Source organism: Streptomyces sp. NPDC046759, from assembly GCF_040645475.1.
In the GTDB taxonomy this organism is placed as follows: Bacteria; Actinomycetota; Actinomycetes; order Streptomycetales; family Streptomycetaceae; genus Streptomyces.
In genome coordinates, this window is record NZ_JBEYYJ010000004.1 from 1 (window position 1) to 57,671 (window position 57,671).

The 57,671-nt window shown below is 72.9% G+C and carries 42 protein-coding genes and 1 riboswitch (1 of these 43 running past the window's edge); of the genes, 25 read left to right on the forward strand and 17 right to left on the reverse strand.

Features of this window, described 5'->3' with window-relative positions; all coding sequences use genetic code 11:
* Window positions 1-132: 132 nt before the first annotated feature.
* Together ABZ919_RS06670 and ABZ919_RS06675 are read right to left on the reverse strand one after the other, a co-directional pair.
* Window positions 133-696, reverse strand: a complete 564-nt coding sequence (locus tag ABZ919_RS06670; RefSeq protein WP_361243513.1) for a hypothetical protein — start codon at window positions 694-696, stop codon at window positions 133-135.
* A gap of 135 nt (window positions 697-831) precedes the next feature.
* On the reverse strand, window positions 832-2,040 hold the full coding sequence (locus ABZ919_RS06675; protein WP_361243515.1) for a nucleotide sugar dehydrogenase: 1,209 nt from the start codon (window positions 2,038-2,040) through the stop codon (window positions 832-834).
* Window positions 2,041-2,320: 280 nt separating this feature from the next.
* Between ABZ919_RS06675 and ABZ919_RS06680 the strand changes: the two genes are divergently transcribed.
* The 5 genes from ABZ919_RS06680 to ABZ919_RS06700 all read left to right on the forward strand — a co-directional run bounded on the left by ABZ919_RS06680 (window position 2,321) and on the right by ABZ919_RS06700 (window position 13,184).
* Complete coding sequence (locus ABZ919_RS06680; RefSeq protein WP_361243517.1) at window positions 2,321-4,030, forward strand: glycerol-3-phosphate dehydrogenase/oxidase; 1,710 nt, start codon at window positions 2,321-2,323, stop codon at window positions 4,028-4,030.
* Window positions 4,031-4,231: 201 nt separating this feature from the next.
* Window positions 4,232-6,349 carry a serine/threonine-protein kinase gene (locus ABZ919_RS06685; RefSeq protein WP_361243519.1) on the forward strand — a complete coding sequence of 706 codons (2,118 nt, stop codon included), beginning with the start codon at window positions 4,232-4,234 and terminating at the stop codon, window positions 6,347-6,349.
* Between the two features lie 163 nt (window positions 6,350-6,512).
* Window positions 6,513-9,335 (forward strand): protein kinase, encoded by a 2,823-nt coding sequence (locus tag ABZ919_RS06690; protein ID WP_361243520.1) that lies wholly within the window; start codon window positions 6,513-6,515, stop codon window positions 9,333-9,335.
* A 149-nt stretch (window positions 9,336-9,484) separates the two neighbouring features.
* On the forward strand, window positions 9,485-11,239 hold the full coding sequence (locus ABZ919_RS06695) for a serine/threonine-protein kinase (RefSeq protein ID WP_361243522.1): 1,755 nt from the start codon (window positions 9,485-9,487) through the stop codon (window positions 11,237-11,239).
* Between the two features lie 181 nt (window positions 11,240-11,420).
* On the forward strand, window positions 11,421-13,184 hold the full coding sequence (locus tag ABZ919_RS06700; protein WP_361243524.1) for a protein kinase: 1,764 nt from the start codon (window positions 11,421-11,423) through the stop codon (window positions 13,182-13,184).
* A 79-nt stretch (window positions 13,185-13,263) separates the two neighbouring features.
* On the opposite strand, the gene ABZ919_RS06705 is transcribed toward ABZ919_RS06700, so the two are convergent.
* Window positions 13,264-14,172, reverse strand: coding sequence for an AraC family transcriptional regulator (locus ABZ919_RS06705; protein ID WP_361243526.1), 909 nt, complete (start codon window positions 14,170-14,172; stop codon window positions 13,264-13,266).
* 71 nt (window positions 14,173-14,243) lie between these two features.
* Here ABZ919_RS06705 and ABZ919_RS06710 point away from each other — a divergent pair, with 71 nt between their 5' ends.
* From ABZ919_RS06710 to ABZ919_RS06725, 4 genes are all read left to right on the forward strand, one after another.
* Window positions 14,244-15,146, forward strand: a complete 903-nt coding sequence (locus ABZ919_RS06710; protein ID WP_361243528.1) for an MBL fold metallo-hydrolase — start codon at window positions 14,244-14,246, stop codon at window positions 15,144-15,146.
* Window positions 15,147-15,226: 80 nt separating this feature from the next.
* The gene (locus ABZ919_RS06715; RefSeq protein WP_361243530.1) at window positions 15,227-16,225 is read left to right on the forward strand and encodes a serine/threonine-protein kinase; all 999 of its coding nucleotides are present in this window, start codon (window positions 15,227-15,229) and stop codon (window positions 16,223-16,225) included.
* Window positions 16,226-16,361: 136 nt separating this feature from the next.
* The gene (locus ABZ919_RS06720) at window positions 16,362-17,975 is read left to right on the forward strand and encodes a succinic semialdehyde dehydrogenase (RefSeq protein WP_361243532.1); all 1,614 of its coding nucleotides are present in this window, start codon (window positions 16,362-16,364) and stop codon (window positions 17,973-17,975) included.
* Between the two features lie 28 nt (window positions 17,976-18,003).
* Complete coding sequence (locus ABZ919_RS06725) at window positions 18,004-19,809, forward strand: GMC family oxidoreductase (protein ID WP_361243534.1); 1,806 nt, start codon at window positions 18,004-18,006, stop codon at window positions 19,807-19,809.
* A gap of 98 nt (window positions 19,810-19,907) precedes the next feature.
* Here ABZ919_RS06725 and ABZ919_RS06730 read toward each other — a convergent pair whose 3' ends face one another.
* Window positions 19,908-20,945, reverse strand: a complete 1,038-nt coding sequence (locus ABZ919_RS06730) for an LAETG motif-containing sortase-dependent surface protein (RefSeq protein ID WP_361243535.1) — start codon at window positions 20,943-20,945, stop codon at window positions 19,908-19,910.
* 750 nt (window positions 20,946-21,695) lie between these two features.
* On the reverse strand, window positions 21,696-21,980 hold the full coding sequence (locus ABZ919_RS06735) for a chorismate mutase (protein ID WP_361243537.1): 285 nt from the start codon (window positions 21,978-21,980) through the stop codon (window positions 21,696-21,698).
* A 276-nt stretch (window positions 21,981-22,256) separates the two neighbouring features.
* On the opposite strand from ABZ919_RS06735, the gene guaA reads away from it, so the two are divergent.
* Window positions 22,257-23,837 carry a glutamine-hydrolyzing GMP synthase gene (gene guaA, locus ABZ919_RS06740; RefSeq protein WP_361243539.1) on the forward strand — a complete coding sequence of 527 codons (1,581 nt, stop codon included), beginning with the start codon at window positions 22,257-22,259 and terminating at the stop codon, window positions 23,835-23,837.
* A gap of 3 nt (window positions 23,838-23,840) precedes the next feature.
* Here the strand turns inward: guaA and ABZ919_RS06745 are convergent, their stop codons facing one another.
* Window positions 23,841-24,317, reverse strand: a complete 477-nt coding sequence (locus tag ABZ919_RS06745) for a pyridoxamine 5'-phosphate oxidase family protein (RefSeq protein ID WP_361243541.1) — start codon at window positions 24,315-24,317, stop codon at window positions 23,841-23,843.
* A 142-nt stretch (window positions 24,318-24,459) separates the two neighbouring features.
* On the opposite strand from ABZ919_RS06745, the gene ABZ919_RS06750 reads away from it, so the two are divergent.
* A complete protein-coding gene (locus ABZ919_RS06750; RefSeq protein WP_361243543.1) occupies window positions 24,460-25,254 on the forward strand; it encodes a class II aldolase/adducin family protein in 795 nt (264 codons plus the stop codon).
* Here the strand turns inward: ABZ919_RS06750 and ABZ919_RS06755 are convergent.
* Window positions 25,247-26,134 (reverse strand): DUF4429 domain-containing protein, encoded by an 888-nt coding sequence (locus ABZ919_RS06755; RefSeq protein ID WP_361243544.1) that lies wholly within the window; start codon window positions 26,132-26,134, stop codon window positions 25,247-25,249. The two genes, ABZ919_RS06750 and ABZ919_RS06755, sit on opposite strands and share 8 nt — an antisense overlap.
* A 190-nt stretch (window positions 26,135-26,324) precedes the next feature.
* On the opposite strand from ABZ919_RS06755, the gene ABZ919_RS06760 reads away from it, so the two are divergent.
* Both ABZ919_RS06760 and ABZ919_RS06765 read left to right on the forward strand, forming a co-directional pair.
* Entirely contained in the window at window positions 26,325-27,605 is a 1,281-nt protein-coding gene (locus tag ABZ919_RS06760) for a hypothetical protein (RefSeq protein ID WP_361243546.1), read from the forward strand.
* A gap of 267 nt (window positions 27,606-27,872) precedes the next feature.
* The gene (locus ABZ919_RS06765) at window positions 27,873-28,403 is read left to right on the forward strand and encodes a DoxX family membrane protein (RefSeq protein WP_361243548.1); all 531 of its coding nucleotides are present in this window, start codon (window positions 27,873-27,875) and stop codon (window positions 28,401-28,403) included.
* Window positions 28,404-28,548: 145 nt separating this feature from the next.
* Here the strand turns inward: ABZ919_RS06765 and ABZ919_RS06770 are convergent, their stop codons facing one another.
* Together ABZ919_RS06770 and ABZ919_RS06775 are read right to left on the reverse strand one after the other, a co-directional pair.
* On the reverse strand, window positions 28,549-28,758 hold the full coding sequence (locus ABZ919_RS06770) for a hypothetical protein (RefSeq protein ID WP_361243550.1): 210 nt from the start codon (window positions 28,756-28,758) through the stop codon (window positions 28,549-28,551).
* Window positions 28,745-30,193, reverse strand: a complete 1,449-nt coding sequence (locus tag ABZ919_RS06775; RefSeq protein WP_361243552.1) for a PspC domain-containing protein — start codon at window positions 30,191-30,193, stop codon at window positions 28,745-28,747. Before ABZ919_RS06775 ends, ABZ919_RS06770 begins: the two co-directional genes overlap by 14 nt.
* A gap of 211 nt (window positions 30,194-30,404) precedes the next feature.
* Here ABZ919_RS06775 and ABZ919_RS06780 point away from each other — a divergent pair, with 211 nt between their 5' ends.
* Window positions 30,405-31,691 (forward strand): PspC domain-containing protein, encoded by a 1,287-nt coding sequence (locus ABZ919_RS06780; RefSeq protein ID WP_361243554.1) that lies wholly within the window; start codon window positions 30,405-30,407, stop codon window positions 31,689-31,691.
* Complete coding sequence (locus ABZ919_RS06785) at window positions 31,688-32,422, forward strand: response regulator transcription factor (RefSeq protein WP_361243556.1); 735 nt, start codon at window positions 31,688-31,690, stop codon at window positions 32,420-32,422. Before ABZ919_RS06780 ends, ABZ919_RS06785 begins: the two co-directional genes overlap by 4 nt.
* A gap of 18 nt (window positions 32,423-32,440) precedes the next feature.
* Here the strand turns inward: ABZ919_RS06785 and ABZ919_RS06790 are convergent, their stop codons facing one another.
* Entirely contained in the window at window positions 32,441-33,505 is a 1,065-nt protein-coding gene (locus ABZ919_RS06790) for a C40 family peptidase (protein WP_361244076.1), read from the reverse strand.
* Window positions 33,506-33,936: 431 nt separating this feature from the next.
* On the opposite strand from ABZ919_RS06790, the gene ABZ919_RS06795 reads away from it, so the two are divergent.
* Entirely contained in the window at window positions 33,937-34,290 is a 354-nt protein-coding gene (locus ABZ919_RS06795; RefSeq protein ID WP_361243558.1) for a hypothetical protein, read from the forward strand.
* A gap of 3 nt (window positions 34,291-34,293) precedes the next feature.
* Here ABZ919_RS06795 and ABZ919_RS06800 read toward each other — a convergent pair whose 3' ends face one another.
* Both ABZ919_RS06800 and ABZ919_RS06805 read right to left on the reverse strand, forming a co-directional pair.
* Window positions 34,294-35,265: a hypothetical protein gene (locus ABZ919_RS06800; protein WP_361243559.1), complete on the reverse strand. Its 972-nt coding sequence runs from the start codon at window positions 35,263-35,265 to the stop codon at window positions 34,294-34,296.
* A gap of 420 nt (window positions 35,266-35,685) precedes the next feature.
* Window positions 35,686-36,849, reverse strand: coding sequence for an NlpC/P60 family protein (locus tag ABZ919_RS06805; protein ID WP_361243560.1), 1,164 nt, complete (start codon window positions 36,847-36,849; stop codon window positions 35,686-35,688).
* A 7-nt stretch (window positions 36,850-36,856) separates the two neighbouring features.
* A riboswitch (cyclic di-AMP (ydaO/yuaA leader) is annotated at window positions 36,857-37,025 on the reverse strand.
* A 255-nt stretch (window positions 37,026-37,280) separates the two neighbouring features.
* Between ABZ919_RS06805 and pcrA the strand changes: the two genes are divergently transcribed.
* Window positions 37,281-39,770, forward strand: a complete 2,490-nt coding sequence (gene pcrA, locus ABZ919_RS06810; RefSeq protein WP_361243562.1) for a DNA helicase PcrA — start codon at window positions 37,281-37,283, stop codon at window positions 39,768-39,770.
* Window positions 39,771-39,797: 27 nt separating this feature from the next.
* Here pcrA and ABZ919_RS06815 read toward each other — a convergent pair whose 3' ends face one another.
* Together ABZ919_RS06815 and ABZ919_RS06820 are read right to left on the reverse strand one after the other, a co-directional pair.
* Window positions 39,798-41,348, reverse strand: coding sequence for a M23 family metallopeptidase (locus ABZ919_RS06815; RefSeq protein WP_361243564.1), 1,551 nt, complete (start codon window positions 41,346-41,348; stop codon window positions 39,798-39,800).
* Between the two features lie 217 nt (window positions 41,349-41,565).
* Entirely contained in the window at window positions 41,566-42,417 is an 852-nt protein-coding gene (locus ABZ919_RS06820; protein ID WP_361243566.1) for an alpha/beta fold hydrolase, read from the reverse strand.
* Window positions 42,418-42,641: 224 nt separating this feature from the next.
* Between ABZ919_RS06820 and ABZ919_RS06825 the strand changes: the two genes are divergently transcribed.
* A complete protein-coding gene (locus tag ABZ919_RS06825; RefSeq protein ID WP_361243567.1) occupies window positions 42,642-43,064 on the forward strand; it encodes a cobalamin B12-binding domain-containing protein in 423 nt (140 codons plus the stop codon).
* Here the strand turns inward: ABZ919_RS06825 and ABZ919_RS06830 are convergent.
* Together ABZ919_RS06830 and ABZ919_RS06835 are read right to left on the reverse strand one after the other, a co-directional pair.
* Window positions 43,040-44,725, reverse strand: coding sequence for a DUF5691 domain-containing protein (locus ABZ919_RS06830; RefSeq protein WP_361244078.1), 1,686 nt, complete (start codon window positions 44,723-44,725; stop codon window positions 43,040-43,042). The genes ABZ919_RS06825 and ABZ919_RS06830 overlap by 25 nt on opposite strands.
* Window positions 44,726-44,795: 70 nt before the next feature.
* On the reverse strand, window positions 44,796-46,142 hold the full coding sequence (locus tag ABZ919_RS06835) for an SWIM zinc finger family protein (protein ID WP_361243569.1): 1,347 nt from the start codon (window positions 46,140-46,142) through the stop codon (window positions 44,796-44,798).
* 141 nt (window positions 46,143-46,283) lie between these two features.
* Between ABZ919_RS06835 and ABZ919_RS06840 the strand changes: the two genes are divergently transcribed.
* The 7 genes from ABZ919_RS06840 (at window position 46,284) to sucD (ending at window position 57,252) form a co-directional block, all read left to right on the forward strand.
* A complete protein-coding gene (locus tag ABZ919_RS06840; protein ID WP_361243571.1) occupies window positions 46,284-47,423 on the forward strand; it encodes an AAA family ATPase in 1,140 nt (379 codons plus the stop codon).
* On the forward strand, window positions 47,420-50,308 hold the full coding sequence (locus ABZ919_RS06845) for a DUF5682 family protein (RefSeq protein ID WP_361243573.1): 2,889 nt from the start codon (window positions 47,420-47,422) through the stop codon (window positions 50,306-50,308). Before ABZ919_RS06840 ends, ABZ919_RS06845 begins: the two co-directional genes overlap by 4 nt.
* A complete protein-coding gene (locus ABZ919_RS06850) occupies window positions 50,305-51,483 on the forward strand; it encodes a VWA domain-containing protein (RefSeq protein ID WP_361243575.1) in 1,179 nt (392 codons plus the stop codon). Before ABZ919_RS06845 ends, ABZ919_RS06850 begins: the two co-directional genes overlap by 4 nt.
* A gap of 131 nt (window positions 51,484-51,614) precedes the next feature.
* Window positions 51,615-52,595: a hypothetical protein gene (locus ABZ919_RS06855; RefSeq protein WP_361243577.1), complete on the forward strand. Its 981-nt coding sequence runs from the start codon at window positions 51,615-51,617 to the stop codon at window positions 52,593-52,595.
* A gap of 194 nt (window positions 52,596-52,789) precedes the next feature.
* On the forward strand, window positions 52,790-54,703 hold the full coding sequence (locus tag ABZ919_RS06860; RefSeq protein WP_361243578.1) for a hypothetical protein: 1,914 nt from the start codon (window positions 52,790-52,792) through the stop codon (window positions 54,701-54,703).
* Between the two features lie 457 nt (window positions 54,704-55,160).
* Window positions 55,161-56,339 carry an ADP-forming succinate--CoA ligase subunit beta gene (gene sucC, locus ABZ919_RS06865; RefSeq protein WP_361243580.1) on the forward strand — a complete coding sequence of 393 codons (1,179 nt, stop codon included), beginning with the start codon at window positions 55,161-55,163 and terminating at the stop codon, window positions 56,337-56,339.
* Window positions 56,340-56,367: 28 nt separating this feature from the next.
* A complete protein-coding gene (sucD, locus tag ABZ919_RS06870; RefSeq protein ID WP_361243582.1) occupies window positions 56,368-57,252 on the forward strand; it encodes a succinate--CoA ligase subunit alpha in 885 nt (294 codons plus the stop codon).
* 70 nt (window positions 57,253-57,322) lie between these two features.
* Here sucD and ABZ919_RS06875 read toward each other — a convergent pair whose 3' ends face one another.
* A protein-coding gene (locus ABZ919_RS06875; RefSeq protein WP_361244079.1) for a sigma factor-like helix-turn-helix DNA-binding protein crosses the window boundary here: on the reverse strand, window positions 57,323-57,671 show its 3' end. It continues 470 nt past the right edge of the window; 349 of the gene's 819 nt are visible here — the last part of the coding sequence; its start codon lies off the right edge, out of view — the gene reads right to left on this strand; the stop codon is at window positions 57,323-57,325.

Consider the following 57,671-nt stretch of genomic DNA (forward strand, 5'->3'; position numbering starts at 1 on the left):
AGCTTCTTGCGGCCCTGAGGGCTCCGCACCTTCCGAATCTCGAAGTCCATCGCATCCCCTGAACTGGGGTGTTGCGACGACCACTAGAACGGAAGGTGAGGTGGCCGGGCCCTGACGCGTGAGGGGGCGGCGTTACGCCGCGGCCTTCCTGGTGCCGGAGAACGCGGCGAACGCGGCGATGGCGAAGAAGACGAAGGTCAGCGGGTCGGCGTCCTTCTTCCACACCTCCTGGACCACGTCGAGGTGCTGGAAGAACACCTCGTTGAAGCTCACGGGCAGCTGCTTGGTGATGATCATGGCCTCACCCACCAGCTGGCCGAGGTACACCGCGCCGAGCGCGAGGATCGCACTCACGACGGGCAGGGCCGGGTTGCGGCCGCCCGCCTTGCCGGCCGCGAGACCGACGACGAAGCCGACGCCGACGGCCGCGTAGCCGATCTCGTGCTTGGTGGCGCCGATGACGAGGCCGTAGAGCGCGGCGGCGGCCACGGCGGCGACGACCGCGGCGACCACGCCGAGGACGACGTTGTTCCGGCCCGGCGCGGGCGGTGCCGGCGGGGCGAAGGCACCGGGCTGGGCGCCCGGCTGCGCCGGGTACGGCGCCCCCGGAGCGGCGGCCGGAGCCTGCTGCGCGGACGGGGTGCCGTCCACCGGACCCGACTGCGGCGGCTGCGGCGGTGGTGCTGACTGGCTCATGACAGGAATCCCCCCGAGGTGGAACACGGCTGAAAGGCGGAAGCGGAAGACCCCCGCACGCGTGTGCGGTGAGTCCGGGGGAGATTAACAGCCGGGGACGACAACGCCCCGGCTGTTTTCCTTTCGTGACCGGGCTCAGAGCCGGTGCGCGGCTCCCGTCGGCGTGGCACCGCGCGTGTCCAGCAGCAGCTGGGCCTTCACCGAAAGGCCCTGCAGGTCGTAGGTGCGGTGGTGCTGGAGCAGGATCGTCAGGTCGGCGTCGGCCGCGGTCTCGTAGAGCGCGTCCGCGCGCGGGACCGGGCGGTCCAGGACGTTCCATGAGGCCACGAAGGGGTCGTGGTAGCTCAGGGAGGCGCCCAGCTCCATCAGCCGGATCGCGATCTCCTGTGCCGGAGTGCCCTGCTGGTCGGCGAGGTCGGGCTTGTAGGTGACGCCGAGCAGCAGCACGCGCGCGCCGCGGGCGGACTTGCCGTGCTCGTTGAGGAGGGTGGCGGCGCGCTGGACGACGTACCGGGGCATCCGGCCGTTGACCTGCTGGGCCAGCTCCACCATCCGCAGGGTGCGGGTGGCGTGGCCGGTCAGGTCCTGCGGGACGCCGTGGCCGCCGACGCCCGGGCCCGGCCGGAACGTCTGGAAGCCGAACGGCTTGGTCTCCGCGCACCGGATGACGTCCCACAGGTCGACGCCCAACTCGTGGCACAGCACGGCCATCTCGTTGACGAGCGCGATGTTGACGTGCCGGAAGTTGGTCTCCAGCAACTGCACGGTCTCCGCCTCGCGCAGTCCACGCGCGCGTACCACCTTGTCGGTGAGCCGGCCGTAGAAGGCGGCGGCCGACTCGGTGCAGGCGGGAGTGAGGCCGCCGATGACCTTGGGCGTGTTGGCGGGGGTGTGCTCGCGGTTGCCGGGATCGACCCGGCTGGGCGAGTAGGCGAGGTGGAAGTCGCGCCCGGCGCGCAGCCCCGAGCCCTTCTCCAGCAGGGGCCGCAGGAACTCCTCCGTGGTGCCGGGGAGCACCGGCGACTCCAGGATGACCGTGGTGTGCGGACGCAGCTGCTCGGCCAGGCTGCGAGCGGCCGCCTCCACCTGGCCGAGGTCGAGCCCGCCGTCGGCGCCGCGCGGGGTCGGCGCGCAGATCACCGCGGTGCGCACCCGGCCGAGCTGGGCCGGGTCGGTGCCGGGCCGGAAGCCCCCCGAGTGCATCCGGCGCAGTTCGGCGGGGCTGAGCGAGCCCACCTCGGGGCCGGTGGCGTAGCCGACGGTGGAGATGCCTGCGGCGACGGCGGCCTGGGCGAGCGGCAAGCCGTAGGGGCCGAGTCCGATGACGGCGAGGTCTGCGGGCATGCGTGGGCCGTCCTTTTCAGAAGCCGAAGCGGGACAGGTGCGCAACCGCTGTGGACAGAAAGAGCGAGTGCAATGTCAGACTAGGTACACATATGACTGTTATGTGTGATTCTGTTCGTGTGTCTTCCGAGGGTTGTGTACGAGTTGTCCACACGTTGCAAGCCCGTGGTGGCTGAAGTCGGGCAAGCCGGTCAGAATTTGGGCATGAGGAGGGGATGAACCGGGCTTCGCCCACGGGGTGCGGCCGACGCGAGCGGGTCAGCGACAGCGGGAGGCAGCGGTGAGGACAGCGACTCTGGGGCCGGCACAGCGCGCCGAGGCACTGGCGGCGATGGCGGAGCGCGAGCTGGACGTGCTGGTGATCGGCGGCGGAGTCGTCGGCGCGGGCACCGCGCTGGACGCCGTCACCCGCGGCCTGTCCACCGGTCTGGTCGAGGCCCGCGACTGGGCGTCCGGCACCTCCAGCCGTTCCAGCAAGCTGATCCACGGCGGACTGCGCTATCTGGAGATGCTCGACTTCGCACTCGTCCGAGAGGCCCTGAAGGAGCGTGGCCTGCTGCTGGAGCGGCTCGCCCCGCACCTGGTCAAGCCGGTGCCGTTCCTGTACCCGCTGCAGCACAGGGGCTGGGAGCGGCTGTACGCGGGCTCGGGCGTCGCGCTCTACGACGCGATGTCCATGGCCCGCGGCCACGGACGGGGCCTGCCCCTGCACCGCCATCTGACCCACCGCCAGGCCCTGCGCGTCGCCCCCTGCCTGAGGAAGGACGCCCTGGTGGGCGCCCTGCAGTACTACGACGCCCAAATGGACGACGCCCGCTTCGTGGCCACCCTGGTGCGCACCGCCGCGGCATACGGCGCGAAGGCGGCCAACCGCGCGCGCGTGACCGGGTTCCTGCGCGAGGGCGAGCGGGTGGTCGGCGCCCGGGTGCAGGACGTGGAGGGCGGCGGGGAGTACGAGATCCGCACCAAGCAGGTCGTCAACGCCACCGGTGTGTGGACGGACGACACCCAGGCCATGGTGGGGGAGCGGGGCCAGTTCCACGTCCGCGCCTCCAAGGGCATCCACCTCGTCGTGCCCAAGGACCGCATCCACTCCACCACCGGCCTGATCCTGCGCACCGAGAAGTCCGTCCTGTTCGTCATCCCCTGGGGCCGGCACTGGATCGTCGGCACCACCGACACCGGCTGGGACCTGGACAAGGCCCACCCGGCCGCGTCCAGCGCCGACATCGACTACCTGCTGGAGCACGTCAACTCGGTGCTCGCGGTGCCGCTCGGCCGCGACGACGTACAGGGCGTGTACGCCGGTCTGCGCCCGCTGCTCGCCGGCGAGTCCGACGCCACCAGCAAGCTGTCACGCGAGCACACGGTCGCTCATCCGGCGCCGGGGCTCGTGGTGGTGGCGGGCGGCAAGTACACCACCTACCGGGTGATGGCGAAGGACGCGGTCGACGAGGCCGTGCACGGCCTGGACATGCGGGTCGCCGACTGCGTGACGGAGGAGATCCCGCTGCTGGGCGCGGAGGGCTACCAGGCGCTGTGGAACGCCCGCGCCCGGATCGCCGCCCGCACCGGGCTGCACGTGGCCCGAGTGGAACACCTGCTGAACCGGTACGGCTCCATGGCCGAGGAAGTCATGGACCTGATCGCCGCCGACCCCGCCCTGGGCGAGCCGCTGCAGGCCGCCGACGACTACCTGCGCGCCGAGGTGGTGTACGCCGCCTCGCACGAGGGCGCCCGGCACCTGGACGACGTCCTCACCCGCCGCACCCGTATCTCCATCGAGACCTTCGACCGGGGCACCCGCAGTGCCCGCGAGGCGGCCGAGCTGATGGCGCCGGTCCTCGGCTGGGACAAGGACCAGATCGAGCGCGAGGTCGAGCACTACGAGAAGCGGGTGGAGGCCGAGCGCGAGTCCCAGCTCCAGCCCGACGACCTGACGGCGGACGCGGCGAGGCTGGGAGCGCCGGACATCGTGCCGCTCACCTGAGGGGGGCGTACGCGAAGTCCGCCCGTGAGCCGGTGTGCCCCGGCGGTGGCCGAACACTCGTCACCCCCGCCGAAACCAGGCGCATTTCACCAAAACGGGTGCACTGGGTCGCGCCTGGGGCGAAGGGCCCCCTGGGCGTTGGCCACTTGTCGAGTGAGAGACAATGGAGGCTCTGTCAGGGCGGGTTGTATGAGGGGACGCATGTCGGAGGCGGAGCGGGCGGGTACATCTCGTCAGGGGACTCGTCAGGACAAGAGCGAGCGTCGTCTCCTCGCCGGGCGGTACCGGCTGGGAGACGTGCTGGGCCGGGGCGGCATGGGCACGGTCTGGCGCGCCGAGGACGAGACCCTGGGCCGGACGGTCGCCGTCAAGGAGCTGCGGTTCCCGTCGAACATCGACGAGGAGGAGAAGCGGCGCCTGATCACGCGCACCCTGCGTGAGGCCAAGGCGATCGCCCGGATCCGCAACAACAGCGCGGTGACGGTGTTCGACGTGGTCGACGAGGACGACCGGCCGTGGATCGTCATGGAGTTGGTCGAGGGCAAGTCCCTCGCCGAGGCCATCCGCGAGGACGGCCTGCTGGAGCCCAGGCGCGCCGCCGAGGTGGGACTCGCCGTCCTGGACGTGCTGCGCTCCGCGCACCGGGAGGGCATCCTGCACCGGGACGTGAAGCCGTCCAACGTGCTCATCGCCGAGGACGGCCGGGTCGTGCTCACCGACTTCGGCATCGCGCAGGTCGAGGGCGACCCGTCCATCACCTCCACCGGCATGCTGGTGGGCGCCCCCTCCTACATCTCCCCCGAGCGCGCCCGCGGCCACAAGCCCGGCCCGGCGGCCGACCTGTGGTCGCTCGGCGGCCTGCTGTACGCGGCGGTGGAGGGCGTGCCCCCGTACGACAAGGGCTCGGCGATCGCCACGCTCACCGCGGTGATGACCGAACCCCTGGAGGAGCCCAAGAACGCGGGTCCGCTCAGGGACGTCATCTACGGCCTGCTCACCAAGGACCCGGCCGAGCGGCTCGACGACGCCGGCGCCCGGGCCCTGCTCAACGCGGTGATCCACGCGCCCGAGCCGGAGCCGATGGACGCCACGCGGGTGGTCCCGCTGCCCGGGCACCCCGGCCCCGCCGGGGGCAAGCGGCGCGAGGAGCCCGGGGAGAAGCTGCGCGCCGCGCTGCGTTCGGTCCGCAAGGCGGCCGGGGCGGCCACCGCGGCGGCGGCAGCGCGGACGAAGGGCGCCGGCGACACGGCCCCGCCGGACGCCGGCGCCGCAGCGGGCGCGGGCGGGACGGCGGGCGCGGGCGGGACGGCGGGCGCACGCGGTGCCTCCTCCGGCGGGCCCCGCCCCGCCGTCCAGGGCGCGGCACGACCGGGTCCCTCCGGTGGCGCGCGGTCCGGCGGGCCGGGCACCGGACCCGTCGGAAGGCGGACCGGTACCACCTCCGGGGCCGCCGGTGCGCCGAACTCCAGCGCGAACAAGCCGAGTTCGGGCTGGCCCGTGATGCCGCCCCCCGACCTGGACCTGCCGCCGCGCCCGGTGCCCAGGGCGCCGCTGACCGACGTGGTGCCCAGGCGCACGCTGGTGATCATCGCCGTGGTGGTCGTCCTCGCGGTGCTCGGCACCGTCCTGGCCATCGCCCTGAACAGCGGTGACGGCAAGGGCGGCAGGAGCAACGGGGCCCGGGCGGCGGCGAGCACCGGCGCGTCCACGAAACAGGACAAGACCGACCGGGGCGCGGGTGGTGCGGCACGGACGGACGGGGCGGGCCCGACGGCGGCCGGCACCGGTACCGCCTCGGGTGGCGCTGTCGACGCGAGCGCGTCCACGGACGGCTCCCGCGACGCCGACGCCCCGGACAAGTCGGGCTCCGACGGCGGCGGGAGCGCGCCGGCGGTGTCGACCCGCAAGGCCGGCCAGGGCTACTCGATCGGGCTGCCCAAGGGGTGGTCGTACAAGGCCACCGGCAGCGCGGGGGACCGCTACGCCGGTCCGGACGGGCAGACGCTGCTCATCGGCTGGACCGGCAGCCCCAAGGACGACCCGGTGGCGGACTGGACGAACCAGGAGCACTTCATGGCGCGCTCCCAGTACCACAGGATCCGCATCGAGAAGGTGGACTACCGCGGCTGGAACACGGCCGACTGGGAGTTCACCTACGTCGACGGCGGCACCGAGCACCGCGCCATCGACCGCGGGTTCGTGGTCAACGGGCGTCTCGGGTACGGGCTGATGTACACCGCGAAGGCCGGAAACTGGGACAGCGCGCTGTGCAAGGACACCTGGAAGACGTTCACCGCTTCCTTCGAGCCCAAGTCGTAGGCTCGGGGCCCCGCTTTGGGGCGTGAGAATCCGTCATCCGGTCAGTGGGGATTGCCTCCGGCACGTATCGTGAATGGTTGCGGACCGTACGCAGCCGGAGGGTTGTGCGAAACGGGTCGCGAGGCGAACGGATGTGACCAACCGGGCGGCCGGGGGAGGCAACGTGGACGACTACGCGGGTCGGGTGCTCGCCGACCGCTACCGCCTGCCGTTGCCGCCCTCCGACGAGTACGAACTCACCGAGACCCGCGCCTTCGACACCTACAGCGGTCAGGAAGTGCTCGTCCGGCAGGTGCCGTTGCCGGAGGTCGTCGAGGCCGAGGTGCTCGACGCGGAGGGGCTGCCCGAAGGGTTCACCGCGCGTGAGCGCGCCCGGCGGACGCCGGACGCCCGGGCCGCCACCCGGCGGCCCGCCGACCCGGCCGTGCGGCGCGCCGTCGAGGCCGCCCAGGCGGCGGCCCGTATCCCCGACCATCCGCGCCTGGACCAGGTCTTCGACGTGTTCGCCGAGGGCGGGTCGCTGTGGATCGTCAGCGAGTTGGTGGCCGCGCGCCCGCTGGCCGCGCTGCTCGCCGAGCAGCCCCTCACGCCGTACCGGGCGGCGGAGGTCGCCGCCGACGTGCTCATGGCGCTCCGGGTGCTGCACGGCCACGGCTGGGTGCACCGCAACATCACCGCACGCACGGTGCTGGTCTGCGAGGACGGCCGCGTGATGCTGACCGGCCTGGCCGTCGGCGCCGCGGAGGAGGCGTTGTGCGGGTACGACCCGGTGCCGGACCAGGAAGGGCCGGAAGAAGGGGCCGTCGGGGCGGCGGGCACCGAGGCGGCCGGGCCGGGATCCGGACCCGGGACGGTCGTTCGGGCTGCCGGCGGCCTGGGCGTCCCTTCGGGCGGGGACTCCGCCGGCTCCGGTGACCTGGCGAGGGGTGCGGCCGGCGGGGCGGCGGGCCCCGGTGGCGTGCCGTCCGCGGACGCCGGCCCCGAGGCCGCGCGCCGCGCCGCGATTCAGGCCAGGGCAGCCGGAGGACTGCCGGCGCCGGAGGCGGACGGAGTGTCCGGCGGGCCCGGTGCGCCAGGCTCGGCGGGGCAACGGCCGCCGGAGAACGGCGCGGAGATCCGTGCCGCCCGCGCGGGGGCCATCGCCGCCTACCGTGCGGGCGCCCGTGCCGCCGCCCGGGTGCAGGAGGCCCGCCAGAACGGGCGCGCCGCCCTGCCCGGGGCCAGGCCGCCCGCCGAGGGCGAGGCCGGCGCCGACCGGGCCGACGGCACGGCACGGTCGCCGTACCCCGGCGGGCCGGGCAGCGCGACGCCGCCCGGGCGGATCGCCGACCCCTACGGAGTGCAGGGCGCGCCCTGGCACCGTGTCTCGCCGCGCCCGGGTTCCGCCGACACCTCACCGGCCGGGAGCGGCGGTCCGCAGCGCCCCGGTCTCCCCTCGGCGAACCCCCGCCCGTCCGTCCCGGGCCAGGCCCTCGCCCCGGAGCCCCGAACCGGCACCGCCGACGGCCGCCAGAGCTCCGGCCTGCCCCCCTACGGCCCCGGCCCGGCCCCCCAGGACCCGACCCCGCTCCCGGACACCACCGGCCGGGCGCACCGCGGCCCGGACGCGTCCTCGCACGCCACCGGTCCCGCCCGCCCCGGCACGGCCCTGCCCTCGCACACCACCGGCGCCGCCCCCCGGACCGGCACCGACCCCGACCACCCTCCCTGGCACGACACCGGAACGGCCATGGGCGGCGACCGGCGTGGGCCCGCGACGGCGTTGGCGGCCGAGCGGGCGCGGCAGGTGCGGATGACCGTCGTGGGGCCGGTGACCGAGCGGTGGGCGCCGGAGCAGGCCGGCCCCGTGCACGAGAACTGGCAGCTGGCGGCGCCGATCGGGGCCGCCACCGATCTGTGGGCGCTGGGCGCGCTGCTGTTCCGGGCCGTGCAGGGGCACGCGCCGTACCCGGAGGAGTCGACGGCCGAGCTGGTGCAGCTGGTGTGCGCGGAGCCGCCCGCGTTCGCCGAGGAGTGCGGCCCGCTGAGGCCGGTCGTGGAGTCGCTGCTGCGCCAGGACCCCACCGAGCGCCTGGACTTCGAGGAGCTCGGGGGGTGGCTGCGCTCACTGGTGCGCTCGGCGCCGGAGCCCGACGCCGGCACCCACGTCGTGCCGGTGCCGCCCGCCGACCCGAGCCGGCTGCCGATCGTCCGGCGCCGCGGCGAGCTGGTGCGCCGCCGCCGCGCCGGGCTGCCCGCGGCCCATCCGCACGGCCGGCACAAGCGGGGCCGGGAGGAGGCCGGTTCGCCGCGCAGCCTCGGCCGGACCCTGCTTCTGGTCATCCTGCTCCTGCTGGCCGGCGCGATCGCCTACGCGCTGCTGTTCATGCCCAGACAGGGTGAGAGCGGAGCCTCGGGCAGCACGGACCGCACCGGCACCGCGGGCGAGGCCGGACCCGCGCCCTCGCCCTCCGGGCCGCCCTCCTCCGCCCGGAGCACCCCGCAGAGCAGCGCGCCGGCCACCGAGACCCAGACCGGCGGGGAGCCGTCCGTCGCCGACGGCTTCACCCTGCGCAAGGACCCGGAGGGCTTCCAGCTCGCCGTCGCCGAGGGCTGGGAGCGCAGCCCGAAGAACGGCAGCGGCCAGGTGGTCTACGCCCACGGGAACTTCCAGCTGATCGTCGTACCCGGACGGGACAGCGCGGCGGCGTACGGCGGTGACCCGATGGCCTACCAGCGGGACAAGGAGAGCGAACTCCAGCCCTACCGCGACTCCAGCTGGGCCACGGCCACCGGCCTGAGAACCATCGAGGTGGGCGGGCGGACCATGGCCGAGGGGCAGTTCACCTGGACCGACGGCCAGGGCCGCGATCTGTTCGTGCGCAACATGGCGATCCTGCTGAACGGCCGCTACCACATCCTCCAGGTCCGCGGCCCGGAGGCCGACCGTGACCAGGTGACCCGGCTGTACGAGCAGGCCACGACGACGTACCGCTACACGCGTTGAGCGCCCCGTATACCGGTTGACCGTTCGTGGCCGATTCCGGTGGCCACAAGCGTCACAGTGCTGTCACCTTGGCACCCCGCCGGTTCCCTGTTGGTGGACCGGTCCTTAGTCTGACCCTGTCAAGAGCATTGCGGGGCAACGTGAATCAGATGCAGGGCCTGCTCATAGCGGGCCGCTACCGGCTCGCCGATTCCATCGGCAGCGGCGGCATGGGCCGGGTGTGGCGCGCCCACGACGAGGTGTTGCACCGGACGGTCGCCGTCAAGGAGCTGACCGCCGCGCTCTACGTCTCGGAGAGCGATCAGGCCGTACTGCTGGCCCGTACCCGGGCCGAGGCACGCGCCGCCGCGCGCATCAACCACTCCGCCGTCGTCACCGTGCACGACGTCCTCGAACACGACGGTCGCCCATGGATCGTCATGGAGCTGGTCGAGGGCAACTCCCTGGCGGACGCGGTCAAGGAGCGGGGGCGCGTCGAACCGCGGGAGGCCGCGCGCATCGGCCTGTGGGTGCTGCGCGCGCTGCGCGCCGCGCACTCCGCCGGCGTGCTGCACCGGGACGTCAAGCCCGGCAACGTCCTCCTCGGCGGCGACGGCCGGGTGCTGCTCACCGACTTCGGTATCGCCCAGATCGAGGGCGACTCCACCATCACCCGCACCGGAGAGGTGGTCGGCTCGGTCGACTACCTCGCGCCCGAGCGGGTGCGCGGCCACGACCCCGGCCCGGCCTCGGACCTGTGGGCGCTCGGCGCCACGCTGTACACCGCGGTCGAGGGCCGGTCGCCGTTCCGCCGCACCTCGCCGCTGAGCACCATGCAGGCGGTCGTGGAGGAGCAGGCCGACGAGCCGCGCCACGCCGGTGCGCTCGGCCCGGTCATATCCGCCCTGCTGCGCAAGGAACCGGACCGGCGGCCGACCGCGGAGGAGGCGGAGCAGATGCTCGCCGAGGCGGCGGAGGGGCGCCGCCCGCACTCGGCCCAGGCGTTCGTCCCGACCCAGGGCTCGGGCCTGCACACCCGTGGTGCGAGCACCCCGGCCGCGTCGGGCTACGGCTCCACGGGGACCACGCCCGGCTACGACGCCCTCGGGACCGATTCCGGCTACGGGACCGATTCCGGCTACGGGACCGATTCCGGTTACGGCACCGGAGCGCCGGCGGGCCCGGGCCGTTCCATGACGGGCCCGACTGCCGTGGCCCCCACGCCGCAGGGCCCGGCGCCGACCCGGCCCCGGCCCCGCCCCCGGCGCCGGCTGCGCACCCTCGCCCTGGTCGTCGCCGTCGCGGCCGTGCTCGGCGCAGGCGCGGCGGTGGCCTACCAGGAGTGGGGCGGTTTCGGGCAGAACACCGGGGCGAGCGGGGGTGCGGGCCCGGCCACGACCTCGCAGTCCGCGAGCAACAGCACCACGCCGGGTCCCGAAGGCACGGTTCCCGACAGCTGGGAGGTCCACCACGACCCGCTCGGCTTCAGCCTCTCCCTGCCCAAGGGCTGGAAGCGGAAGGTCTACGAGATCAAGGGCGACCTCAAGCAGATCGACTACTCCCCGGACAACGGCATTCACTTCGTGCGCATCGCCATCGACGGCTCGCCGGACTTCGCCGACGCCTACCAGCACCAGTCGGACCTGGAACAGCAGTTGCAGCGACTGGTCGACTACAAGCGCGTGACCATGAAGGCGAACATCTACCGCGACCGCAACGGCTCGCTGTGGGAGTACACCTGGTACGCGCTGAAGAAGGACGCGCCCCACGTCGCCGGCCCGCGTCACGCGATCGAGGAGACGTACTTCTCGCGCGCGGGGGCCGAGTACGCCATCTACATGTCGACGCCGCAAGAGGACTGGGCGAAGACCAGCAAGCAGTTCAAGTGGGTGCTGCAGAGCTGGCAGGAGCCGAACGGCGCCTGACCGCCGTCACGGGAGGCATCGCGAGGGAAGGAGCCGGTCCGGTCCGGCGCTGCACGTCGGCTGACGATCGGTCATGGGGACCGAACTGCCCCTGATACGGCCGAAAACCGCTGGTCGATCAGCCCGGCTTGGCCGATCGGCGCCCCGGAGGGCCTGGGTCCGGTGAGGCATGATGGGGCCCATGGGGACCGAGGGCGCGGACTTCCGGGTGATCGCGGGCCGTTATCGCCTCGAGGCACGCATCGGGCGCGGCGGCATGGGCGTCGTGTGGCAAGCCGTCGACGAGGTGCTGGGACGCCGGGTCGCGGTCAAGGAACTCCTCCCGGACGACTCCCTCTCCGAGGAGGACGCGCGGCGCCGCCGGGACCGTACCTTCCGTGAGGCGCGGGCGGTCGGCCGGCTGCGGCATCCGCACATCGTCGTGGTGCACGACGTGGTGGAGCAGGACGAACGCCCCTACTTGGTGATGGAGTTGGTGGACGGCGGTTCGCTCGCCGACCGGATCTCCCGGCAGGGCCCCGTCGACGCCGCCGAGGTCGCGCGGATCGGTGTCGCGCTGCTCGGTGCGGTGCGCACCGCGCACGAGGCAGGGGTGCTGCACCGGGACATCAAGCCCGCGAACGTCCTGATCGAGTCCGGCACCGGACGGGTCGTGCTGACCGACTTCGGTATCGCACAGGTCGCGGGCGCCACCACCCTCACCGAGACCGGCTCCTTCGTCGGCTCCCCCGAATACACCGCCCCGGAGCGGATGTCCGGGCTGCGCACCGGTCCGGAGTCCGATCTGTGGTCGGTCGGCGCGCTGCTGTGCACGGCGCTCAGCGGCGAGTCGCCGTTCCGGCGTGACTCGCTCGGCGGCATCCTGCACGCCGTGGTCGCCGCCGACATCCGGCCGCCCGCGCAGGCCGAGCCGCTGCTGCCGGTCGTCCGTGGGCTGCTGGAACGCGATCCGGACCGGCGGCTGGGCGCGGCCGAGGCCGAGCAGATGCTGCGGACGTTCCTGGAGACGGGCCGGACACCGGAGGCGCCGGGCACGGCGTCCGGCGACACCGCAACCGGCCGCGTGCACCGGATCGTCGGGGGCCGCACGCCCTGGCCCGGGGCGGCGGGACGCACGGCGAAACCCGGTGCGACGACAAGCCGTGCGCGGCCGGACGCCGCGTCGTACACCCCGACCCAGCAGGACCTTCCGTACGCCGGGGCGCACACGCCGGGCGTGGCCGGGCCGGTGGCGGAGCCCCCGGCGCGGCCGTCCACGCGTGGGGTGCTGGTCGCCGCCCTGCTCGTCGCCGCGCTGGCCGGGGCCGGCGTCTCCGCGGCGGCGCTGCTGCTGAACCGGGACGGTGGCGGGGGCGGCGGCAGCCCCGGCGGTACGGCGACCTCCCCGGCGACCGGCACACGGACGAGCCCGGACTCGCCGCCGGCATCCGGCACCGCCGGCCCGACACCCACCGCGACCCGTCCGACAGGCACCGCCCCGGGCCGGACCGACTCACCGACCGCGCCCTCCGGTTACCGCACGGCCCGGGACCCGGCCGGCTTCTCCCTCGCCGTCCCTCAGGACTTCACCCGCAGTCCGCAGGGCGAGCGCGTCTTCTATCTCTCGCCGGGTGACACCTTCCGTCTCGGCGTCAAGGTCGCCGATCCACAACCGGGCGGCCCGCAGGCCGTGATGGAGCGGTCGGCGGCCGAGGGGCCGTCCGCCAACCCCGGTTACCACGACGGCCGGGTCACCCGCACCACGCACGACGGGCACCGGGCCGCACTGTGGGAGTTCACCTGGGACGGTTTCAGCGCCACGGAGGGTCCGCGCCACACCTACGACCTGTGCTGGGAGGAGGCCGGACGGATGTACGACGTGTGGGTGTCGGCGCCGGTCGGCAAGGTACGGGAGGCCCGGGAGTACTTCGACGTGGCGGTCGACACCTTCAGGGCGGGTTCCTGACCGGTTCCTCGGCCACGGGTGGGTGACCGGTTCGTCGTGTGGCTGTGGCTGTGGGCGCCGGTGGCGCGCCAGGGACGCTTCATCTGCCCAGGTCCCGGTACCGGCCCGGGGTGACGCCGTACGCGCGGCTGAAGGCGTGCGAGAGGGCGTACGGGCTGCCGTACCCGGTCTCCCGCGCCACCGTCGTGAGCGGCGCGTCCGTCTCGCGCAGCCGGGTCGCCGCCAGGGTCAGCCGCCACCAGGTCAGATACGCCATCGGAGGACGGCCGACCAGGGAGGTGAAGCGGCGGGACAGGGTGGCGCGGGAGACGCCCGCCCGGGCGGCCAGCAGCTCGTTCGTCCAGGGCGCCGCCGGGTCGGAGTGCAGGGCGCGCAGCGCGGCCGTCGCCACCGGGTCGTTCAGCACCGCCGGCCACGCGCCGGCCTCCGCGCGGGCCATCCAGGCGCGGATCATGTAGATCAGCAGGAGGTCCAGCAGGTTCGGCAGGGCCAGACAGCCGCCCGGCCGGCGGCCGTCCAGCTCCCGGGCCAACAGGTCGACCGCCGTGCGCAGTTCGGGGTGGTCGCCGACCCGGTGGGGCAGGTGCACCACCTGCGGCAGCTCCGCCATCAGCGGGTGGGTCCGGCTGCGGTCGAGCCGGTACTTGCCGCACAGCAGCTCGACGGCGGGGCCGGGCCCGGACCGGGGTACGTCCGTGTCGCGCACCTCCTCGAACGGTACGGCCCGCCGTACCTGGGCCTCCGTCGCCGCTCGGTCGGCCAGGACATGGCCCGCGCCGTGCGGCAGCAGCACCACGTCCCCCGGGCCCAGGCTCACCGGCTCGCCGCCCCCGTCCGGCAGCAACCGGCACGCGCCGCTCAGCACCACGTGGAAGCCGGCCCCCTCGTAGGGGGACAGCCGCACGCACCAGGTGCCGCTCACCCGCAGCCGGTTCGAGGAGGGCTCGCCCACCCGCACCGCGGAGATCGCATCGCTCACCACATCCATGAGACGCCAGCGTATCCGAACGAGCTCTATGAGCATTGGGATGCTCACGCTGGCATCCTAAAGTCATGGACATGGCTGATGAACAGGTACAGGGTTTCCGTATCGGCGACGTCGAGGTGCTCCGCGTCATCGAGTGGCAGGGGGCGCACGTGCCCGTGGGCACTCTCGTGCCGGACTGCGCTCCCGAGGTGTGGAGCGAGCACGAGGAGCAACTCGTCCCCGACCACCGCGAGGCGGGCGGGGACCGGGCCGTGGTGACGCTCCAGACGTGGGTGGTGCGCAGCGGCGGACGCACGGTGGTGGTCGACACCGGTGTGGGCAACGGCCGGGAGCGGCCCGGCGCTCCGCTCTTCCACCAGCGGAAGGGCAGGTTCCTCGAGCGCCTGGCAAAGGCGGGGGTCCGTCCCCAGGACGTCGACGTCGTCGTCAACACCCATGTGCACGGGGACCACGTCGGCTGGAACACGCATGCCGTGGACGGCGCATGGGTGCCGACCTTTCCGCGGGCCCGCTACCTCCTGCCGGCCGCCGACGACGCCTACTTCGGGCCGCGGGGCGGGTACGCGGGCGGGGTCCGCGAGGTCGACCGGCTCGTCTACGAGGACAGCGTGGCCCCCGTGCACCGGTCCGGGCAGGCGGTGCTGTGGGAGGGCGGTCACCGGATCGACGAGAACCTTCTGCTGGAGCCGGCCCCCGGCCACACGCCGGGCTCCTCCGTCCTGCGGGTCGAGTCCCGCGGCGAGCGGGCCGTGTTCGTCGGCGACCTCCTGCACAGCCCGGTGCAGATCCTGCACCCCGAGTGCAACAGCTGCTTCTGCCTCGACCCGCAGCAGGCGGCCGCGAGCCGGATGAGGGTACTGGAACGGGCTGCGGACCAGAGGGAGTTGGTGGTGCCGGCGCACTTCTCCGGTGCCGGCGCGGTGGAGGTGCGGAAGGCGCGGCACGGCTTCACCCTGCACCGCTGGGCCGCCTGACCCCCGGCCATCGAGTGGGGGTGACCGCTTCGCCGCGCCCCGCTTCGACAACGGCGTGGTGCGCGCGGTACTCATGTGACATGAGTGGAGACGGCGAACGCCCGCCCGACGCACCTCTGATCGGTGGCCGCTACCGGCTGGCCGGACCCCTCGGAGCCGGGCCCACCGGTACCGTCTGGCGGGCCCGGGACGAGCAGGGGCAGGGCCGCCGGGTCGCCGTCAAGGAGCCCCTGCTGCCCGGCGATCCGGCCGAGGACGAGGACAGCCGCCGTATCGCCCACCGGCTCTACCGGGAGGCCCGCGCCGCGGCCCGGGTGCGCCATCCCTCCGCCGTGACGGTGTACGACGTCGTCGACGAGGGTCATGTCCCCTGGATCGTCATGGAGCTGGTGGAGGGCGAGTCGCTGCGGGAGGCGCTGGCCCGCGGGCCGCTGCCGCCCGCCGAGACCGCCCGGATCGGGCTCGCCGTCCTCGGTGCCCTGCGCGCCGCCCACGCCGTCGGCATCGTGCACCGGGACGTCAAACCCGCCAACGTGCTGCTGGAGTCCGGCACCGGGCGGGTGGTCGTCACCGACTTCGGGACCGGCGACGGGCATCCGGGGGACGCTCCCGCCGGTTTCGTCGCCCCCGAGCGCGCCGCGGGCCCCGGCGCCGGCCCCGCCTCCGACCTGTGGTCCCTGGGCGCACTGCTCCGCGCCGCCCTGGGGGACGCGGTCCCCGGCCCGCTGGGCCCCCTGCTGGACCGGTTGCACGCCGTCGAACCCGAGGCGCGCCCCGGCGCGGAGGAGGTCGACGCGGAGCTGCGGGCGTACCTCGGGCTCACGCCCGTGACCGATCCCCGCACCGAATCGAGGCCGGCATCCGTGACCGATCCCCGCACCGAATCGAGGACGGCATCCGTGACCGATCCCGCCCCGCGGGAGCCCGCATCCGTGACCGATCCCGGTGCCCCGCCGGAACCCGCGCCGGCATCCACGGCCGCCCCGACGCCTCCTCCTTCTCCGTCCCCCGGCCCCCGTCGCCGCACCGCGCGCACCGCGCTCGGGCTGCTCCTGGCGAAAAAAGCCGGACTCGAATGATCCTTCTGCTCCCCACCGCGCCAACGCCCTGATCAGCACATTCCCTGCCAGTGATCACTGGCGGTGTGTGAGCGCTCGGTGAATCCCCGTTACCGACGGGTACACAAAGGCTGCGCCGCGGCATACCCTGCGCGTCATGACGGACACGCAGGCCCCGGACAGCACCGGCACCAACCCCCTCGCGCCCGCCCCCGAGGGCGCGCGCACCGCCGCCGACGTGGTCACCCCGGAACTGGTGGCCCAGCTCACCAAGGGCGTCGTCGGCTCCGGCCGCACCGCCAACCACACCCCGTTCACCGGCGAGAAGCTGGCCGACCTGCCCGAGTCCACGCCCGAGGACGTCCTGAAGGCCTTCGAGTCCGCCCGCGCCGCCCAGGCCGTGTGGGAGAAGACCCCGGTACGGCAGCGGGCCGCGGTGCTCCTGCGCTTCCACGACCTGGTGCTCCAGCGGCAGGCCGAGGTGCTCGACCTCATCCAGCTGGAGACCGGCAAGGCCCGCCTGCACGCGCACGAGGAGGTGCAGGCCGTCGCGGTCGCGGCCCGCCACTACGGCCGCCGGGCCGCCGCCTACCTCAGGCCGAAGCGGCACACCGGCGCCGTCCCCACGCTCACCAAGGTCACCGAACTGCGCCACCCGCGCGGGGTCGTGGGCCAGATCGCCCCCTGGAACTACCCCCTGGAGCTGTCCGTCGGGGACGCGCTGCCCGCCTTCGCCGCCGGCAACGCGGTCGTCATGAAGCCCGACACGGAGACCTGCCTCACCGCCCTGTGGGCCCGCGACCTGCTGATCGAGTCCGGCCTGCCCGAGGGCGTCTTCCAGGTCGTCCTGGGCGAGGGCCCGGTGGTCGGCCCCGAGCTGGTCAGGCACGCCGACTACGTCTCCTTCACCGGCTCCACCCGCACCGGCCGCGAGGTCGCCCAGGGCGCCGCCGCCCGGCTGGTCGGCGTCTCCCTCGAACTCGGCGGCAAGAACGCCATGCTGGTCCTCGACGACGCCGACATCGAGAAGGCCGCCGCCGGGGCCGTACGCGCCTGCTTCTCCTCCGCCGGGCAGCTCTGCATCTCCATCGAGCGGCTCTACGTCCACGAGTCGATCGCCGACGCCTTCCTGGAGCGCTTCGCCGCCCGCACCAGGGGCATGCGGCTGGGCAACTCCCTCGCCTACGGCGCCGAGATGGGCTCACTGGTCGGCGAGCGCCAGCTGAAGACCGTCGAACGGCACGTGGAGGAGGCCGTCGCCAAGGGCGCCAAGGTGATCGCCGGCGGCAGGGCCCGCCCCGACATCGGCCCTTACTTCTTCGAGCCGACCATCCTCGACGGCGTCGAGGACTCCATGGCCGTGTGCGAGGAGGAGACCTTCGGACCGGTCGTCTCGATCTACCGCTTCAAGTCCGACGACGAGGCGGTCGAGCGCGCCAACTCCACGCCGTACGGCCTCAACGCCTCCGTCTGGACGCAGAGCGCCCGGCGCGGCCGGGACGTCGCCGCCCGCCTGCGCACCGGCACGGTCAACGTCAACGAGGGCTACGCACCCGCCTACGGCAGCGTCCAGTCCCCGATGGGCGGCATGAAGGACTCCGGCCTCGGCCGCCGCCACGGCTCCGAGGGCATCCTCAAGTACACGGAGGCCCAGACGGTGGCCCAGCAGCGTCTGCTGCCGATGGCGCCGTCCCTCGGTATGACGGACGAGGGGTACGCCAAGTTCATGAGCACGAGTCTGCGCCTGATGAAGGCATTCCGGTTCCGCTAGAAACACCCGTTCTCGACGAGGAGAGCACGTGTCGCAGGAGAAGTCTGTCCAGACCCGGGACGAGGACGGGTACGACTACGACGTCATCGTGGTCGGGTCGGGGTTCGGCGGGTCGGTGTCCGCTCTGCGCCTCACGGAAAAGGGTTACAAGGTAGGCGTGCTGGAGGCGGGCCGGCGTTTCACCCGTGACACCCTCCCGAAGAACTCCTGGGACCTGAAGAACTACCTCTGGGCGCCCGGACTCGGCATGTACGGCATCCAGCGGATCCACCTGCTGGGCAACGTCATGGTGCTGGCGGGCGCCGGTGTCGGCGGCGGCTCGCTCAACTACGCCAACACCCTCTACGTGCCGCCGAAGGCCTTCTTCGACGACCCCCAGTGGCGGGAGATCACCGACTGGCAGGAGGAGTTGAAGCCGTACTACGACCAGGCCCAGCGCATGCTCGGCGTCCGGCTCAACCCGACCATGACCCCCTCCGACGTGCATCTGAAGGCGGCGGCCCGGCGCATGGGCGTCGGCGACACCTTCCACCTCGCCCCGGTCGGCGTGTTCTTCGGCGACGGCAAGGACGCCGACGGCACGGCGAAGGCCGATCCCGGCCGGCAGGTGGACGACCCGTACTTCGGGGGCGCCGGCCCCGCGCGCACCGCCTGCACCGAGTGCGGCGAGTGCATGACCGGCTGCCGGCACGGTGCCAAGAACACCCTGAACGAGAACTACCTCTACCTCGCCGAGAAGGCCGGCGCGGTGGTCCACCCCCTGACGACGGTCGTGTCCGTCACGGACGACTCGCGCGGCGGGTACGCGGTGGCGACCCTGCCGACGGACCGGAAGAAGAAGGGCGAGGGCAGGCTCTTCACCGCGCGGCGGGTCGTCCTCGCGGCCGGCACGTACGGCACGCAGACGCTGCTGCACCGGATGAAGGCCGGCGGCCGGCTGCCGTATCTCTCCGCCAGGCTGGGCCACCTGACCCGCACCAACTCCGAGGCCCTGGTGGGCGCGCAGACCGACAACCGCCGCTACCGCAAGGCGACCGGGGAGCCGAGGGCCGACTTCACCCGGGGTGTCGCCATCACGTCCTCGATCCACCCCGACGAGAACACCCACATCGAACCGGTCCGCTACGGCAGGGGCTCGAACTCGATGGGCGGCCTGTCGATCCTGCAGGTGCCCTACGCCGAAGGCTCCTCCCGGGCACTGGCCTGGCTGGCCAACGCGGCCAGGCATCCGATCCTGGTCCTGCGTTCCCTGTCCAACCGGCGCTGGTCCGAGCGGACCATCATCGGCCTGGTCATGCAGTCGCTGGACAACTCCCTGACGACGTATCTGAAGCCCGGCGGCGTCGGCAAGGGTCTGCTCACCGCGCGGCAGGGGCACGGCGCGCCGAACCCGAAGCAGATCAGGGCCGCCACCGAGGCCGCATCGGCGCTCGCCGCCGAGATCAACGGCTTCGCCGGGAGCAACGTGGGCGAACTGATGGGCACCCCGCTCACCGCGCACTTCCTCGGCGGCTGCCCCATCGGCGACTCCGCGGAGACCGGCGTGATCGACCCGTACCACCGGCTGTACGGCCACTCCGGCATCTCGGTCGTCGACGGCGCCGCGGTCTCGGCGAACCTGGGCGTGAACCCCTCGCTGACGATCACCGCGCAGGCCGAGCGGGCGATGTCCTTCTGGCCGAACAAGGGCGAGGAGGATCCACGGCCGGCCCCGGGCGCGGCTTACGAGCGGCTCAAGCCGGTGGAGCCGCAGGCCCCGGCGGTCCCGGCGGAGGCGTTCGGCGCGCTGCGACTGCCGTTCCTGGGGATACCGGCGGTGCCGCCGAAGCAGTAGCGCGGGTGTGCCGAAGGGGCCTGCGCCCCCCTCCTGGCGCAGGCCCCTTCGGTCGAGCGGGGGCGGCGCGCCGCCCCCACCCGTTGTGCGCGACGCGCTTACGCGGCGGCGTTCGAACCGGCGCCCTTGCGGCGACGGACGGCGAACACCGCTCCGGCACCGACGACGACGGCGGCACCGCCGACGAGGCCGATGGTCGGCAGCATCGAGCTGGAACCGGTCTCGGCGAGCGAGCCGGTCACGTCCTGGGTGTTGGTCTTGCCCGGCTTCTGGGTCGGAACCGGGACCTTGCCGCCCTCCTGGGGCTTCGTACCGTCCGTGTCGGTGCCGGCCTTGACGATCTTGAGCAGGTAGCTGGCCTGGTCCGAGCCGATGCAGTTCTCTTCGTCGTCGAAGTACATCCCGCCACCGATGGTCAGGCCCTCGCCCACCGGAGCGTTGGCCTTGACGTTGAGCCGGAGCTGGTAGTTCACGGTCTGGCCGGCCTTGATGTCGGCGAGGTCCAGGTAGCCGTCGGAGTGGCCGGCGCCGTCCTCGACGTCGTACCACGCGCCGTCGTACTTCACCTGCAGCTGGACCTGGCTGGTCTTGAACGCGTACTGGGCGTTCGGGTCGCTGGGACCGACACCCGCGTAGAAGATGACGTCCGTGAGGCTGCTCTTCGTCGGGTTCTTGACGCTGAGCGTGAAGGGGTGCCAGCCGCTGCCCACGGCGATCTCGCCGGGCAGACCGCTGAGCGAGGCGTGGATCTTGGACTTGTAGTGGGCGTCGTCCTCCTCGCAGATCCCGGTGGGCGTGCTCGGCTCGTCGCTGGGCTCGGCGCTCTCGCTGGGGTCGGTGGACGGGGACGCGGACGCGGATGCGGATGCGGATGCCGACCCCGACGCGGACGCCGATGCGCTCTCGCTCGCCGACTCGGGGGCGGACGGGGTGTCCGACGCCTGGTCCGCGGGCGTGCTGTCGTCGGCGGCCGGGGTGGTGCTGTCGTCGGCTGCGGGAGTGGTCTCCGTCGCGGCGGGGCTGCTGACGGACGTGCTCGGGGAGTCGTCGGCGAACGCCGCCGGGGCGGACAGCAGGGCGACGGGCGCGAGGGCAGCCGTCGCGGCCGCGGTCATCATGGCGCGGCGAAGCTTCATTGAGGACCTCTTGCGGGGCTCGCATGCTGCCGCGCGGCAGCATGTGCGTCGGAGGCCTCCGTGTGTGGGGCACGGGCATGGCCGTTGGTTGCGCAAGGGAGACCCGTGGCCCGCGTAAACGGTTGTGCTCCCCTCACACGTCTCTTATGTGAGGTGCACCACGTCCAGGAACGCGCCGGGCGTGGATTCCGTCTCCACCGCCGACGAAGGTGAACGACGGGGCGGGTGCCATCGGTTCGCTGCTCGGCGGGCGGGAGCGTTTCCATCCGGCCGCCGCCGAGTCCTGGCGGGCCGTGGGGAGTGGCTGGGACGCGAACTTCCCCGTGACCAAGCGACGAGACCTGCCCGGACGGGAGAACGCAGACGTCTGCCTGCCGGTGCGCGGTCCGGCCGCCGAGCGATGGATCCCGGCCGGCAGCCGATGCCCGACAGCCCCTCGGGTGAGCACTTCTCGGACCCTCGGGAGAGCACTTCTCGGAGCAGTTCTCATCTGTGCAGTTGTCCGCCGACCGGCTCCGGGCGTCCCCGGAGCCGGTCGTTCTCTTGGATGACCGGGCTGCTGTCCCCTGCCGTCCGGTCACTTCCCCGGAGCGAGGTCCCACGGCGTACGGGCACGGCCCCTACGCCTCATCGCTCCAGCGAGCCACGCGTGGTTTCTGTCGGGCCCGCCCCTGGCTGGCACGGACACCCCGCTCAACGAAGCGGTTCGCGGGCCGGTCACGCGCCGTACGGGTGAGACGGTGATCGAACTCAGATGCGACCCCGGGACAGTTCGAGCAGGGTCATCGCGAGGGAGGTGCCGGGCTTACCGAGGGCCTCGCGGTAGCGGCCGAGGATCTCCATCTCGCGGGAGAGGTGCACGCGCCGTCCGCCGGAGGCGATCCGGGTCTGCTGCACGACGGCGGAGACGGCCATCCGCTCCTGGATGAGGCCGATGATCCGGTCGTCGAGCGCGTCGATGCGCTCCCGGGCGTCGGAGATCGTCTTTTCCGGGGCGGTCGCCGGGCGGGTCGTTTCGGTGCCGGTGGCGGTCATGTCGGGGCTCCTCGGGAAGTGTGGTTGCCCCGGTGCGACAGGACCCGGAAAACGCCAGACGCCCCGGGCCTTGTCGGCCCGGGGCGCCTGGGAAGTCGCTTGGCGGTTCGCTCAAGCAGCACGACCATGGCAGCCGGCGGGCCGGATGCCATAGGTAAAGAAGATCGCGTGCTGGAGCATGCGGCCAGTATGCCACGGCGCCTGACCGCGGAGGTCCTCCGCCCACCCCGTTAGAATCGGAAGCACAGACCCCCGCCCGACCACCAGAAGGCACCCGTGTCATCAGCGACCCAGTCTGCCGCCACCCCCGACACCGTCCTGGTCGTCGACTTCGGCGCGCAGTACGCACAGCTCATCGCCCGTCGCGTCCGCGAGGCGCGGGTCTACAGCGAGATCGTGCCGAGCACCATGCCGGTGCGGGAGATGCTCGCCAAGAACCCCGCGGCGATCATCCTCTCCGGCGGCCCCTCCTCGGTGTACGAGGAAGGCGCCCCCCGCCTCGACCGCGAGATCTTCGAGGCCGGGGTTCCCGTCTTCGGCATGTGCTACGGCTTCCAGTTGATGGCGCAGGTCCTCGGCGGCACCGTCGACAACACCGGCGCCCGCGAGTACGGCCGTACCGACCTGCACGTCTCCAGGACGTCCTCCACCCTCTTCGAGGGCACCCCGGACGAGCAGCACGTGTGGATGTCCCACGGCGACGCCTGCTCCGCCGCCCCCGAGGGCTTCACCGTCACCGCGGCCACGGACGTCGTCCCGGTCGCCGCGTTCGAGAACGACGACAAGAAGCTCTACGGCGTCCAGTACCACCCCGAGGTCATGCACTCCACGCACGGCCAGCAGGTGCTGGAGCACTTCCTGTACCGGGGCGCGGGCCTGCAGCCGAACTGGACCACGGGCAACGTGATCGAGGAGCAGGTCGAGGCCATCCGCGAGCAGGTCGGGGACCGGCGCGCGATCTGCGGCCTGTCCGGTGGCGTGGACTCCGCGGTCGCCGCCGCCCTCGTCGCCCGGGCCATCGGCGACCAGCTGACCTGCGTGTACGTCGACCACGGTCTGATGCGCAAGGGCGAGACCGAGCAGGTCGAGAAGGACTTCGTGGCCGCGACCGGCGTCAAGCTGGTCGTCGTGGACGCCGAGGAGCGCTTCCTGACCGCGCTCAAGGGCGTCTCGGACCCCGAGGAGAAGCGCAAGATCATCGGCCGTGAGTTCATCCGCGTCTTCGAGCAGGCGCAGGCCGACATCATCGCCGACGAGGGCCCGGCCGTGGAGTTCCTGGTCCAGGGCACCCTGTACCCGGACGTGGTCGAGTCCGGCGGCGGCACCGGCACCGCCAACATCAAGTCGCACCACAACGTCGGCGGCCTGCCCGAGGACCTCGAGTTCCAGCTGATCGAGCCGCTGCGCAAGCTGTTCAAGGACGAGGTCCGCATGGTCGGCCAGGAGCTGGGCCTGCCGGAGGAGATCGTCCAGCGCCAGCCGTTCCCCGGCCCCGGCCTCGGCATCCGTATCGTCGGCGAGGTGACGAAGGAGCGTCTGGACCTCCTCCGCGACGCCGACGCCATCGCCCGCGAGGAGCTGACCGCGGCCGGCCTCGACCGGGACATCTGGCAGTGCCCGGTGGTGCTGCTCGCGGACGTCCGCAGCGTCGGCGTCCAGGGCGACGGCCGCACCTACGGCCACCCGGTCGTGCTGCGCCCGGTCTCCTCCGAGGACGCCATGACCGCCGACTGGTCCCGGCTGCCGTACGACGTCCTCGCCCGCATCTCGACCCGGATCACCAACGAGGTCCGGGACGTCAACCGGGTCGTCCTCGACGTCACCTCGAAGCCGCCGGGCACCATCGAGTGGGAGTAGGCCCTAGGTGCGCCTGATCGTGCGCAGGGGCTCACCGGGCTTCCAGATCTCGACGACCAGATAGGTGTCGTCCTCGACGTAGGTCCGCACGACCTCCGTCAGCTCGGTGCGGAAGAGGTGGAACGGCTGCGGCGGTTCCACCTCTTTGCCGTACGCGGCCTTGGCCGCGCCCTCCTCGACCTCGTACGCCCGCCCCCCGATCCGCACGTCCCCGCCGCCCATGCCGGTGCCCTCGCCGGGGTTCGCCTGGAGCGCGAAGCGCGGGTCGCGGAGCAGATCGAGGGCCTTCAGCGAGCCCGGCATCATCCCGAGCCACAGCTCGCCGTCCAGGAAGCGGACCTCCAGGCCGCAGGTGCGGGGGGAGCCGTCCTTGCGCAGGGTCGCGAGGACGTGGTGGCGGTGGCTGGCGAAACGTTTCTCGGCGATCGCCGCCGGCCCGGGAGCGGCGGCGGCGAAGGCCGCCCAGTTCGTACGCGTCATACGCGCCAGTCTCACCGGCAAACACGACAGCCCGTGTCGGGTATGCGTCGCGTACGTCATCTTTACAAAACGGCTCTGCCCTTTTGCGCTGACCGACGGTAACTTCCGGCTCGTACAGCAATCCCAGCGCGCTGGAGGACCTATGCCCGGGCCCACCCCGCCCCTGCCGCTGCCCACCGACCAGCTGCAGTTCGCCATGCCGCCGATGCACGAGTCGGTGGAGGACGAGCGCCGGCACCGCAAGGAGCGGCTCGCCGGAGCCCTGCGGATCTTCGGGCGGGCCGGGCTCGAGGACGGGGTCTCCGGGCACATCACCGCCCGCGACCCGGAGTTCACCGACTGCTTCTGGGTCAACCCGTTCGGGATGCCCTTCAAGCACGTCACCGTCAGCGATCTCGTCCTCGCCAACCGGGACGGTCAGGTCGTCGAGGGCCGCTACCACGTCAACCAGGCCGCGTTCACCGTGCACGCCCAGGTGCACGACGCCCGCCCGGACGTCGTCGCCGTCGCCCACTGCCACTCCGTGTACGGGCGCGCCCTCGCCGCGCTCGGCGAGCTGATCGACCCCATCACCCAGGAGAGCTGCGCCTTCTACGAGGACGTGGCGCTCTACGACGCCTACACCGGTGTCACCGTCGACGTCGAGGAAGGCCGCCGTATCGCCGGGGCGCTCGGCTCCCGCAAGGCGCTGGTGATGCGCAACCACGGACTGCTCACCGTCGGCGACTCGGTGGACGCCGCCGCCTGGTGGTTCATGTCCATGGAGCGGTCCTGTCAGGTGCAGCTGACGGCCAGGGCGGCCGGCCGTCCCGTCCTCATCGACCACAAACTGGCCGTCGCCACCCGCGAACAGCTCGGCGGCGACCTGGTGGCCTGGATCAACTATCAGCCCCTGTGGCAGGACATCAGCCGCAGCGAACCGGATCTGCTCAGCTGAAGCCTCTGAGCACGACGGCCTTGGTCATCGCGAACTCCTCGTCCGTGAGCACCCCGTCCCGGTGCAGCTCGCCCAGCTCCCGCAGCCGGCGCAGCAGGACGTCATGGTGCTCACCCTGTGCCGGTACGGCCGTCCGCTGCCGCGAACGCCCGTCGTGCCCGCCGCCGGTGCGGGTGGAGGGATGCGGCAGCCGGGCGGTGACGGCCGTCGCGATCAGCGCGGTCAGCAGATCGCGCCGCACACTGCCCCACAGGTCCAGGGTGTAGGGGTCCCGCTCGGGCGGCAGCTGGGAGAACACCGTCTCCGGGGTCACGAACCGCAGGAAACCGTCCTCGTACCCGCAGTTGGGCAGCCACTCCACCTGGACCAGGTCGCCGAGGGCGATGATCCGCGGGCCGGTCGCGCGTTTGACCCGGTCGGAGGTGTCGGCCCAGTCGATGCGCACCTGCGTGCCGTCGAAGGAGACCGTGCCGTCGGAGGACCGCACGGACACCGGCACCGGCGGGCCCGGCAGCAGATAGCCGGTCGTGGGCCCCTTGGGGATCCGGTCGAGGAGCAGGGCGTGCCGGATCTCCTCGGCGACGTACTCCGCGATCCCGCCGCGGTCCGTGTCCACCGTCAGCCGGTAGGGGTCGGCCGCGTCCGGCAGCCGCCCGCCCGTCGCCTGCAGCAGCGGGTCGGCGCCCTCGCGCAGCCGCATCCGCAGCCGGCCGCGCCTGCGCTCGGGTTCGTGGACGACGTCCGACACGGCCTCCAGCGGCACGGAGATCTCCCCGTACGTCTGCCGGAACAGCGGCACGCAGCGGTGCAGTCCGGGGGTGATCCGGATCGTGCTGCCGTCGAAGGCCCAGGTCCCGTCCCGCTGGATGATCTCGGCCATGAGGGAATTCTCGCAGCCGGGTCAACACGGCGGCCCGAACTTCACCCGGCATGCGCCGGCCCGACGGTCCCGCACGGCCCGCCGTAGGGCACAATTCGCTGTCGACGCAGGGGAGTTGCACGGCGGCGGGAAGGCCCTTCGAGGGCCCGCCAGCCGTGCCGGAAGGTCGTGGGGAAGGCGGGCGCCGGTCGTGGCGGTGCAGGAGGCGAGACAGGGCACGGATGCCGACGGGATCCACGAGGGCGGCTGCACCTGCGGTGGCTGTCCGCACGGCGTCCGGGAGGGGCACCGGCGGGCCGTCGCCGCGTTCCTGCGCCTGCGCGACGAGTTCGCGGCCGGCCAGGGTCTGCCGCCGGCCGTGGCGCACTCCGCCTCGGCCTCCCGGCAGTGGGTCTCCGAGGAACTGACCCAGCGGGCGGAGGCCGTCGCCGAACGCGGCCGCGCCGAGGGCGAGGCGTGGCTCGGCCGGCTGTGGCTGCGGACGGTGTGCGCGGTGTGGGGCGCGGTCCTCGCGCTGCTGCTCGGCGAGGCGCTCACCGCGATCGGTGCGGGCTGGACCACCGCCCGCACCGCGGCCCTGGCCGCAGCGCTGGTCGTCGCCTGTGCGCTCAGTGCCGCCTCCTTGCTGCACCGGGCCCGCGGCGGGCCGCTGGCGCCGGTGATCGGCGAGGACAACCGGATGTCCACCTCGCGTACCGTGGCCGCCTGTTGGGTGCTGTTCCTCGGTTACGCGATCCTGCTGCTCGCGGGGCGTCTGGCCGCCGCCTCCGACCACGCCGAACGCGATGCGCTGATCTCCGGCCTCGGCCTCGCGCGCGGCGCCGGCGCGGTGACCGTCCTGGCCGTCGTCTGCGGCATCGCCGTCCTGGTCCGGCGGGTGGTGGGCCTGCGTGTCGTCGCACAGCGGCTGCAGAAGGTCCCGGCCCACCGGCCACGCGCCGCCGACCTGCTCACCGACGACTCCGGCCGGGGCGCCTTCACCGACATCCAGTACGTCGCCGTCAGCGCCGTCGCCCTGCTGTTCGCCGCCGTACGGCTGACCCGCCGCCCCGACCAACTGCCCGACCTGCCCTGGGGGCTGGCCGTGGTGGTGCTGATCTCGGCCCTGACCTACCTGGCCGGCAAGTACGCCGAGGGCGGCCGCCCGGTCGTGCTCTCCGTGGTACGCGCCCGCGAACCCGGTGACCTGGACGGTCCGATCCGCACCGGCGACGACATCGAGATCCGTGGTGCCGGTTTCGTACCGCCCGGCGCCCAGAGCGCCGACCGGCTCTCCCGCATGGTGGTCCGTGTCGGCGCCGTCGACGTCCATGTGCCGCTGGTGCCCGTCACCGGCGGCTTCCGCAATCCCACCGACACCGTCCTGACCGTCCCCGTGCCGGTCGAGGTCGAGCCCGGGGCCGTGGAGGTGCAGGTGATCACCGCGGCCGGGGTGGCGACCAACCGGTGCATCGTCCAGGTGACCGACTGACCCGGTGGACGGCGGACCGACTGACCGACTGACCCGGTGGACGGCGGAACGACTGAGCGGCGGGCGTGCAGCAGACCGATCTGCCGACCGGCCGGTGGGCGTGCAGCAGACCGATCGGCCGACGGATCCCGTCCGGTCCTGTCGCACCCAGGCCGCGCACCGAACCGAAATTCGGAAAAACGTCCGGGACGGGATTGAACTGCGCCCCCTTGTCATACGTATGGTCAAGGAAGGGGCGGTACGGCGGGCGAAAGGCGGCTGGCGGAGATGACTCACGGCACCCGGACGGACACGCATCTGAACCGGCTGAACGGCCTGCGCGGTTGGCGGGACACCGCCGGGCATTACGCTCTCCTTCCGCTGCGCGTCTTCCTCGGCGTCACTTTCATCTACGCCGGCCTGGACAAGCTCACCGACAGCGCTTTCATGAAGTCCGGCGGCGCCGGGTCCATCGGCGACACCATGCGCTCGGCCCGCGACTCCGCCGCCATCCCGGCCCTCGTCGACCTGGCCCTGAAGGCCCCGGTCGGCTTCGGCTACGGCATCGCCCTCGGTGAACTGGTCGTCGGCATCGGCACCCTGCTGGGTCTGCTGGCCCGGCTGGCCGCGCTCGGCGGCGCGCTGATCTCGCTCAGCCTGTGGCTGACGGTGAGCTGGGCGACGACCCCCTACTACTACGGCAACGACCTCGCCTACCTGATGGCCTGGATCCCCCTCGTCCTCGCCGGTGCCCCCTACCTCTCGGCAGACGCGGCCTGGCGTTCCCGACGCCGACACCAGCTGGGCGGCTACCGCTGACGGACGGCCGGGACCGGTGGGACGACGGGGCGGCCGGGACCGGCATGGGACGGCGGCGTGGCGGGACCGGCAGGACGGCGGGACGTCCGCCGGCTGGGCCAAGCCGACGGCCCGACTGCGGATCCCGGCACTTCCGGCAGCGTGCCTAACCGCGCTCCGCGCCGCGCCGTCTGCGTATGCCCCGGGCCAGGAGCGCCGTGACACCGGCGAGCCACAAGCCGCCCACGATCAGCGGGACGACCGCGAACCACGGCGTCTCCCACAGGCCGTCCGCGTCCCCCGCGAAGGCCACACCGGTGGCGGTGAGGAAGAGCCCGGCGACCAGCTTCCCGGGCTGGAACTCATGACGCAGCACGGCTGACCTCCACCTCTCCCACACCGACCCCTAGCGTGAGGTCCAGCGTGCCGGCGTCCTTGGCGCCCTTGGCCGGTGTCAGCGTCACGTTCTCGAGCCTGCGCGGCTGCACGTCCACGTCCTTCCTGCTGTCGCCGGGCAACCGGATGTCGCCGACGCCCACCTTGATGTCCATCCGCACGGTCGCGTCCGCCGGCACGACCACCCTCAGCTGTCCGGCGCCCACATGGGCGTCCGTCGCGACCGTCCGTCCCTTGCCCGGGCGCACTTGGCTCAGGTCCAGCGTGCCGCGCCCCGTGCCGAGGTCGTACGCCGGCCGCACCTGCGCCGTCGCCGCGGGCTTCCAGGAGGTGTCTCTCCACTGGGTGGTGATGTCCCTGGGCAGGGCCGCCGCGCCGGCGAGCAGCGCCGCCGTGACGATCGCCAGGAACACCGTCCCCGCTCCGGTGCGCCCCAGGAACGCGCTGACCGTGACACCCAGGCCGAACACCGCCAGCGCACACGCCAGACCGGTCTGCAGACTGGTGCCCAGCGGATGCGTGTGCCAGGTCAGCCCGGTGCCCAGGCCGCCCGCCACCAGGGCGAGCAGGAACACCCAGCCGCCGATCCACCGCGGGCCGCGCGGTCTCGGGGGAGCGGCGGGCTGCGGCTGTACGGAGCCGTGAGGGGTCCACGGGGTGGCGATGCGGACGTCGACCACCGAGGTGAGGTCCCGCTCGCGGGCGTCGCCGGGCCCCCACAGATAGCCGGTCCCGCCCACATGCGTGCCGTCCTTGACGATCGGGTCCCGCCACCAGGACGGATAGATCGTGACGACCGGCGGGGCCTGGGCCTCCGGCGGGGCGTCCGCGGCAGCCTGCGCGGCGAGCGGATCGGGATCGGGGGCACCACGGCGCCGCGACCAGTACCCTGCGCCGGCCAGCAGCAGGGAGAGCACCACGGCGAAGGCCAGCACCCCGCCGTTTCTCAGCATGGTCAGCAAGACCCCGCAGCCGACCAGGGCGAACAGCACGGCGGCGAGCGCCTGGCCGTCGACCCGGCCCGTCAGCAGCTTGCGGACCTCGTTCTCCTCCTCGTCCTCGTACGGCACCAGGAGCCAGGCGAAGCCGTAGAAGATCAGGCCGATGCCACCGGTCGCGGACAGCACGGCCAGGGTGATCCGGAAGATCACCGGATCCATGTCGGTGTGCCGGCCGACACCCGCGCACACGCCCGCGATCATCTTGTGCCGCCGGTCGCGCCGGAACCGGTCGGGGGTCTCGGCGGGGGGCTGCTCCTCTTCCTGTCGCGGTGCGTCGGCGTGCGTGCGGGTGCCGGCGCCGGCCGCTCCCCTCTCCGTCGCGGCGGGCGCGGCATCCGTCGGTCCGGTGCCCGGGGCCGGGCGCGGGCCGGGGCCGGGTCCCGGACCCGTCGCGGCGTGCTCGTGATCCGTCATGGGTCCATGGTGACGGCCGGGGCGCCGCCGCGGCAGCCGGGACGACCCTGGCCGAACCCTGAAATCGGCCCCGAGGCGGAGCCGGGAACCGTTCGAGCGGCACGCGACCGACCCGGCCCGGCGTTCGCCCGCCCCTGCCCCGGGAAGATCAGGGGCGTATCGGGGGCCGACCCTGATGCCTGGATCCGCTGGTCATGTGACCATCGTTGGCATGCCGGAAGCCGCAAGCCTGACAGCCGACGACCCGCGGCCGCCGCGCAAGCTCTACCGCAGCAGTGACGGACGCTGGCTCGGCGGAGTGGCGCGGGGCCTCGCCGGGCATCTCGGGCTGCCCGTCATCTGGGTCCGGCTCGCCTTCGTCGGCCTGTTCATGGCCAACGGCCTCGGCGCGCTGCTGTACGCGGCGTTCTGGTTCTTCGTCCCGCTCGGCGTCGGCGGCGTCGGAGACCACAAGCCGCCGGTCACCGCGGAGACCGTGCCGGGCGGCCGCCGCAGACTCGTGGCCCGCAAGCCGGACCGCGGCCAGATCGTCGCGCTGCTCCTCATGGTCATCGTGTCCATGGTCTTCGTGAGCAGCGTCAATCTCACCAGCGCGGCCAAGGCGTATCTGCTGCCCGCCGTCCTCGTCGCCGCCGGTGTCGCCCTCGTCTGGCGCCAGGCGGACAACGCCCGCAGAGCCCGCTGGGTCGAGGCCGGCCGCCGGCGCCGCACACTCACCCTGCTGCGCGCGGCCGGTGGTGTCCTGCTCGTCACGGCCGGGGTCTCCGCCGTGTTCGTGATGCAGGGCTCGGCCGCCCATCTCGGCGCGGTCCTCCAGGCGGCCCTCGCCGTCCTCGTCGGCATCACGCTGCTCGCCGGCCCGTACCTGGTCCGTATGACCCAGGACCTGTCCGAGGAGCGCCTGATGCGCATCCGCGCCCAGGAGCGCGCGGAGGTCGCCGCCCACGTCCACGACTCCGTGCTGCACACCCTCACCCTGATCCAGCGCAACGCGGACAACGCCGGCGAGGTGCGTCGCCTCGCCCGCGCCCAGGAGCGCGACCTGCGCACCTGGCTGTACAAGCCGGAGGGCACCGGCAAGGACGAGGCCGACGGGCCGGACACGGTCGCCGAGGCGGTGCGGCGCAGCGCCGCGGAGGTGGAGGACAAGCACGGAGTGCCCATCGAGGTCGTCGTCGTCGGCGACTGCGCCCTGGACGAGAGGACCGGCGCGCAGATGCAGGCCGCGCGCGAGGCGATGGTGAACGCGGCCAAGTACGGTGGCGAGGGCGGCGCCGTACAGGTCTATGCCGAAGTCGAGGGGAGGACGGTCTTCGTCTCCGTGCGCGACCGTGGCCCCGGCTTCGACCTGGACTCGATACCCGCCGACCGCATGGGCGTCAGAGAATCGATCATCGGCCGCATGGAGCGCCACGGCGGCACGGCCCGGCTGCGGTCGGTGCCGGGCGGCGGCACGGAGGTCGAGCTGGAGATGGAGAGGGTGGAGAAGACGTCATGAGCGAGGCGAAGGGCACGGCGGGAGCCGCGGGAGCGGCGGGGTCCCCGGGCGCCGACGGCGGCGCGGGCGGACGGCACGTACGGGTGGTCCTCGTCGACGACCACCGGATGTTCCGCACCGGCGTCCAGGCCGAGATCGGGCAGACCGCCGAGACCGGCGTCGAGGTGGTCGGCGAGGCCGCGGACGTCGACCAGGCGGTCACGGTCATCACGGCGACCCGGCCCGAGGTGGTCCTCCTCGACGTCCACCTGCCGGGCGGCGGCGGCGTCGAAGTGCTGCGCCGGTGCGCGGCGCTGACGGCCGACACCGAGAGTCCCGTCCGCTTCCTCGCGCTGTCCGTGTCGGACGCGGCGGAGGACGTGATCGGGGTGATCCGGGGAGGCGCCCGCGGCTATGTCACCAAGACCATCACCGGCGCCGACCTGGTCGACTCGATCTTCCGCGTCCAGGAGGGCGACGCCGTCTTCTCCCCCCGGCTGGCAGGGTTCGTGCTGGACGCCTTCGCCTCCACCGACGCCCCGCCCGTGGACGAGGACCTGGACCGCCTCACCCAGCGAGAGCGCGAGGTGCTGCGTCTGATCGCCCGTGGCTACGCCTACAAGGAGATCGCCAAGCAGCTGTTCATCTCGGTGAAGACGGTCGAGTCCCATGTCTCGGCGGTCCTGCGCAAGCTCCAGCTGTCCAACCGCCACGAGCTGACCCGCTGGGCGACGGCCCGCCGGCTGGTCTGACCCCTGCGGGCGCCGCCCTCACGCCACCCGGGTCGCCCCCGCGAACGGCATCTCGTCGATCGGTGCCACCCGCACCGGGGCCGACGGGTTCGGTGCGTGGATCATCTGGCCGTTGCCGATGTAGATGCCGACGTGACTGATCCCGGCGTAGAAGAACACCAGGTCGCCGGGCTGGAGTTCGGAGAGGGCTACGCGCCGGCCCGCGTTGATCTGGGCGTAGGTGGTGCGGGGCAGGGAGATGCCGGCAAAGCGGTAGGCGGCCTGCACCAGGCCCGAGCAGTCGAAGGCGTTCGGGCCGGTCGCGCCCCAGACGTAGGGGCTGCCGAGCTTGGCGTAGGCGTAGGAGACGGCCGCCGCGGCACGCCCGTTCGCGGCCGTGTCCGACGCGGCCGGCTCCGGCGTGTCCCGGGTGTCCGAGGCCGAGCGGGAGGCCCGTCCGGCCGTGCCGTCGTCGCCGGTGGCCTCGGCCCGCTGCTTCGGGGTGAGCTGGGCCAGCAGGCGCCGGGCCTCGTCCAGCCTGCCGGTGATCACCTTCTTCTGGCGCCGCAGCTGCGCCTGCCATGACCACAGGGACGTCAGCTCGACGCGCGCGGCGCCGCGCAACTGCTCGATCTCCCGCAGCTGTTCACGCACCTGCGACACGGCGGCGGTCTGCCGCTCGCCGGCACGCTCCGCGAACGCGGCGTCGTCCAGGTACCGGTCGGGGTCGCCGGAAAGGGCCAGCTGCCAGGCCGGGGCGAAGCCGCCCTCGCGGTACTGCGCCGCCGCGAACGAGCCCAGCGTGTCCCGGGTGCTGTTGAGGTTCGCCTGTTTGCGTGCGGTCTCGTCCCGCAGGCCGTTCAGCCGCCGCTGCGCGCTGTCCGCCTTCTCCTTCGCGCCGTCGTACGTCTCGGTCGCGGCCTCGGCCTCCTTGTACAGCTTGTCCACCTCGGTCTTCACCTGTGCCGGTGTGAGCTGCGGCTCGGCATGGCCCGTCCCGTCGAACCCCGTCGCGGTGGCCGCACCCGCCAGGGCGAGCGTGAGGGCCGTGCGGGCCGTGGGACCCCCGATAGGGCGTTGCCGGGGCTTGCGGTGCGCTGCCACCTGGACCGTCACGTCCTTCCGTACGACTCGTACGTCCGAGGGGTGTGTGCGTCCGGCGGCGGCCCGCACAGGGGAAGCGGGCCACCGCCGGACCTTTCTCGGCGGTGGTGGCCGACGGCCGCCCCTGGCTCGGGCGGCGGCGGGGAGCCGGTCACCTGGGGGAGGACGGTAGGCCCGGGTGTGACGAGCAGGTAACGCAGTGTGCGGAACTGGTCCCGACGGATCAAAGCGTGACCTTATGTGACCGAATTGCCGTTCTCGACTCGTCGTCTTCACGCAGCGTAATGACCGAAGCGTCGAAACGGGGGTGGTCGGGAGGCATGGGGTGCTATGGAGCGCATATATGCAAGCCGTCCATGTTTGATCGCCGGCCGCCGTGGCCGGGGGCCGGTGACCGGCGGCCCCTGTGCCCCTGGTTAGGCTCCGGCCCCATGGGCGTACTCATCCACCTCTTCGTCGGCCTGCACATCATCGGCATCGCCGCGCTGCTCGGCGGTTTCCTCACCCAGATGAAGGCGATGGGCCAGGGCGCGGCCCGGTTCGTCCCCGGGATGCTGCACGGCGCGCTGACCATGCTCGTCACCGGCGTGGTCCTGGTCGGCCTCAATCAGGCCGACGACCACCACGTCAACACCATCAAGATCGGCATCAAGCTGGCGCTGCTGATCGTGATCCTCGGGCTGGTCTATGTGAAGCGCGACGAGGAGAAGATCGACAAGGGGATGTTCGGGCTGGTCGGCCTGCTGACCATGACGAACATCTTCATCGCCGTGCTGTGGACCTGACGGTCAACCGTCCCCGTCCCCGTCCCCGGAGCACGCCGCGAGCAGCGCACCCGCGGCGACAGCGAACCACGCAGCCACTGCCACCCACAGGAGCACCCGGCCCGGCAGGCTGAGCCACAGGACGCCGAGGCCGGTGGCGACGGACAGCGTCGCCACCGCCGTCATCCCCATCGGGAACACCGTCGACCAGCGCAGCACGTGGTAGCCGTGGCGGGGAGGTGCCGCCTCGGCGGCCAGCAGTACGACGTAGCCGGCCAGATCCAGCACGAGCAGCGCGATCGTCACGGTGCGCAGCACGCCGCGGTCGTCGTCGTTCCACAGGTACATGCCCGTGTCCGAGGCCATGAGCAGCTTCGTGCCGGCCAGCGCCGAGATGGCGAGCGCCCCGCCCGCGATCCACTGGTCGCCCGCTCCCCGCAGCACCTGCCGTGCGTCGAAGTGGACCAGCGCGAGGACGTAGAGCAACAGACCCAGCCAGAACACCACCAGCGCGGTGTGCGCGAGCCACGCCGTGCGCTCGGCGGCGGCCAGTGTGGCGGCCGACACGGCGAGCGCCTCCGTGGCCACGCAGCACAGGAACACCGCGCCGGGCATGCGCGGCCTAAAGTGCCGTACGACCAGGACGAGCAGCGCCGGCCAGAGCAGTGCCGCGAGCGCCAGCAGCGCCTCGGCCAGGGCCTGCAGGCCCAGCATCGCGACCCGGGTGGCGATCACCGCCGTCGCGGCGACGGCGGTGAGCGAGCCGGGACTCTCCGCCTCGTTCACCCAGCGCCGGCGCTCGCTGACGAGCCGCAAGGCGAAGCCGGCCGCCAGGGCCGCCCAGGCGACGGCTGTCATCGCCAACGCCAACAGGGAGGCCGTCTCGGCGCCGGTCTGGTGCAGCCCGACCGACAGGATGCCGGTCGCCATCACTGCGGACCCGGCCGCGGGGGACCGCTCCTCCCACCACGCGCGCAGAGCCGAGATGCCGCGCATGCGCCCGATGCTAGTGCTGCGACCGGAAAGGTTCACCGGCTCGCGACGCCCGGCCCGGCACCTCGCCGCGTTGTCGCCTCACCCAAGTACATCCCGTACGCGGGCGACGCTCCGCCTTGCGATGCTCCCCCACTGCCTGAAGGCGTGGGAGGTGCCCCCAGCACCGGACGCCGCGAGCTCTCCAGCAAACCTTTCCGGTCACAGCACTAGGGAGCGGCAGCGCCCCACCGGTGAAGGGCCCGCGCGCGTGAAGAGCGAAAACGCCACTACGCACGCGTGGCCGCACGGAGGCCGGTACGCACGCGTGGCCGCACGGGCGCCGGTAAGCACGCGTGCGTGCACGCTCCGGCGCCCGGAGGCCGGCACGCACGCGTGGAGCCCGGAAGGGCCGGTCGTACGTCCCGGCGCGCCCGGCGGCGGTCAGCCGGGTCGGACCACGCTGTGGATGATCGATTCACCGCCGTAGTAGATGGACTCCTCGCGGACGTACGCGCCCGGCTTCGGGGCGTGGATCATCATGCCGTCGCCTATGTAGACGCCGACGTGGCTGATGTCGTCGTAGAAGAAGATCAGATCGCCCGGCCGCGCGTTGGCGAGCGAGACCGTGGTGCCCGTGTCGACCTGCTCGTACGTGGTGCGCGGAAGCGTGACACCGGCGGCCCTCCAGGCGGCCTGGGTGAGGCCCGAGCAGTCGTAGGAGTCCGGCCCGGTGGCGCCCCACACGTACGGCTTGCCGATCTGGGCGCGGGCGAAGGCGATCGCCTTCTCCGCCTTCGTGTCGTACGAGCTGGACGCCGTGGAACCGGCCGAGCCGGTGCCCGTCGAACCGGAACCGGACTGCGTCGACGAGGACGACGACGAGGCGGCCTGCTGCTGGGCCTGCTGCTTCGCCAGCTCGGCCGCCTTGCGCGCCGCCTCCTGCTGTCTCTCCCGCTCGATGGCGGCCAGCCGCGCCTTCTCCTGGACCGTCAGCTGCGACAGCAGCTCGCGCGCGGAGGCCAGCTTCTTCTGGACGGTGGCCTTGGCGGTCTGCAGGTCGTGCTGCGAGTCGGTCAGCGTCTGCAGGCTCGCCGCGGCCTCCCGCCGCTTCTTCATGGTCGCGGCCTGATCGCCGATGTAGGCGTCGACCGCGCTCTTCTCGCGCGAGGTCAGCCGGTTCATCAGCTGCGTCTGGTCGAAGTAGTCCTGCGGGTCGTCGGCCAGCAGGAAGGTGGCCGTGTCGGGGGCGGCGGCGCCGGTGCGGTACTGGGCCGCGGCGAAGGAGCCCAGTTCCTCGCGGGCCTTGTTGAGGCGTGCGGTGCGCCGGGCGACGTCGTTGCGCAGGGCGTCGACGCGTCCGCGCTGCTTGCCGGTCCGTTCCTTGGCCGCGTCGTACTTCTCGGTCGCCGACTCCGCCTGGCGGTAGAGGTCGTCGACCTTCTTCTCGACCTCCTCCAGGCTCGGCGTGTGGTGATCGGTGCGCGGTACGGCCTCGGCGGTCTGGGAGAAGACGGCCATGGAGGTGAGGGCGGCGGTGGCGAGGGCGGGGGTGCGCAGGCCCGCTGCGGTGGTTCCGCCGGGGCGCGGCTTGCGGTGCGACGCCAAGGGAGGCGACTCCTTCCAATGGGCCGCCTACCGGGTTAGCTGTCGGGTTCGGGCGGCGGTTCGGAAGGGTTGCCCTACGGCGTCGTCCCTGTGGGAGTCGGCCGATTCACCCCGGGATCGGTGGGTCCCCGGCTCCACGCACCACGCGGGCGCGCCGGACTCGGCGGAGGCCGCGCACGCGGCCTGACGGCAACCTAGCCAACTGGTGTGACAAGTGTGAAGGTTGGTGCGCGATATGTCCGATACATTTTCGTGATCTGGGCTCGGTACCGCGTTCCCGTCATCGGGTGATTCCGCAGCGTGAGGGGTTCTGGCGGTCGGCCCGAGGAGTTCTGGCGATCCGCCCGAGGGGCTCTGCCGGTCCGCCTGTGACAGTCGTCTTTCCGGGACGGCGACCGGTTGTCGGTGGGGCGCCCTAGACTCGGAGAGCGATGAGCAGCCTCTTTGACGACAGCTTCCTGGCGGACCTCCAGCCCTCTCGCGGGCGCGAGGAGGAGCCCCCGCCGCCGCCCGAGGACGATCACGTACCGGAGTCGATTCCGGACGATCTGTTCGGCGGGAAGTTCGACGTGCCGCCGGACCGGGACGCCTACTACCGCGACGGCGCCCCCCGCCCCCCGCTCGACGCGGCGGCGCTGCTGGAGGGGCTGAACGAGAACCAACGCGCCGCGGTCGTCCACGCCGGGTCCCCGCTGCTCATCGTCGCGGGCGCCGGTTCCGGCAAGACCCGTGTGCTCACCCACCGCATCGCCCACCTGCTCGCCGAGCGGAACGTCCACCCGGGCCAGATCCTCGCGATCACCTTCACCAACAAGGCCGCGGGCGAGATGAAGGAACGCGTCGAGCAGCTCGTCGGGCCGCGCGCGAACGCGATGTGGGTGATGACCTTCCACAGCGCGTGCGTGCGCATCCTGCGCCGGGAGTCGAAGAAGCTCGGCTTCACGTCGTCGTTCTCCATCTACGACGCCGCGGACTCGAAGCGCCTGATGGCCCTGGTCTGCCGCGACCTGGACCTCGATCCCAAGCGCTTCCCGCCGAAGTCGTTCAGCGCGAAGATCAGTAACCTGAAGAACGAGCTGATCGACGAGGAGGACTTCGCTTCCCAGGCCACCGACGGATTCGAGAAGACCCTCGCGCAGGCCTACGCGCTCTACCAGTCGCGGCTGCGCGAGGCCAACGCGCTCGACTTCGACGACCTGATCATGACGACGGTCAACCTGCTGCGCGCCTTCCCGGACGTCGCCGAGCACTACCGCCGCCGCTTCCGCCACGTCCTGGTCGACGAGTACCAGGACACCAACCACGCCCAGTACGCCCTGGTCCGCGAGCTGGTCGGCACCGGCGAGCGTGCCCCCGAGGACGCCGACACCCCGCCCGGGGAGTACGACCTGCCGCCCGCCGAGCTGTGCGTCGTGGGTGACGCGGACCAGTCGATCTACGCCTTCCGTGGCGCGACGATCCGCAACATCCTCCAGTTCGAGGAGGACTACCCGAACGCGACGACGATCCTGCTGGAGCAGAACTACCGCTCCACACAGACGATCCTGTCCGCCGCCAACGCGGTCATCGAGCGCAACGAGTCCCGCCGCCCGAAGAACCTGTGGACCAACGCCGGCCAGGGCGCGCGCATCACCGGCTATGTCGCCGACACCGAGCACGACGAGGCCCAGTTCGTCGCCGACGAGATAGACCGCCTGGTGGACGCGGGCGAGGCCAAGGCCGGCGACGTCGCCGTCTTCTACCGCACCAACGCGCAGTCCCGCGTCTTCGAAGAGGTCTTCATCCGCGTCGGCCTGCCCTACAAGGTCGTCGGCGGTGTCCGCTTCTACGAGCGCAAGGAGGTCCGGGACGTCCTGGCCTACCTGCGTGTCCTCGCCAACCCGGAGGACTCGGTGCCGCTGCGCCGCATCCTCAACGTCCCCAAGCGCGGCATCGGCGAGCGCGCGGAGGCGATGATCGACGCCCTCGCCCAGCGCGAGAAGATCAGCTTCCCGCAGGCGCTCAAGCGCGTGGACGAGGCGTACGGCATGGCCGCGCGCTCCACCAACGCGGTCAAGCGGTTCAACACGCTGATGGAGGACCTGCGCACGATCGTGGAGTCCGGCGCCGGACCGGCGACCGTGCTGGAGGCCATACTCGAACGCACCGGCTACCTGGCCGAGTTGCAGGCGTCCACCGATCCGCAGGACGAGACCCGCATCGAAAACCTCCAGGAACTCGCCGCCGTGGCACTGGAGTTCGAGCAGGAACGCGCGGAGGGCGAAACGGGCACGCTCGCCGACTTCCTGGAGCAGGTCGCCCTGGTCGCCGACTCCGACCAGATCCCGGACGAGGAGGACGGCGACGGCGTCATCACCCTGATGACCCTGCACACCGCGAAGGGCCTGGAGTTCCCGGTCGTGTTCCTGACCGGCATGGAGGACGGCGTCTTCCCGCACATGCGTGCCCTCGGCCAGACCAAGGAGCTGGAGGAGGAGCGGCGCCTGGCGTACGTCGGCATCACGCGCGCGCGGGAGCGGCTCTACCTCACGCGGTCGGCGATGCGCAGCGCCTGGGGACAGCCGTCGTACAACCCGCCGTCCCGCTTCCTGGAGGAGATCCCGCCCGCCCATGTGGAGTGGAAGCGGACGGGATCGATGGCGCCGGCACCTTCCGGCCCGGCCTCCGGGATCGCGGCCTCGCTGTCCTCGACCCGCTCGCGTTCCTCGGCGTCGGGCGCGTCCGGCTTCGCCACGCGGCGCACGGCGGAGAAGCCGGTGGTGGCGCTGGCTGTCGGGGACCGGGTCACCCACGACCAGTTCGGACTCGGCACGGTGGTCGCCGTGAAGGGCACGGGCGGGAACGCGGAGGCGACGATCGACTTCGGCGACGCCAAGCCGAAGCGGCTGCTGCTGCGGTATGCGCCGGTGGAGAAGCTCTAGGAGGTCCGGGGGCGCAGCCCCCGGGGCCTACGTCGGATCGAGCCCGTGGCTCCGCAGCCACGGCAGCGGGTCTATCGCCGCCCCGCCCGCGGGCCGTACCTCGAAGTGCAGGTGCGGACCCGTGGAGTTGCCGGAGTTGCCGGAGTAGGCGATCGGCTGGCCGGCCTGGACGGATGTCCCGGCGGGCACCCGGTAGCTGGACAGGTGGCAGTACCAGGTCTGCGTGCCGTCCTTCGCCGTCAAGATCATCATGTTGCCGTAGGCGCTGTTCCACTTGGTGGAGACGACGCCGTCGGTCGCGGCCATCACCGTGGTGCCGTACGCGACCGGGAAGTCGATGCCGGTGTGGACGGACATCCAGTTCACACCGGCCTGGCCGAAGTAGGCGCTGAGCCCCTTCTGGGTGACCGGCAGCACGAACTTGGGGCGCAGCCGCTCCTTGAGCGCGGCCTCCGCGGCGGCCTTCTTCTTCTGCAGCTCCTGCTGGTTCTTGAGGTCGATCCGCTCCTGCGTGCGGCTCGCCCGGTCGGCGAAGTTCTCGGCGCCGGCGGAGAGGGTCCTGAGCTGGCTGTCCAGCTTGCTGTTGGCGACCGACGGCTTGACCGCGTGCGGGTCCGAGGCCGAGGCGGTGGTCTCCTTGCCGTCGTCGGTCAGCGCCCCGACCGAGGCGGCGGCGATCCCGGCGACGCCCATCACACAGGCCGAGGGGACGGCGACGGTCAGCAGCGCGGAGCGCTTGGCGGGCGGGCGACGGCGGGAGCGCGCGCCGCTGCGCGAGCCGGCGCGGGCCGTGGGCGCGCTCTCCTCCTGGTCGTCCAGCAGGCCGGGCGCCGCGGCGGGCAGTTCACCGGCCGCGTCGAGGTCGCCGTCGCCGGAGTGCGCTTCACCCGAGGCGGTGTCGTACGGCGCCTCGTCCTCGTACGGCGCTTCGTCCTCGTACGGCGTTTCCTCCTCGTACGGCGCATGCCCGTCGTACGGGGCCTGCGGGAAGGCCGCGGTGGCCTGTGGGTCGCCGACCTGGTCGAACGTCGCGGTGGCCTGCTGGCCGAACGGTTCGGCAGACTGCTCGGGCTCCGCCGGCACGGCCTGGCCACTGGAGTTCCACTGCGTGGCGTCGTACGTGCCCGTCTCGAAGGTCTGGGTGCCCCAGACCCACTGCTGGGTCGGCTCGGCGATGCCGGACTGGTCGGGCCCCAGCCAGGCGCCGGCGTCCCACTGACCGCTGATGTCGTTGCCCGTCGCCTGGGCAGGGAACGTCCAGGCGGTGGTGTCGTGGACACCGGAGTCGTAGGCGGCGTGATGCTGGGCCGCGTACGGGGCGTAGTTCGGACTCTGCCCGGTCTGCCACTGCGTGCTGTCGTACGGGCTGGTGATCTGCTGGCCGGGCAGGCTGCCGAAGAGGGGGTCCGTGGAGAAGGTGCCGGTGCCGGCCGGCAAACCGCTGGCGTCGTAGCCGCCGTACGTGGTGAGGTCACCGTAGGGGGCTTCATGCGTCCCGTACGGCGCGCAGTGCGTGGCGGAGGCGTCGGAAGCCGGGGCCGGGGTGGTCATGGTCCCCGACGGGTGACGGTCGTTCACCAACTTCTCTTTCGCCTCGACAACAGGGGCTGCCAGAGCAGTGCGGTGACTGTACCCGCCGGTACCTGGGCGCGACAATCTTCCGGTGGTTTCGCGTGGGCCGGAAACGGGCATTCGGCGGCGTTTCGGGGGCGCCGGGCACGAGCTTGGCCGAGAGTTCGATTGACGTTCGATGTGCAGTGACCGTTGGTCACCTGTGCGTCCGCTGCCGGTCGTGTCACGCCACCGTCAGACCACCGGTCACCCGGTCACCGGGGTGTGCGGCGTCCAGGGCCTCGCGTATTCCGGCCGCGACGGCGGGGTGCACGGGCAGGGCGAGATGCCCGATGCCGGTGACCCGGACGTTCTGCGCGTCGAGGTCGGGGTGCTCCAGGCGCGCCGTCTCCAGCGGCACCATCACGGAGTCCAGATCGCTCCAGAAACTGACGAACCGGGTACGGCAGCCGGGCGCGGGGCGGGCCAGCTCCTCGATGACCTGCGAACCAGGCCGCATCTGGCGCACGATCGGATGGGCGTTGGCCAGTGGCGCCGCGCTGGTCCCCGAGTGCGGTGTACCCAGCGTGACGAGCGTGCGCACCCGCAGGTCGCCGCCCAGGCACTGTGCGTAATAACGGGCGATCAGCCCGCCGAGGCTGTGCCCCACGATGTCGACCCGGTCGCTGCCCGTGCGCTCGCAGATCTCCTCGACGTGCCGGCCGAGCAGCTCGGCGGCGGCGCGGATGTCGCAGGTCAGCGGGGAGTAATTGAGCGAGATGACGCGCTGCCCGCCGTGCTGGGCGAGGCTGCGGCGCAGCAGCACGAACACGGAGCGGTTGTCGATGAAACCGTGCAGCAGCACCACGGGCGGGCCGGACCGGACCGGCAGCCGGGTGGCTCCGTCCCCGGTGGACGGGGCGGGGCAGCGGGATTCCTGGATGAGACCGGTCGGATAGAGCAGCAGGTGACCGGCCAGAATCGCGGCTTCGAGGGCGGTGGCTTTCAGCAGGGCGACGGAGAGTCCGGCGAGTCTGCCGGGCCACAGGCGGCGGCAGAGCGGGAGAAACAGCGGCAGTACCCCGGTGACCTTCATGGCCGACCTCCTGTCGGCACGCCGGAGGACGGCTCGATCCCCCGTGTGCCCTGATGTCCCACCATGTGATTTCCCCCTCGCTGCGCACCGTAAAACTGCCGGTTGCGGGATGCTGGAGATAACGTTCGTTCACTTCGCGACGGGTGGCGGAACGCGCCAAAAGTGCGGTACTTGTCGTTACGGACGGAAGCGATCGCTTCCGGGGTCGTTTGATGGAGGCAGTGATGGGTGTGGCAGCCGGTCCGATCCGCGTGGTGGTCGCCAAGCCGGGGCTCGACGGCCACGATCGCGGGGCCAAGGTCATCGCGCGGGCCCTGCGCGACGCCGGTATGGAGGTCATCTACACCGGGCTCCACCAGACGCCCGAGCAGATCGTGGGCACCGCCATCCAGGAGGACGCCGACGCCATCGGTCTGTCCATCCTCTCCGGCGCGCACAACACGCTGTTCGCCGCGGTGATCGACCTGCTCAAGGAGCGCGACGCGCAGGACATCCTCGTCTTCGGCGGCGGCATCATCCCGGAGGAGGACATCCCGCCGCTGAAGGAGAAGGGCGTCGCGGAGATCTTCACACCGGGCGCGACGACCACGTCGATCGTGGAGTGGGTGCGGGAGAACGTGCGTCAGCCGGCCGCGTCCGGAGGCTGAGCCGACGGTCCGGTGAGCGGGGGGTGGTCCGGGGCCAGCTCCCCGGCCATCGCCGCGCGCAGCCGCAACGTGGTCACCAGCCGCTGGAACGCCTCCGCCCAGTAGCCCCCGGCTCCCGGCGCGGCGTCCTCGTGTTCGTCGGGTATCGCCAGCAGGGCCTCCAGGCGGGTGGCCTCCGCGGGGTCCAGGCAGCGTTCGGCCAGCCCCATCACCCCGCTGAAGCTCCACGGGTAACTGCCCGCGTCACGCGCGATGTTGAGCGCGTCCACGACGGACCGGCCCAGCGGTTCCGCCCAGGGCACCGCGCACACCCCGAGCAGCTGGAACGCCTCCGACAGGCCGTGGGCGGCGATGAAGCCGGCCACCCACGCTGCCCGTTCCGTCGGTTCCAGAGCGGCCAGCAGCTTCGCCCGCTCCGCCAGCGACACCGCTCCCGGCCCGCCGGCTTCCGGCGCCGACGGTGAGCCGAGCAGTGCCCTCGACCACTCGGTGTCCCGCTGCCGCACCGCCGCCCGGCACCAGGCGGCGTGCAGTTCGCCCTGCCAGCCGTCCGTGACCGGAAGCGCCACGATCTCCCGCGCCGTCCGGCCGCCGAGCCGTCCACGCCATGTGGCGAGCGGGGCCGCCTCCACCAACTGCCCCAGCCACCACGACCGTTCTCCTCTTCCGGCGGGGGGCGTGGCCACCACGCCGTCCCGTTCCATACCGGAGTCGCAGGCGTGCGGCGCTTCCACCACGATCGCCGAGGAGTGCCCCGTGTGGTCCAGGGCCACACAAGCCCCGGCTCGTACGGCCATGCGCGCGGCGAGCGCGGACGCGGGCAGTGCCGACAGCAGTTCCGCGGCCGTCGCCCGCACGTTGCGGCTGCGATCGCCCAGCGCCTGTTCCAGAAACGGCTCGTCCGCTGGGGACAGGCCCCTGCGCAGCGAGTCCAGGAACATCAGCCGGTCCTCCGCCCGCTCCGTCGGCCAGGTCGACGCGAGCAGTTCGCGTGCGAGCCCGGGCGCACCGGCGCGCAGCGCGCCCAGCAGGGCCACCCGCTCGGCGAACAGCCCTTCCTGCCACAGCCGGCGGACCCCCTCGCCGTCCCCGGGGTCGGGCAGTGCGGCACCACCGCCCGGAGCGGCGCGCAGCGCGAAGCGCCAGTCCGGGTTCAGCCTGGCCAGCCACAGCGCGCGCGGGCCCGCGAAGGCCAGCGCCGCCGGGCGCAGGTCGGTGCGGCCCCGGGCCGCGTCGAGCAGGGCGGGAAGCGCCTGCGGGGGCGCCGCGTATCCGTGTGCGTTGGCGGCGGCGAGCCACTGCGGGAGCAGTTCCATGAGGTCCGGTGAGCTGCCCCGGCGGCCACCGGTCCCGCCCGCGGAACGGCCGGCCAGCAGTGTGGCGAGTCTGCGGGCCGCCGCAGCGGGCAGCGCAGGGCGTGGATCTCCGGGCGCCGGTTCCGGCAGGCGCGCCGCCCGCGCGGGCCGCAGTCCGGCCCGTCGCCGCACGGTCGCCACGGCGGCCTCGTCGAGCAGCGCCAGCGGTGCCCGGCGGCCGGACCCGACGTACGCCGCGGGGCGCCGGTCGGTGCCGAGGAGAGCGGCGGTGACCAGGTCCTCCCAGGAGCCTGCCGGGGTCCTGGCGCCCCGGTCGGCCGAGGCCGTCCCGTCCATCCAATTCATCCTGTTCATCCCGTTCCCTTCGCTGCGAGTGTCCGAGGGGTGCCGGTGCCCTCCGTGCGCGGCAGGCGGCTCAGCACAGCGGTACCGCCTCGCCCGCGCCCTGCGGCCAGGCGGTGAGCGGGGTGAAACCGCGGTGGCCGCACTCGCCGAAGACCGTGACCGGGACACCGCCGGACAGGGCGACCAGCCGCCACAGGCCGGGGCGGGAACGGGCGGCCCGGGTCAGTGGGAGGGCGCAGTCCGTGCCGGCGTCGGCCAGCTGCCACAGCTCGCCGTCCGGGACCGGTATCACCCGATCCAGCGTCACCGGGATGGACTCCAGCCAGGGGTCGTCGCGCAGCGCCTCGCCGTAGCGGGCCGCCGCCTCGGCGGTGGTCGTGCCCGGCGGGCGGAAGGCGGCCGGTGCGGGCGGGGCGAACCGCTCGCGCAGGGCGGACCTGGACCCACCGGCCCCCGGAGGGGTGGACAGCTCCGCGTCCAGGGCCAGACCGACCGGCAGCGACAGCTCCGGAGCCCGGCCGGCCGCGCCGTAGGACAGCAGCAGCCGGGTGCGGCCCGAGGCGGCACCGTGCACCCATATCCGGCGGGTCGTCAGTTTCGCGTCCGCCGTGTCGTACTGGGCGAGGACCAGCCAGCGGTCGCGGACCCGTTCACCCCCGGCGGCGGGCAGGCCCAGCCGGGAGCGGACCGTGGCCGCGAGGGCGTCCGGCAGCCGGTCGTGGTGCAGCCAGCCTTGGTCGAGCAGGTGCAGCAGGGCGCATTCCTCCAGCAGCCGGGCCGGCCAGCCCGCTCCGGACGCCGGTATCGCCCCCAGCTCCCGCACCCGAGCGGCGAGTCCGGGTGCCTGGGCGTCGACCATGCGGGCCGCCGTCTCGTCCCACAGGCCGTACCCCCTCTGCTCGGCCGTGGCCAGGCCGCCGCGCAGGAGGTCGGCGAGGCGCTGCTCCAGCTCCGTCGCGCCTGCGGTGACCCGCTCGGCCCGGCGCTCGGCCCGCCGCCGCGCCGCCTCCGGATCGGCGGACCCCGAGCTTCCCGGTGTGCGGGTCTGCTTTGTCCCGGCGCGCTCGCGTCTGCCCGCGAGCCACTGCTCGGCCCAGTCCGGTGGCTCGGCGGCGGCCGGCACCGAGCCGTCGCCGCGGGCCCACAGCAGGAGCAGTCCGAGCGCGTGCTTGCACGGGAACTTACGGCTCGGGCAACTGCACTTGGACGCCGGTCCGGCCGCACCCGCGAGGTCGACCACCGTCTGATACGGCCTGCTGCCGCTGCCCTTGCACAGCCCCCACACCGTCCCCTCTCCACTGCCCGCCCCGGACCACGGACCGGCGTGGCCGAGCTTGCCTCCCGCTGTACGTGACGCGGCGTCAGGCGCCAGTGACAGCACCTGTTCCGCGGTCCAGCGCACCTCCTGCTCAGTCATGTCTGCGACGGTAGGTCCCGCCACTGACAATCCGTCGGGAGCGGATGTTCGCGCAGGTCAGAGCGATTGTCAGTGGCGTGGTGCACGGTGGATGCCAGATCCGAACCGGCCGAGCTGGAGGGGGCCTCAGCCATGTCAGCCATGTCTGCCGAGTCTGTGTCCGTGCGACCTAAGACCGCCGAACCGACCCACGGCGTGAGCGCGCAGCCGCTGCGCCCGCATGCCGAGCACGCCTTCGCCGCCGAACTCACCGCGCTCGCCGCACAGGACGACCGCCCGCGTCCGGCCCGCTGGAACCTGTCGCCGTGGGCGGTGGCGACCTACCTGCTCGGTGGCACCCTGCCCGACGGCACAGTGATCACACCCAAGTACGTGGGCCCGCGCCGGATCGTCGAGGTCGCCGTCACCACGCTCGCCACCGACCGCGCCCTGCTCCTGCTCGGCGTGCCCGGCACCGCCAAGACCTGGGTGTCGGAGCACCTGGCGGCCGCGGTCAGCGGCGACTCCACCCTGCTGGTGCAGGGCACGGCCGGCACACCGGAGGAGGCGATCCGCTACGGCTGGAACTACGCGCAGCTGCTCGCGCACGGCCCGAGCCGGGACGCCCTCGTGCCCAGCCCCGTCATGCGCGCCATGGCCGAGGGCATGACGGCCCGGGTGGAGGAGCTCACCCGCATCCCGGCCGACGTGCAGGACACGCTGATCACGATCCTGTCCGAGAAGACCCTGCCGGTCCCGGAGTTGGGCCAGGAGGTCCAGGCGGTCCGCGGATTCAACCTGATCGCCACCGCCAACGACCGGGACAGAGGGGTCAACGACCTCTCCAGCGCGCTGCGCCGCCGTTTCAACACCGTGGTGCTGCCACTGCCGGCGAGCGCCGACGCGGAGGTCGACATCGTCACCCGGCGGGTGGAGCAGATCGGCCGCTCCCTCGACCTGCCGGCCGCACCTGACGGCATCGAGGAGATCCGCCGGGTCGTGACCGTCTTCCGGGAGCTGCGCGACGGCATCACCGCCGACGGCCGCACCAGGCTGAAGTCGCCCAGCGGCACGCTGTCGACGGCTGAGGCGATCTCCGTCGTGACGAGCGGCCTGGCCCTGTCCGCGCACTTCGGCGACGGTGTGCTGCGGCCGGGCGACGTCGCCGCGGGCATCCTCGGCGCGGTCGTGCGCGATCCGGCGGCCGACCGGGTCGTCTGGCAGGAGTACCTGGAGACCGTCGTCCGCGAGCGTGCGGGCTGGACGGACTTCTACCGCGCGTGCCGGGAGGTGAGCGCATGACCGACGACTCCCGCTGGCCCAAGGCCCACGGCTCCGGGCCACTCCTGCTGGGAGTGCGGCACCACGGACCCGGTTCCGCCCGCGCGGTGCGCGGCGCCCTGGACGCGGCCCGGCCCGCCGCCGTCCTGATCGAGGGCCCGCCCGAGGCCGACGCGCTGGTCCCGTCGGCCGCCGACCCGGATCTGCGGCCCCCGGTCGCCCTGCTCGCCCATGCCGTGGACGAACCGGGCCGCTCGGCGTTCTGGCCGTTCGCCGAGTTCAGCCCCGAATGGGTGGCGATCCGCTGGGCCCTGGAACACGACGTGCCGGCCCACTTCATCGACCTGCCGGCCGCGCACACGCTCGCCTGGGGGGAGAGAAAGAAGGAGGGCGAGGAGGTCTCCGCCGAGCCCGGATCGTCCGAGCCCGGATCCTCCGCCGCACCGGGCCCCGCCGAGCCCGGATCGTCCGTCGCGCCGGGCCCCGCCGAGCCCGGCGCGGACCCGCGGGACGCCGAGGACGCACCGGACACCGGGGAGCAGGTCCGTGTCGACCCGCTGGCCGTGCTCGCCGAGGCCGCCGGACACGACGATCCGGAACGCTGGTGGGAGGACGTCGTCGAGCACCGGGGCCCGGGTGAGCGGGACCCCTTCGCCTCCTTCGCCGCGCTGGAGGAGGCCATGGGCGCACTGCGCGAGAGGTACGGCGCCGGCGGGCACCACCGGGACCTCGTCCGCGAGGCCCACATGCGGCTGCGGCTGCGCGCGGCGCGCAAGGAGTTCGGCGACGAGGTCGCCGTGGTCTGCGGGGCCTGGCATGTGCCCGCGCTGCGCGAGAAGACCACTGTCACCGCCGATCGGGCCCTGCTGAAGGGACTGCCCAAGGTCAAGACCGATCTGACCTGGGTGCCCTGGACCCACCGCAGGCTCGCCCGGTCCAGCGGCTACGGCGCGGGCATCGACTCGCCGGGCTGGTACGGACATCTGTTCCACGCGCCCGACCGCCCGGTCGAGCGCTGGCTGACCAAAGTGGCGCGGCTGCTGCGCGAGGAGGACCGGATCGTGTCCTCGGCCCACGTCATCGAGGCCGTCCGGCTAGCCGAGACCCTGGCGGCGCTGCGCGGCCGTCCGCTGCCAGGGCTGAGCGAGACCGTCGACGCCGTGCGCGCGGTGATGGGCGACGGCTCGGACGTGCCGCTGGCGCTGGTGCACGACCGGCTGGTGGTCGGGGACGTCCTCGGCGAGGTCCCCGAGTCGGCGCCCGCGGTGCCGCTCCAGCGCGACCTGACCCGGAGCCAGCGCTCGCTGCGGCTCAAGCCGGAGGCGCTGGAGCGCGAGCTGGAGCTGGACCTGCGGGGGGACACCGACGTGGGCCGCAGCAGGCTGCTGCACCGGCTCCGCCTGCTGGGCGTCGACTGGGGCGAGCCCGCGCGGTCACGGGGGAGCACGGGCACGTTCCGGGAGACCTGGCGGCTGCGCTGGGAGCCGGAACTGTCGGTCAGGGTCGCCGAGGCGGGGGTCTGGGGGACGACCGTCCTGGCCGCGGCGCAGGCCAAGGCCGAGGCGGACGCGACGGCCGCGCGCACCCTCGCCGACGTCACCGCGCTCGCCGAGCAGTGCCTGCTCGCGGGACTGCCGGACGCCCTGCCCGTGGTCATGCGGGTCCTCGCCGACCGGGCCGCGCTCGACACCGACGTCGGTCATCTGGCCCAGGCCCTGCCCGCCCTGGTCCGCTCCCTGCGCTACGGCGATGTCCGCGGCACCGACACCGGCGCGCTGGCCGGCGTCGCAGCGGGCCTCGCCGGACGCGTCTTCGTCGGTCTGCCCCCGGCCTGCGCCGCGCTCGACACGGACGCGGCCAAGGAGATGCGCGGCCATGTGGACGCCGTGCACACAGCGGTTGCGCTGCTGACGGAGACACCGGCCGGTGGGGGCGCGGGGGCCGGCGCGGCCGCGAGTGCCGCACCGGCTGCCGGACACGGTGATCTGCGCGACCGCTGGCGGGCGGTCCTGCGGACCCTGTCGCTGCGCGACAGCGTGCCGGGTGTGCTCCGCGGGCGGGCCGTGCGCTTGCTGCTGGACGACGGAGAGTTGGGGCCCGCGGAGGCGGCGCGGCTGATGGGGCTCGCACTGTCACCGGGGACTGCGCCCGCCGACGCCGCCGCCTGGATCGAGGGTTTCGTCGGCGGGGGCGGTGGCGGGCTGCTGCTGGTGCACGACGAGCGGTTGCTGGGCCTGGTGGACGGCTGGCTGACCGGGGTGCCGGCGGAGGCGTTCACGGACGTACTGCCGCTGCTGCGGCGGACGTTCGCGGCGTACGGCCCCGGCGTGCGCAGAACGCTCGGCGAACTGGTCAGGCGCGGGCCCGGAGACCGGGCGGCCGGTCCCGCGTCCCACGGAGCCGTGACACCCGGCTTCGCCGCCGAGCAGGACATCCGGCGCGCCGACGCCGTACTGCCGGTGCTGCGCCTGCTGCTGGGCCTGGAGGACCCGCTCCCTCGAGAGCCGGCCGCCCCCGTCCCCTTCGGCCGCGGCCGAAGTCGGCCTGGGCCGGCCGAGCGTGACCCGGGGCAAGACGGTCAGGGGCGAGGTGGTCAGGGGCAAGGCGGCCAGGAGCAAGGTGATGGGGAGCAGTGGCCTTCGGGGCGGGGCGATCCCACTCGACGTGACCCCGTTCCAGGGCACCCCACTCAACTTGACCCCACTCGACGTGGCCCCGTTCAGGGCGACCCCACTCAATGCGATCCCACTCAATGCGATCCCACTCAATGCGATCCCACTCAACGTGATCCCACTCGAGGCGATCCCGTGCCGGACGATCCGAACGATCCGGACGATCCGGTCGGGCGGGGCGCGGCCTGGTGTGGCACGACCGACGACAACGACCTCGCGGAGGTGGGCACATGACGACCGAACCGAGGGCGGTGCACCCCGACGAGCCGACGCGGGAGCGGCTGCGGCGCTGGCGGCTGGTGCTCGGCGGCGACCAGGCCGACGGCACCGGATGCGCGTTGTCCGGCCGGGACGCGGCGATGGACGGCACGCTCGCCGCGCTGTACGGCAAGGGGGACAAACCGCAGGCCGGACAGGACCGTTCGGCGGGGCTCGGCGCCTCGGCACCGTCGGTGGCGCGCTGGCTCGGGGACATCCGCGCGTACTTCCCTTCCTCCGTCGTCCAGGTCATGCAGCGCGACGCCATCGAACGGCTCGGCCTCGCGTCCCTGCTGCTGGAGCCGGAGATGCTGGAGGCGGTGGAAGCGGACGTCCACCTGGTCGGCACGCTGCTCTCGTTGCACAAGGCGATGCCGGAGACGACGAAGGAGACGGCACGCGCGGTCGTGCGCAAGGTCGTCGAGGATCTGGAGAAGCGGCTGGCGAACCGTACCCGGGCCACGCTCACCGGCGCCCTCGACCGCAGCGCGCGGATCAGCCGCCCGCGCCACCACGACATCGACTGGAACCGTACCGTCGCGGCCAACCTCAAGCACTACCTGCCCGAGTACCGCACGGTGGTGCCGGAACGGCTCGTCGGATACGGGCGGGCGGCGCGGTCGGTGAAGAAGGAGGTCGTGCTCTGCATCGACCAGTCCGGGTCGATGGCGGCGTCCGTGGTCTACGCGTCCGTGTTCGGCGCGGTCCTCGCCTCCATGCGGTCGATCAGCACCCGGCTGGTCGTCTTCGACACGGCGGTGGTGGACCTCACCGACCAGCTGGACGACCCGGTCGACGTCCTCTTCGGCACCCAGCTCGGCGGCGGCACGGACATCAACCGGGCGCTGGCCTACTGCCAGTCGCAGATCCCTCGGCCCGCCGAGACCGTGGTCGTGCTGATCAGCGACCTCTACGAGGGCGGGATCCGCGACGAGATGCTCAAGCGGGTGGCGGCGATGAAGGCGTCCGGGGTGCAGTTCGTGGCGCTGCTCGCCCTGTCGGACGAGGGTGCGCCCGCCTACGACCGGGAACACGCGGCGGCGCTCGCCGCGCTCGGCACACCGGCCTTCGCCTGCACACCGGATCTGTTCCCGGAGGTCATGGCGGCGGCGCTGGAGAAGCGGCCGCTGCCGATACCGGACACCGTGTGACGCCGGACACGAAAGAGTAAGGAAAAGGGACATGACTGCCCATCGGTAACAGGGGGGTTGCATGGGCTCGGGCGTGCCGTGCGAGGATCGGCGGGAGCCCGTGTCGTGCCGAGCCGAGGATGTCCAGCTCCTTGACCTTCCCAGCAGCCCCCCTTGGTACCACCGTGCGCGTGCTGCGTACGGCGGCCGGGCGGCGTGCGCTCCAACTGGTGCTGCTGGTGGGCGGGCTGTTCACGCTGGGTTTCCTCTGTGGTGAACAGGCGCACGCGGCCGACGGGCCACCGGTGCCGGTGACGCCGGTGCGGTCCGTGGGCGCCGGGCACGCGGACCCGGTACGGCCGGTACTGCCGGTACCGCCGGTAACTGTGGTGCGCGCAGTACCGACGGCGGACGCGGTCCCCGTGAGCCGCGCGGTCCGAACGCTCCCGGGACAAGTCGCAGCCCCTGTGCACCGGGTCACTGAGCGGCTCGCCGCCCCTGTGCACCTGGTCACCGAGCCGCTCAACACCCCTGTGCACCGGGTCACCGAGCGGGCCGTCAGCCCCGTCCGCGACGTCGTGACGGCTGTTTCCCGCTCCCTTGAGTCCGCGGCCACCCGAGCCGTCGAGAGGCCCGAGGCCTCGGCGCCCCCCGTGACCCTGCCCGACCTCACCCACGTCCCGGGCGCTCCGGTTCAGCTGACACCTGATCCCCGGTCCGCCGGCCCGCGCCCGCAGTCGTACGGCGGTGCTGCGGTGGCCGCTCCGGTGGAGCAGGGGCCGCGGCACGCCCGCGCCCAGGGCCGTACCGCCGTCGGCGCATCGGCGCAGACCGCCCCGTACGGACCTGAGGCCTTCTCCGCGCCCCAGTCGGCGCTCCGGTCCGCGCCGCATTCCGTTGCGCACCGCGAAGCCGCCGCCGTGAGCGTGCCCGGCCTTCCGGCGCCCACCGGAGACCCGGACGCCGTGCTCGGCAAGCAGGCCGTCGACGGCGGCGCGTCCCGGCACGGTGACGCGCACGCCGTCACCCTCGGCGACCGGGTGCCCCTGTGGCTCGCTCCCGGCACCACGGCGCGCGTCGACGCGTCCCGTACCCGGGAACGGCACCGGGACATCCCCGTCTTCCCCGGCTAGGCGGCACGGTCGGCCTCCCCGCCGCGAGCTGACGCGCGGGGCGAAACAGGTCTGCCCACCCACCCGACGGAACCCCCTGGTCGCATCCATCGGTACGCAGCCGTACACGGCCGTACCCAGCCGTTTCCGGCCGTCCCGCCCATTCCTGGCTCTTACGGCCATGTGCGGCTATTTTCAAAGGACTTGACGCACGCATGAACAAGAACATCCGTCGTTCGATCGTGATAGCCGCTGGTGTCACCGGTGCATGGGCGCTCGGTTCGGCCGCCGCCAGCGCCGACGAACTGTCCGCCACCTCCGTCTCCGTACCGGAAGCCGGCGCCGAGACCGGAGGCGTCGGTGACTCCGTCGCCGGTACGGTCGACGGTGTCCTCTCCGGCGTCCACGACACCGTCTCCGGCGTCCAGAACACTCTCTCCGGCCTGACCGACGGCGCCGGCTCGGGTGCCACGCCCACCGTCTCGGGCACCGCCGCCGAGGCCACCCGGTCCCTGCAGGCGACGGGCACCACCGCCACCACCGCCACCGGCGCCGCCGAACAGGCCCGCCGCTCCGTCGGCGCACAGGTCCCGAGGGCCGCGAGGATCCGGGGTGCCGCCGCCGTCAGGGGTGCTCAGTCCGCCCGTGCGGCGCAGACGCACCTCCAGGACCGTGCCAGGGCGGACGGCGCGCATGCCGACGGCCACATCGCGCACGTCGCCCACGCGGCCGGGCACGCCGCGCCCGCCGCGTCCGGCGGCATGGGGCGGCGCACCGCCCAGGACGAGATCGACTACCTCTTCGGCCCGCTCTCGTCCTTCGCCCCCGAGGTGGAGGAGGCCCTGGCCGCCGCCCAGTCCAGGCTCCAGGCCACCCAGGCGGCCGCCCGGCTGAAGGCGCAGGGCGTCGAGGGCGCCGTACGGACGACGGCACAGCGGACCGTCGCCGGTGCACAGGGCCGCACGGCCGGTGCCGCGCACGTCGCGAGCGGTACGGCCGCCGAGGCGACCGGCGCGGCGGAGGCCTCCGCCGCCGGTGTGCCGGCACATGTCACCGGTACGGCCACGGGCACCGCGCAGTGGGCCGTCGGCACGGTCCGGGCGGTGCCCGGCACCATCACGCCGGTGGTGGACGAGACGGCCGCCGCCGCCGTCCCGCCGGTGGCCTCCACCGCGGTGCACGGCGCCGTGCCGATGGCCGGGCGGTCGGTGACGGGCGTGCGGGCCACGGCCGGGCGCGCGGTGACGGGCGGCTACGGAACCGCCCAGCACACCGTCTCCGCCGTGCACGGTGTCGCCGGGAGCACGGTCTCCGGGGCGCTGGGCGTCGCCGGGGGCGCCGCGTCCGGTGGGTACGGGACCGCCGTCGGTGCCGTCCACGGGGTCCAGGAGGGCGCCGGAGGCGCCGTCGGCCGGGTCCACGGGGTCGCCACGGGCGTCGTCGGCGATGTGCGGCTGACGGCCGCGGATGCGAGCGCGTACGCCGGCGGGCCGCTCGGGCAGGCCGCGGCGGACACCACGGACGCGGTGCTGCCGCCGGTCGCCTCCGGTGCCCTGCACGGGATCGTGCCGGTGGCCGGGCAGGCCGTCACGGACGCGGGCGCCCTCGCCCACGGCGTGGCCGGTGACGTCGTGCCCTTCGCGGGCGGCACCGCCGGTGCCGTACCGCCGCTCGCGCACGACGTGACCGCCCGGGCCGGCGCCTTCGCCCAGGGCGTCACCGCCCAGGTGCCGCCGTTCGCGGCCGGGGTCACCGCCGCGACCGCGCCGCTCACCGGCACCGTCACCGGGACCGTCGTGCCGGTGGCCGACGGCGTGGGCGGGAGCAGCCTGGGCCTGGCCCACGGCGTCGCGGGCGCCGGCGGACCCTTCGCGGCCGGGGTCACCGACGCAGCAGCGCCGCTCGTGCGGCAGGCGGAAGGGTTCGCGTACGGCGTCCAGGGCACGGTCCGGTACGCCACGGGTCCGCTCGCCGGGCACGCCGTCGGCGGGGCCGAGGCGGTCACCCGTACGGCCGTACCGGCGTACTTGAAGGACTCCGGGGACGGCACGGGCCGCACGGACCTCCAGGACTTCCCGCAGGCGTACGGCGTACAGGACGCCGCACCGGGCATCTCCTACCAGGGCTGAGCGCCCCGACCGCTCCGCGGGGTGTCCGGACCCGGACGGCCGAATGCCGTCGGCCCGTCCGGCCGGTGCCCCGCGGCACGGGCGGGTGGTCCCCATTGGGGTGGGGATCAACCGCCCCGGCCCCGGAACCACCGGGGCCGCCCCAGAGGCCTCACCGGGTCAACCCCAGCCCGGTGAGGCCTCGCACCTGCCCTCGACGCCACCGATCCACCCACGGGCCGCCGTGATCCATCGGCACGCCGTGCCAGAAAACCCGGCATCATGTGACAGGTATCACCGCTCGTGTGTGACCCTCGATTTAGGGAGCCCCCGCAAGCGGCGATAACCTGCGAGACGGACATGCCGCGCGCTCGGACACCGTGTGCGCCTCCCTTGTGACAAGCGGACGTCACGTTGCCCTTCGCGGCACGCCCACGCATCCAACGAACCGCGAGATCACTGATAGGGACGGAAGCGCGTGGACCTGTTCGAGTACCAGGCGAGGGACCTCTTCGCCAAGCACGATGTACCGGTGCTGGCCGGTGAAGTCATCGACACGCCTGAGGCGGCGCGCGAGATCACCGAGCGTCTGGGCGGCAAGTCCGTCGTCAAGGCGCAGGTGAAGGTCGGTGGTCGTGGCAAGGCCGGTGGCGTCAAGCTGGCCGCCTCCGCGGACGAGGCCGTCGCCCGTGCGACGGACATCCTCGGCATGGACATCAAGGGCCACACGGTCCACAAGGTCATGATCGCCGAGACCGCTCCGGAGATCCTCGAGGAGTACTACGTCTCCTTCCTCCTCGACCGTGCCAACCGCACCTTCCTCTCCATCGCCTCCGTCGAGGGCGGCATGGAGATCGAGGAGGTGGCCGCCACCCGTCCGGAGGCCGTCGCCAAGACGCCGATCGACCCGATCGACGGTGTGGACGAGGCCAAGGCCCGCGAGATCGTCGCGGCCGCCAAGTTCCCGGCCGAGGTCGCCGACAAGGTCGCGAACGTCCTCGTCAAGCTGTGGGACACCTTCATCAAGGAGGACGCCCTCCTCGTCGAGGTGAACCCGCTGGCCAAGGTCGCCTCCGGTGAGGTCATCGCCCTCGACGGCAAGGTGTCGCTCGACGACAACGCCGAGTTCCGTCACCCCGACTTCGAGGAGCTCCACGACAAGGCCGCGGCCAACCCGCTCGAGGCCGCCGCCAAGGAGAAGAACCTCAACTACGTCAAGCTCGACGGCGAGGTCGGCATCATCGGCAACGGCGCCGGTCTCGTCATGAGCACCCTGGACGTCGTCGCGTACGCCGGTGAGAAGCACGGTGGCGTCAAGCCCGCCAACTTCCTGGACATCGGCGGTGGCGCCTCCGCCCAGGTCATGGCGAACGGCCTGGAGATCATCCTGGGCGACCCGGACGTCAAGTCCGTCTTCGTCAACGTCTTCGGTGGCATCACCGCCTGCGACGAGGTCGCCAACGGCATCGTGCAGGCCCTGAAGCTCCTGGAGGACCGCGGCGAGAAGGTCGAGAAGCCGCTCGTCGTCCGCCTCGACGGCAACAACGCCGAGCTGGGCCGGCAGATCCTCACCGACGCCGACCACCCGCTGGTGCAGCGCGTCGACACCATGGACGGCGCGGCCGACAAGGCCGCCGAGCTGGCCGCCGCCAAGTAAGCACTCAGGACGAGGACACCAACACACCATGGCTATCTGGCTCAACAAGGACAGCAAGGTCATCGTCCAGGGCATGACCGGCTCCACCGGCATGAAGCACACCAAGCTCATGCTCGGTGACGGCACGAACGTCGTGGGCGGCGTGAACCCGCGCAAGGCGGGTCAGACCGTGGACTTCGACGGCACCGAGGTACCCGTCTTCGGCTCCGTCAAGGAGGCCATCGACAAGACCGGCGCCAACGTCTCCGTCATCTTCGTGCCGGAGAAGTTCACCAAGGACGCGGTCGTCGAGGCCATCGACGCCGAGATCCCGCTGGCCGTCGTGATCACCGAGGGCATCGCCGTGCACGACTCGGCGTCCTTCTGGGCGTACGCCGGCAAGAAGGGCAACAAGACCCGCATCATCGGCCCGAACTGCCCCGGCATCATCACCCCGGGCCAGTCCAACGTCGGCATCATCCCGGGCGACATCACCAAGCCGGGCCGCATCGGCCTGGTGTCGAAGTCCGGCACGCTGACGTACCAGATGATGTACGAGCTGCGGGACATCGGCTTCTCGACGGCCGTCGGCATCGGTGGCGACCCGATCATCGGCTCCACCCACATCGACGCCCTGGCCGCGTTCCAGGACGACCCGGAGACCGAGCTCATCGTGATGATCGGTGAGATCGGCGGCGACGCCGAGGAGCGTGCCGCGGCGTTCATCAAGGAGAACGTGACCAAGCCGGTCGTCGGCTACGTCGCGGGCTTCACCGCGCCCGAGGGCAAGACCATGGGCCACGCCGGTGCCATCGTCTCCGGCTCCTCCGGCACGGCGCAGGCCAAGAAGGAGGCCCTGGAGGCCGCGGGCGTCAAGGTCGGCAAGACCCCGACCGAGACGGCGAAGCTCGCCCGCGAGATCCTGGCCGGCTGAGTTTCCCGGCCGACCGCACGTAGGCCCGCCCCCTCCGCCGGGGCGGGCCTACGGCGTTCCGGCCACCTCCTCACCGCGGCTGGGGGGCCAGCCTCTGCGGTCCCTTCGCGGCAGCGCTGCGCAACTGCTGCTGCAACGCCTGTTCCTCGCGCGACAGCGGCCCCATCGCCTGCGCCGGCGGGACCCCCTGCACCGCCTGGGCCGGGGCGATCGGTGCCTCGAAGTGCGTCGGTGCCGTCCACAGCGTGAGCGTCGTCGCGCCGACGATCGCCACCGTGAACGCGATCGCCGCCCGCGTCCAGAACACGTTGCGCCGTTCGCCCGTGCGCCGCACCGGCTCCGCCTCGATCGCGCGCCACCGCTGCGTCGAGCCCAGCACCAGCAACCGGCGATGCAACTCGGCGGGGTCGGCCAGTTCC

Excerpts from the sequence above, each read along its gene's own strand:
- ABZ919_RS06830 (WP_361244078.1), bottom strand. The coding sequence starts at position 44,725 with ATGAATTGGATGGACGGGACGGCCTCGGCCGACCGGGGCGCCAGGACC.
- ABZ919_RS06800 (WP_361243559.1), bottom strand. The coding sequence starts at position 35,265 with ATGCGCGGCATCTCGGCTCTGCGCGCGTGGTGGGAGGAGCGGTCCCCC.
- ABZ919_RS06670 (WP_361243513.1), bottom strand. The coding sequence starts at position 696 with ATGAGCCAGTCAGCACCACCGCCGCAGCCGCCGCAGTCGGGTCCGGTG.
- ABZ919_RS06755 (WP_361243544.1), bottom strand. The coding sequence starts at position 26,134 with ATGGCCGAGATCATCCAGCGGGACGGGACCTGGGCCTTCGACGGCAGC.
- ABZ919_RS06765 (WP_361243548.1), top strand. The coding sequence starts at position 27,873 with ATGACTCACGGCACCCGGACGGACACGCATCTGAACCGGCTGAACGGC.
- pcrA (WP_361243562.1), top strand. The coding sequence starts at position 37,281 with ATGAGCAGCCTCTTTGACGACAGCTTCCTGGCGGACCTCCAGCCCTCT.
- ABZ919_RS06860 (WP_361243578.1), top strand. The coding sequence starts at position 52,790 with ATGAACAAGAACATCCGTCGTTCGATCGTGATAGCCGCTGGTGTCACC.
- ABZ919_RS06695 (WP_361243522.1), top strand. The coding sequence starts at position 9,485 with ATGCAGGGCCTGCTCATAGCGGGCCGCTACCGGCTCGCCGATTCCATC.
- sucD (WP_361243582.1), top strand. The coding sequence starts at position 56,368 with ATGGCTATCTGGCTCAACAAGGACAGCAAGGTCATCGTCCAGGGCATG.
- ABZ919_RS06705 (WP_361243526.1), bottom strand. The coding sequence starts at position 14,172 with ATGGATGTGGTGAGCGATGCGATCTCCGCGGTGCGGGTGGGCGAGCCC.
- ABZ919_RS06775 (WP_361243552.1), bottom strand. The coding sequence starts at position 30,193 with ATGACGGATCACGAGCACGCCGCGACGGGTCCGGGACCCGGCCCCGGC.
- ABZ919_RS06780 (WP_361243554.1), top strand. The coding sequence starts at position 30,405 with ATGCCGGAAGCCGCAAGCCTGACAGCCGACGACCCGCGGCCGCCGCGC.
- ABZ919_RS06735 (WP_361243537.1), bottom strand. The coding sequence starts at position 21,980 with ATGACCGCCACCGGCACCGAAACGACCCGCCCGGCGACCGCCCCGGAA.
- ABZ919_RS06850 (WP_361243575.1), top strand. The coding sequence starts at position 50,305 with ATGACGACCGAACCGAGGGCGGTGCACCCCGACGAGCCGACGCGGGAG.
- ABZ919_RS06820 (WP_361243566.1), bottom strand. The coding sequence starts at position 42,417 with ATGAAGGTCACCGGGGTACTGCCGCTGTTTCTCCCGCTCTGCCGCCGC.
- ABZ919_RS06715 (WP_361243530.1), top strand. The coding sequence starts at position 15,227 with ATGAGTGGAGACGGCGAACGCCCGCCCGACGCACCTCTGATCGGTGGC.
- ABZ919_RS06700 (WP_361243524.1), top strand. The coding sequence starts at position 11,421 with ATGGGGACCGAGGGCGCGGACTTCCGGGTGATCGCGGGCCGTTATCGC.
- ABZ919_RS06720 (WP_361243532.1), top strand. The coding sequence starts at position 16,362 with ATGACGGACACGCAGGCCCCGGACAGCACCGGCACCAACCCCCTCGCG.
- ABZ919_RS06840 (WP_361243571.1), top strand. The coding sequence starts at position 46,284 with ATGTCTGCCGAGTCTGTGTCCGTGCGACCTAAGACCGCCGAACCGACC.
- ABZ919_RS06730 (WP_361243535.1), bottom strand. The coding sequence starts at position 20,945 with ATGAAGCTTCGCCGCGCCATGATGACCGCGGCCGCGACGGCTGCCCTC.
- ABZ919_RS06750 (WP_361243543.1), top strand. The coding sequence starts at position 24,460 with ATGCCCGGGCCCACCCCGCCCCTGCCGCTGCCCACCGACCAGCTGCAG.
- ABZ919_RS06835 (WP_361243569.1), bottom strand. The coding sequence starts at position 46,142 with ATGACTGAGCAGGAGGTGCGCTGGACCGCGGAACAGGTGCTGTCACTG.
- ABZ919_RS06685 (WP_361243519.1), top strand. The coding sequence starts at position 4,232 with ATGTCGGAGGCGGAGCGGGCGGGTACATCTCGTCAGGGGACTCGTCAG.
- ABZ919_RS06785 (WP_361243556.1), top strand. The coding sequence starts at position 31,688 with ATGAGCGAGGCGAAGGGCACGGCGGGAGCCGCGGGAGCGGCGGGGTCC.
- ABZ919_RS06845 (WP_361243573.1), top strand. The coding sequence starts at position 47,420 with ATGACCGACGACTCCCGCTGGCCCAAGGCCCACGGCTCCGGGCCACTC.
- ABZ919_RS06795 (WP_361243558.1), top strand. The coding sequence starts at position 33,937 with ATGGGCGTACTCATCCACCTCTTCGTCGGCCTGCACATCATCGGCATC.
- ABZ919_RS06710 (WP_361243528.1), top strand. The coding sequence starts at position 14,244 with ATGGCTGATGAACAGGTACAGGGTTTCCGTATCGGCGACGTCGAGGTG.
- ABZ919_RS06675 (WP_361243515.1), bottom strand. The coding sequence starts at position 2,040 with ATGCCCGCAGACCTCGCCGTCATCGGACTCGGCCCCTACGGCTTGCCG.
- ABZ919_RS06825 (WP_361243567.1), top strand. The coding sequence starts at position 42,642 with ATGGGTGTGGCAGCCGGTCCGATCCGCGTGGTGGTCGCCAAGCCGGGG.
- ABZ919_RS06745 (WP_361243541.1), bottom strand. The coding sequence starts at position 24,317 with ATGACGCGTACGAACTGGGCGGCCTTCGCCGCCGCCGCTCCCGGGCCG.